The following is a 55,768-nucleotide window of genomic DNA, read 5'->3' on the forward strand; positions in this document are numbered from 1 at the left end:
GCCGCTTTCAGAGCCTCGCGCGCATGCTGCTCGTCGAGATCCTTGGTCTCTCCCTCGGATCGCAGCGGCAACCTCGTTCCGTCCGGCAGCAGCACCAGGCAGTTCGCCGGAAGCATGATGGGCGCGTAATCGTCGCAGCCGAGCAGCATGCGCTCGATGACGGCGAAGTGCACCACCGGCAGCCCGCCATTCACGTCGCCGCCGAGGATCGGACGCGGCCCGTAGCGGTACAGCACTGCTGCGCCGCTGCGGGAATCATGCCGCGGTCCGAGCGCCGATTGATATTCCCTGAAATGCTCGATCTCGCCGTCCTGGAAGCGCAACCGGTCGCCGAGCTGCTCGACCATCCAGACCAGCGGCACGAAGGACAGCGTGGATTCCGGATAGCCGCCGCCGATATCGGAATGGACGCCCGTGAACCACACTTCCTTGACGATCTGCCCCTGCGCCAGATGGCTCTGGTCGATCCGCAGGGGATGGAAGGTGGTGCGTTCGTCGTCGAGCGCGAGCGCGTGACAGGCGTGCCTGACCTTGTGCGACAGCCGGTGATTGCGGAACGAGATCGGCCAGATCGCCCAGTCGACGGCGAGGCGGAGCTCCTCGACCGGAACGCCGAAGGCCTCGACGGTGTCGAACAGGCCGAGGAATGCGATCTCGACCTCGCTGCGCCCGTTCATCTTGCCCCGCACCTCGGCGTAGCTGCGGTGCCGGCAAAGCCAGTGATAGACGAACAGCAGGAAGTCGCGGATCCAGCGCGTGACCCAGATCGTCGGCAGGCTCTTGGTCCAGGGCACGGTCTCGCGCCGGTACTCGCGCCAGGCGGCTTTGACGTTGCGCCCCATCTCCGCATGCGACACCGGCGTGTCGTCGATCTCCGCCGGCACCAGGCCCTGGCTCGAGATCAGCGCCGCCAGCGTGCGCGCGGTGAAGGCGCCGCGGCTGAAGCCGAAGATGTAGATGTCGTCGCCGGGTCGCCAGTTCCAGCACAGGAAGCGATAGAGTTTGCGGACGTTGCCGGGGACGCCGATGCCGGTGGCGCCGTCGAGCGCGGCAAGCGGTGCCCAGCCGGCGGTGCCGACACCCTTGATGTAATGCGCGATCTGATCAGGCTGGGTATGGTCCAGGGCTTCATAGAGACGCCAGACGCTGGATTCCTGCGTGGTGAACGCATTGCCGGTGCCGTCGGCGAACAGCACCAGCTTGCGTCTTGGCAGGGCCGAGCTCGCGCTCACGCCGGCATTCCCATCCCTGTCGCTGGGCGCGCGTTCCGGCCTCGGAGAATCGGCGTTCCCCCCGACATCATGATGCGTCATGGGCCCCTCCGGCAATTCGACAAGGAAAGCGTCAGGCCAAACCGGGCATCATTCCCCGGAATCAATCAGTGGTTGAAATCTCTGACTCATGAAAATACAGGTGCATTCTGCGCACAGTCGCGCTGAGGTAGCAAGCGGGATCATGCGGCGTCGCCGTGCCGGGTCGTCGCTGGCTGGCAGCGGCGATCCGGCGGGGCTGTTTCCAGCGGTCGCTGTCTCCGTGGCGACAGACTTGTGCTGGATGGGCTGATGCCGTTACGAGAGATCCATCCGCGGCGGCGGGTAGCGCCGCGCCAACAGCGACAGCGACAGATCGCGCTCGTCCGCCGGCAGCTCCAGATAGGCCAGCACCAGCGGCCGCTTCCAGTCGCCGACGCCGAAATCCATCGCCATCCATTTCTGCGGCTCGGGGCCTTCGAGCCCCCGAACCCAGACGAAATAGCGGGGGAGATCGTCGGCGTCCGTCCTGCGTGTCCTGGCCATCAAACTGTCCGCTGCATCAGATCCGTTGCCACAGGATATAGGAACTGGCGCGGCGAAGTCGAACGCCTCCAGACGCGTAATCTCTCCTCCTCGTCATTGCGAGGAGCTCTTGCGACGAAGCAATCCAGACTGCTTCCGCGGATGCATTCCTGGATTGCTTCGCTTCCGCCTTCGCTCTTCGAGCTTCGGCGGACGAGGCGCTCGCAGTGACGGGAGAGAGCGTGCCTCTCTCTCTCTCTCTCTCTCTCTCGTGCCCCGGACGCAGCGCAGCGCTACTTCAGCGGTGCGCTGCAGAGCCGGGGCCCATGTCGCGGCGTTGGAATGTGTCACCTCTGGGTCCCGGGCCGCGATCCAAAAATTCTGCTTGACCGAAATTCGGAAATATCGTATGTGTTCCTCATCCTGGCCCAAGGATAAGGGGCGTTTCGCGATCGTCACGATGCGCGGGCCGGGTGGCGGTGGACGGGGAGCGCATCGGCGCGCCAGCAATCGCAGGGCGGGTTTGGCCCGTGAGCGGTTGAGCAGCGCGCACACGACCGGTGCGGTCCGCGTACGGCAAAAGCGTGTCGTCCTGACGCCCGGGGTCTGTGCGTCAAGGCTTGCGGTGATGTGAGCTGCCCGACCGGGCGTGCGCATCAGCCATCCGCAAGGCGACGGGGGCAATAGTGCATCGCTCCCCGGGGAGAGCGCGCCATAAGCCGTCAACCACTGCGCAGGGAAAGGCCGGGATGTCCTGGGCTGCCCTGTATGCCGCTGTGCATTTGTCTTCGCAATTTGCGCGCAGCGGACCGCGGGTGCCAGCCGGCGCTCGGCCTTCCCTGCGCCCTTTCTTCAGGAAGGGGCGTCGAGAGAAGCACAGGACTCGGGCGTCATGCGTCGCGAGGGCGAAGAGGCGTGTCCTGCTATTTGAAAATTGAGGTGGGTCCGCTCGTCCTGCCGATCACCGCCACAACTCGCAGGTCGCCACGCGGTTGATGTCGGCGAGCCGGCGGGCGGCATTTCCGTGCAGATCGAGGCTTTCGACCAGCGTCAGCAGGCGCCGATAGGCGATTTCGGCAGTGTCGACCGGCAGCGGGGCCTCGTCAAAGGCCTCGACATAGCTGCCGACGACACCGCTGAGCAGGCGGCACAGGCCGCGCTGGGCGGGATCGTGCTGGCCGAGCGTTTCGAGCTTCTGCTGAAAGGTCTGGAAGGTCCGCAAACCGTGGTGTTGCTGCGAAAGCCACGCGTGCAGGTCGTTCATATGAGCTCCTTCGAGTGACGGAAGAAGCTACCGGTTTATACAGTGGAGATGCGGGGATGGCTAGGGTGGGGGGAGCGGAGCTTGGACTCGTTGACCCAGTCCGCCTTCGCCAAGGCTTCGGCGGGACAGCCTTCACTGCTTCGCTTCGATGGTTCGGAGGTCGGCTCGCCCAGCCGTAGCTGCGAAGCAGCGAAGGCTGGTGCCCCTGGCCGGAATCGAACCAGCACTCCTTGCGGAACTCGATTTTGAGTCGAGCGCGTCTACCAGTTCCGCCACAGGGGCCCTCGGTCGGCCCTTGAAGGGAGCGTCGCGAAGCCGGCGGACTATAGCCATGGACAAAGCGGGGTCAACCCGCGCCAAAGTGATGTCAGCCGTTCTCGACAGCCGCATGGACCGGGGCTAGAGGCTTAAGGGCGCGACCTATCGGAAAGAGGCTGCCGTGACGACCCAGAGTGCCGCCATACCTGCGTTCAAGCCGGCTGCCAGCGGCTCTGCGCTGACGGCTTCGCTGCTCATCACGCTGATTGCCGCGGCGACCATCGCGGGTGCCTGGTTCTTCCAGCTCGTGCTGGAGATCCTGCCCTGTCCGCTCTGCCTGGAGCAGCGCTACGCCTATTACCTCGCGATTCCGCTCGGTGCGCTCACGGCGCTGGCGGCGCGGAGTGGAGCGTCGCGGCCGCTGCTGCTGGCGGGGCTCGCGATCCTCGCGCTGGCGACGCTCGCCAATGCCGGCCTCGGCACCTACCATTCCGGCGTCGAATGGGGTTTTTGGAAAGGGCCGACCGATTGCTCCGGTCCCGTCGTCAATCTCGGCAATGCCGGCGATCTCTTTTCAAAGCTCGACACCGTGAAGGTGGTGCGCTGCGACGAGGTGCAGTGGCGCTTCCTCGGCCTCTCGCTCGCCGGCTACAACGTGCTGATCTCGCTCGTGATGGCCGCGATTGCCGCGTGGGGATTTGCGAAGACGGCGAGAGGCTAGGCAAGCTGCCGTAGGGTGGGCAAAGGCGCGCACTTCGCGCGCCGTGCCCACGCCTTTCAATAACGGGCAAATGGTGGGCACGGCGCTCACGCGCCTTTGCCCACCCTACGAGAGCGGAGCCCGTTACGCGCACCGCGCTCCGTCAATCGTCCACATCGTCCTGCGTGCGTCCGAACAGATGCACGATGCCCGGCGTTGCGATCGTCACGAACACGAAACGCGACAGGTGGTGGGCCCCGACGAAGATCGGGTCGATGTGCAAGGTCAGCGCCAGCGCCAGCATGGCGTCCATCGCGCCCGGCGCGAAGGCGACCACGACATCGGAGAACTTGACCTGCGTGGTCAGCGCGACGATGCCGACGAAAACGGCGGAGACAGCGATCGCGACCGTGAACGAGCCCAGTGCCGCGTTGATGTGACCGGCGAGCGTCTTGATGCGCATCCGCGCGAAACGGCTGCCGATCAGCGCGCCGATGCCAACCAGCGCCACACCGCGCACCCAGTCCGGCAGGCCGCCCTCGACCCAGCCGGCGCCATGCAGCACGCTGGAGGCGATCATGGCGCCGAACATCCAGCTCGCCGGAAACCTGATCAGGCGCAGGACCAGCGCCATGGCCAGCGAGGCCGCGACCAGCTCCACGAGATCGAGCGGCGAGGCGATCGTCGTCGCCAGCGACGGCGCGGCGGAGGGGGCGACGCCCGCAAATGCAAGCACCATCGGCAAGGCCGCGGTGAGGATGATGACGCGCATGGTCTGCACCACCGCGATGCCCGGCAGGTCGGCGCCGCGCTCGACCGCCAGGATCGTGATCTGCGACAGCGCGCCGGGGCTGCCGGCCAGGAAGGCCGAGGTGCGGTCCCAGCCATGGATGCGCTGGAGGTAATAGCTCGAGCCGAAGGTCGAGCAGAACGTCGCCAGTGCAAGCAGCCCGATGGTGAGGGGGTATGTGCCGACCTGCTGAAGCAGATGGCGCGAGACCACCGAGCCCAGCGAAATCCCGAGCAGCACCAGCACGGTCTGGGTCAGGAGCGGCGGCAGCGCGAGCTGGCGCCCGGCGATCGCGGCAATCCCGACCGCGATCATCGAGCCGGAGATCAGCCCGCCGGGAAGGCCGGCGAGGAGAAACACAAGGCCGCCGGCGGTGCCGATGACGAGCGTCTCCGCCGTGCTCAAGATCTTGGCACGGCTCGGCCATTCAAACGACAGGGAGGCGGCGATTTGCTTCACGCCACCTTATCGCAAATCAGCGAGAGGCGCACAATTGCAGGCTCGTCATGCCGCAATGCGCGCGCCTCTCGCGAGAAGCTCGCGGAAGATCGTGTCGGAGGCCTACTTCTTGTCGGCAGCCGGCGCGGCGGTGCCCGCCTTGGCGGTCTTGATGCATTCGGAGCGGAATTTCTTGCGCTCCTTGCCGTGCAGGCCCTTGGCGTCGGCCTGCTTGGAGCATTCGAGCGACTCGGCCGAACGCTCCTTCGGGGCTTTCTTGTCGGCCGTGGCGGCGGCGTCGATCTTGGTATCGGTCTTGGCCGCCGGCGCGGCGGTCTGCGCGAAGGCGGTGCCGCCGGCGAGCAGGGAGGCGAGGGCGACGGCGGCGAGGCGAGAGGCGAGGGTCATGGTGTTGCACTCTTCTGGCGAGAATTGCGAAGGGTTGCGAACGTCGGCTCGCATTGCTGAACGCGACATGAATAATCTGAACGGCGCCGCTACTATATTTTGGCGGCCGGGAGCCATCGCTTCCTTGTCGCAAATGGCCGGCACGCTAGGATAGCAAGTCTTGTTTCACTTCCCCTCGGGGGAAGACCAAGGAGGAGACCTGAGGATGACCATTCAATCAAAAATGCTGTGCGCGATTGCGTTGTCGGGATTTGCTGCGTTGGCGGTATCGGCGCCAGCGCAGGCGCTGACGTCGCAGGAGTGCAGCGCCAAATACCAGGCGGCCAAGAAGGACGGCTCGCTCGGCACCATGAAGTGGAATGACTTCCGCAAGGCCCAGTGCGGCGCGGATGCAACGCCGGCTGCTGCAGCACCGGCTGCTCCCGCACCGACCGCGGCTGCGCCCGCCGCTCCCGCCGAGCCGAAGCAGGCCAAGAAGGAGGCGGCCCCGGCCGCCGCGCCGACCCTGCCGGCGGGACCCGCGATCTATCCGAACGCGATCGATCCGAAATATGCCAAGGAGACCCCGGGCAAGGGGCGCCTGCACACCTGCGTCGACCAGTACAACGCCAACAAGACCACCAACGGCAACGGCGGCATGAAGTGGATCCAGAAGGGCGGCGGCTACTACAGCGAATGCAACAAGAAGCTGAAGGGCGCCGCCTGAGCTTCGAGCTGATGCGAAGGCCGGAGCAACGCTCCGGCCTTTCTGCTTAAATTTTAGTTTGAGCATGAACTTTCGGAAAACCGCTGCACACTTTTCCGGATCATGCTCTAGTTGAGCAGCTTCTCGGCCGATTTCGCCACCAGTTGGGACCGCTTGCGCGGCCCGCGCTCGACGAACAACAGGCTCTGGCCGAAGATGAAGCAGTAGAACAGGAAGGCCTGCGCCTCGGCCTCCTCGGGCGCAAGCCCGGTCGCGCGATAAAGCTCGGCCACGTGCTTGAGCCGCGCTGCGTCCACGCTCGCCACGGCGGCCGCGGCGTTCTCGTCGGAGCGGGCCCATTGCCGGATCGCGAGCTCGATCGCCATGGCTTCCGGATTAAGCCGCTCGGAGTAGAGCTGGATCACCGCCTTCAGCCGTTCGCGGGGTTGTTGGCCATCGAGGCGCGTCTGCTGCGCGATCGACGCGGCCCGCCCCTCGCGCCAGCGCTGCAGCATGGCTTCGAGCAGCGCGGCGCGGTCGGCGAAGCGGCGGTAGAAGCCGCCCTTGGTGACGCCAAGATTCTTGGCGAGCACCTCGACCCTGACACCCTCGACCCCCGAGCGGGCGAGCTCGGCAAACCCCGCCTCGACCCAGACATCGCCCTTGCCGTCGCTCATGAAAGAAGCCTCTCGAACTCTTGATACGGTGCCGTATTGCTAACGCGTCTCGTGCCTGATACGCTACCGTATCAAGATCAATAAACAACGAGGGCGGAATGGCGATGGAGCAGGAGGCGACCTATCGCGGCACGGTCTATCCGTGGCAATGCGACCATGTCGGCCACATGAACATCATGTGGTATGTCGGCAAATTCGACGAAGCCAACTGGAATCTGTTCGCCCGCCTCGGCCTGACGCCGAGCTATTTGCGCTCCTCCGGCCGCGGCATGGCCGCCGTGCAGCAGAACATCGCCTATAGGCGCGAGCTGCTCGCCGGCGACATCGTCGAGGTCCGCAGCCATCTGCTCGAGGTCCGCGACAAGTCGATCCGCTTCCGGCACGACATGACGAATGCCGAGACCGGCGAGATCGCCGCAACTTGCGAGATCACCGGCGTGCACATGGATCGGAGCCAGCGCAAATCGGCGCCGTTCGCCGATGCCATCCGGGAGATCGCTCTGCGCCATCTCGCCGATCCGGCCGAGGCCTGAACCATGGCCGCGTTCGAGCCGAAGAACCCGGGCTATCGCGCGGCGGCGATCGCAATGTTCGACGGTCAGCCGGCGATGCACACGCTCGGCATCGTGATCGTCCGCCTTGCACCGGGCGAGGCCGAGCTGGCGATGCTGCATTCGCCTGATCTCACGCAGCAGAACGGTTTTGTCCATGCCGGCATCATCACGGCAGGGCTCGACAACGCCTGCGGCGTTGCCGCCTTTACCCTGATGCCAAGGGAGGCTGACATCCTCACCGTCGAGTTCAAGACGACCCTGCTGGCACCCGCTCGCGGCGAACGGTTCGTGTTCAGGGCGGAGGTGGTCAAGCCCGGCCGCACGCTCACGTTCTGCGAGGCCAGGGCGTTTGCCGAGCACGAGGGCAACACCACGCTGATCGCCACGATGACCGGGACGTTGATGGCGATGCTGCCGCGCATTGCTGCTTCGCACGAGCCGCGCACGTCTCATGCATAGCTGCGATTGACAAGCCTGTCGGCGCATCTCTTGATGCGACGGTCATGCTTGCGAGTCTCGGCCTCATCCTGCTGTGCCAATTGATCGGCGAAGCCGTCGTACGCGGCCTCGGGCTACCCTTGCCGGGACCTGTGCTCGGCCTGTTGCTGCTCCTGATCCTGCTGCTCGCCCGCGATCGCTTCGCAGCGCTTGCATACGGGCCGCTGCGCAACGACGGCGTGGAAACGGCAAGCAAGGGCCTGCTGGCACATCTGTCGCTGTTGTTCGTGCCGGCCGGCGTCGGCGTGGTGCAGAAGCTCGACCTGCTCGCCTCCCATGGCATCGCCATCGTCCTCGTGCTTGCGCTCTCCGTGGTCGTCACGCTGCTCGCGACGGTGCTGACCTTCCGCCTCGTCAGCCGCCTGTTGAAGCAGCAGGACGCGCGATGAGCGACAATCCGTTCTCGCTCTGGGTCTATCTCTCGCAGTCGCCGCTGCTGTGGCTGACCGTGACGCTGCTGGTCTATGCCGCGACGGATGCGGTGTCGCTGGCGACGCGGCGCCATCCGCTCGCCAATCCCGTGCTGCACGCGATGTGGATCATCGGCGCGTTCCTGCTCGCAACCGGCACGTCCTATACGAGCTATTTCGCCGGCGCGCAGTTCGTGCACTTCCTGCTGGGGCCCGCCACCGTCGCGCTCGCGGTGCCGCTCTATGAGAACCGCAGGCGCGTCGTGTCATCCATCGTGCCGATGCTGGTGGCGCTGCTCGCGGGATCGGTCACGGCGGTGGTGTCGGTGGTGCTGCTGGCCGAGCTTGCCGGCCTGCCGCGCGACGTGGTGCTGTCGCTGGCGCCGAAATCGGTCACCGCCGGGGTCGCCATGGGCATCGCCGAATCCCTGCACGCAGATCCCTCGCTGGCCGCGGTGGCGGTGATCCTCACCGGCATCATGGGCGCGATCATCGTGACGCCGCTGATGAACCGCACCGGCGTCACCGATTACCGGGCGCGCGGCTTCGCCGCCGGCCTTGCCGCGCATGGCATCGGCACCGCGCGTGCGTTCCAGGTCGACGAGCTTGCCGGCGTCTTCTCCGGCATCGCCATGAGTCTCAACGCCTTGGTGACCTCGTTCCTGGTCCCCCTGGCGGTCACGCTGCTGGTGCGATGACATCGCCGCCGCGACACTCTATATGACGAGTAACAATTCCCGGTCCCGAACCGTATTCAGGGAGATGGGACCGAAACGGGACGAGATATGGCTGGATTTGGGACTAAGGGCCTCGCGCCGACGCGACGCGCGGCGCTGACGCTGATCGGGGCGGGAGCCCTTGCAATGAGCAGGATCGCCTCGGCGCGTGCGGCGACCGACGACAACGAGGTGCTGACCGAAGCCAAGGTGCTGCGCGATCCCGACACGCCCGTCGCCGGCAATCCCAACGGCAACGTCACCATCGTCGAATGGTCCGACTACAATTGCCCCTATTGCCGCAAGCTCGAGCCTGAGCTGCGCCAGGTCGTCCAGGACGACGGCAAGGTGCGGCTGGTGATGAAGGATTGGCCGATCCTCGGGCCGGTCTCGGTGACGGCGGCGCGGACCGCTCTCGCGGCAAAATTCCAGGACAAATACCATCAGGCCCATGACGCCTTGATGGGCGTCTCTTCGCGCCTGACCGAGCCGCGCATCAACGAGCTGCTGGCGGCCGCCGGCGTCGACATGGACCGCCTGAAGCGCGATCTCGCCGGCCATGGCAGCGACATCGACGCGCTGCTCAAGCGCAACAACGAGCAGGCCGAAGCCTTCGGTTTCAGCGGCACCCCGTCCTTCATCGTCGGCAAGTATCGCGTCCCCGGCGTGCTCAGCATGACCGAGTTCGAGCAGGTCATCGCCGATGCGCGCAAGGCCAAGATGAACTGAGGCGCGCAGCGTCGGTCGCAGCCAAAGCAAAGGCGCCGCCGCGGAGCTCGCGACGGCGCCTTGTTCATGTTTAGGCGTCGTTACTTCGACGAGATCCGGACCCAGTCCTTGTGCGCGCGGTCGCGCAGCGCGTCCCAATCGGCCTTCGCGACATCCCAGTTCACGATGGTGCGATTGCTCGTCGCGACCTCGCCATTGGCGACGGATGAGGTCTGCATGGAGTCGTAGACGTAGACGCCGCCGGCAAGCAGCAGGGCGCCCAAAATCATTCCAAAAAACGTCCTCATAGCGAACCTCCGGTGACGCGCCGATAACGTCGGCACGGCGCGATGGTTCCGCGGCCATGCGGCGCATCTAAGGACAGGTTGTTCATTTTCCATTCAGCCACTGCACCAGCTCCGCGTTGATCTCGCGCGGATAGGTGTGGCTGAGGTCGTCGATCTCGCGATAGGTGACATCAGCGCCAGCCGCTGCGAGCGCTGCCTGGGTCTGGCGCGCGGTCTGCACCGGAAACATCCAGTCGAGCTTGCCGTGGGTGATGAAGATGGGCAGACCTTGCAAGCGCGCGGCGTCCGCCATCTCCGCCATCAGCGGATGGAAGGTTGCGGAGACCGGCGCCAGATGGGTGAAGGGCGAGGCGCCCTCGAGGCCGCTGACGTAGCTGAAGGTGCCGCCGTCGCTCATGCCGGTCAGCAGCATGCGCGAGGTGTCGATGCTCCAGCGGCTGCGCACGGTTTCGAGGATACGCATGAGATTGGGCGTATCGGCATCGTCGCCCATCAGCGCCCAGGTCGGACCGGTCGCGGTGGGCGCCACCAGGATCGCGCCAAGGCTGCGGGCGTCGCGCAGCCAGCTCCACAGGAAACCGCGTCCGTTGCCGCTGCCGCCATGCAGCGCCATCACCAGCGGCATGGCGCGTTCGGGCGTATAGTACTCAGGCACATAGACCGAGAAGCCGCCGCGACTGCCGGGTTCGTTGTGATCGTGGAAGATGCCAGTATTTTCGTTCGAGCCGACTTCGAGCCGCGACAACAGATCCGCATTTTCGCGATTGGCGGTGTTGAGGAAGAAGCTGCTTACGGGAGGAAACTGCATCGCCAGGGGATAAAGCGCCTCCTGCGCGCGCGGCACGTGGCGCAGCGCGCGGAAGACAGCGACGAGATCGCCATTGCCGCGCTCCACCTCGCGGATCCCGGCAAAGGCGGCGAGCGTCTCGCCGCAGGCGCGATCGAGCCGCTCGCGGAGGCCCGCGAACTGCTCTGGCCACTCTCCATTAGCCGCGTGTGCCGCTTGCAGCGCCTCATCCGGTGCGCCGATCGCGTTCATCACGGTAGCGAACGCCGGCGGATGCAGATGGCGTTGGAAGAAGCCGAGCGCTTCCAGCGCATTGAGCAGCGGCGGCAGCACGGCCACGATGTCGTCGATCACGGCCTCGCTCATCGCGGCTTCCTTCAGCGTGGGATCAATGCAGCTTCGGCGCCTTCAAGAGCTTGAAGCGATCGGTGGAGGTCACCGTGACGTCGAAGGTGACGCCTTGGTGGTGCACGGTCAGCGGCACGTCGACGCCGGCGGCGCCGAGTGCCCACATCTTCTTGTAGAAGGCGGTCTGGCTCGTGACCTTGTCCCCGTTCACGGCGAGGATGATATCGTCGGTCTTGAGCTCGGCGCGCGCGGCAGGACCGTTGGGGGAGATCCCGATCACGACCACGCGGTTGTCGATCTCGGTCGAGTAGAGCCCGAGCCAGGGCCGCGCCGGCTTGTTGACCCGACCGAACTTGCGCAGATCGTCCAGGATCGGCTTCAAGAGGTCGATCGGCACGACCATGTTGACGTGCTCGGCCTTGCCGTCGCGCTCGCGTTCCAGCTGAAGCGAACCGATGCCGATCAGCTCGCCGCGCTCGTTGAGCAGCGCCGTGCCGCCCCAGTTCGGATGCGCAGGATAGGTGAAGACGGCTTCGTCCAGCAGATATTCCCAATAGCCGGCGAATTCCTGCTTGGCCACGATCTGGCTCGCGACCGAGCGCGTGCGACCGCCGGCGCCCCCGACCACGACGCGGTCGCCGATCCGGGTGTCCGCCGAGCTGCCGAGCGGCAACGGTTCGACGTCGAGCTCACCGAGGGCTTGCACCAGGCCGAAGCCGGTTTCGGAATCGAAACCGAGCGCGTGGCCTTCGACCACCCGCCCATCGCTGAGGTGCAGCCACACCGATTCCGCTTCGGTGATGAGATAGCCGATGGTGAGCACCAGTCCGTGATCGATCACGACGCCGTTGCCGGCGCGTTCGGTGCCCAGCGTCTCGGCGCTGAAGGCGTCCGGCGGGACGATAGCGTGCAGGCCGACGACGGACGCGAGCGCGCGGTCGAGATCGAAACCGTAGTCGCTCGCACGCGGCTGATTGGCCGGCGGCACTCTCCATTCGGTCAAAGCGGGCATGGAGTTCTCCTGGTCTTTCCTTGGCGCTTTGACACACCTCTCGCGCACGAGAAGCGCCGCGCTAAATCAAAGACAATCTATGCCGCAAACGCCCGCCTTTAAAGACCGCCATGCCTCAGTCGGTCGGGAAATGCAGAAATTCTGGACCGATCGTGCCCTGTAGGTCCTGGTGTCCGTGCGAAAAGACGTTGTCGACCCAGAGTGGCAAGCGTATCGTTCGCCGTCTGTGGAACAAGCCATGAGCGATGACAAGAATTTCGATCGGCTAACTTTGGAAAATGCACTGGCCGAGCTGGGCCGCAGGGCCTTCGCCGCAGGCCGCACCGTCGAAATCGTCGTCTACGGCGGATCGGCCCTCCTGCTGACCTTGAATCGTCAGATCAACACCGGAGACGTCGATGCGGTGTTTGAAGGAAACAAGGATTTCATCAAGCGACTTGCGACCGAGATGGCGGAGGAGTTCGGCTGGGACGAAAACTGGTTGAACGACGGTGTGAAGGGGTGGTTGAGCAAGAGAGACGCGGATCCTGACGTGAAGGCTCTATTCAAGACCTACCCCACCGAGGATCAGCCGGGCCTGCGCGTCTATACCGCCAGACCGGAATACTTGTTTGCCATGAAGTGCCGCGCGATGCGTGTCGGCGGTGTCGAAACGAACTCGGACATTGACGACATTAAGCTCCTCGCCCACGCGATAGGTATCAAGACTAGCCAGGATGCACTCACGTTGGTCGAAAAATTCTATCCGCAGAATGCGCTTCAGCCCAAGACCCGATTGGGTCTCGAGGAGATTTTCTCAAATCTCGAGACTGGGCCCGAAGGTGATCGCATGCCTCCGTCGAGCCAACCATGAACCTGTTCGGCAAGAAGCCCGCAACGCTGAGTGACGTCGTTCGCCGCGTACAGGCTGGCGAGCAGAAGTTCGATCCGTCGCTCCGCGAATTTCTCGATTGGTTCTACATGAACCCGAACGCACGACAGCAGGCGATCGAAGAACGACCCGCTTCCATCGACGCTGTGCACGACGCCTATACGGCGGCCGTGGCGGAGCACCTTGCGCGCGTTTACGGATTACAGATACCGGAATGGACCGAGGTTCACGGTAATGGGCTTCGCGAGCCCTTCTTCGCGGGCGGTCTACAATCTCTGAAGGGGGTGCTGGTTGCCGAGAGTCCGACGGCCTTCCGGCGACGCCTCCTGTTCGTAAGCAAAGACGCGCTCTCGAGGCCGAGAATGTAGCGCCGTAGGGGCGGCCGCCTTGGGCCGCACTGTCTTGGGCCCCACTGTGAGACCCTGCCGGGCCGCATGGCTGGTGTCCCTACCGCTGCTAGGCGGCCCCTGCCTAAGCTGCTAACCATTGCCGCTTCGTTTGACCAAGGGATCACGGACCGAAGCAATGGACAACCGCAGCGACATCTGGCGTGGCGTCGACACAATCAAGGGGCGTTTCATCGACCTCAGCGACAAGGTGTGGGGCATGCCCGAGGTGTGCTACACCGAGGCGCGGTCCGCCGCCGAGCATCTCCTCGAGCTGCGTCATCAGGGCTTCCGCATCACCGAGAACGTCGCCGGCATTCCGACCGCGGTGATGGGCGAGTGGGGCGAGGGCGGTCCGATGATCGCCTTCATGGGCGAATATGACGCGCTGCCCGGTCTCAGCCAGGAAGCGGGTGTCGCCGAGCATCGTCCGATCGAAGCCGGCGGGCACGGCCATGGCTGTGGTCACAATCTGCTCGGTTCCGCCGCGCTGCTCGCCGCGACCGCGGTGAAGGACTGGCTTGCCGAAAACAAGATGCCCGGCCGCGTGCGTTATTATGGCTGCCCGGCCGAAGAAGGCGGCGCGGCAAAGGCCTTCATGGTGCGCTCCGGCGCGTTCGAGGACGCCGACATCGCCATCACCTGGCATCCGCACAGCTTCTGGGAGGTCGCGGTAACGCCGTCGCTCGCCAACACCCGCGCGGACTTCATCTTCACCGGCCGCACCTCGCATGCCGCGGCCTCGCCGCATCTCGGCCGCTCCGCGCTCGATGCGGTGGAGTTGATGAATGTCGGCGTGAACTACATGCGCGAGCACATGCCGAGCGATGCGCGGGTGCACTACGCGCTGCTCGACACCGGCGGCATCGCGCCCAACGTGGTCCAGGCCCATGCGCGGGTGCGCTATTCGATCCGCGCCCGTGACCTTCCCGGCATGAACGAACTGGTCGGACGCGTGAGCAAGATCGCCGAGGGCGCGGCGCTGATGACCGAGACCAAGGTCGAGATGAAGATCATCTCCGCGGTCTCCAACATCCTGCCGAACACCCCGCTGGAGCAGGCGCTGCACCGGGTCATGGAAGAGCTCGGACCGCCGCATTTCGACGATGCGGACAAGGGTTTTGCCAGCCAGATCCGCGCGACGTTGAGCGACAAGGATATCGCGTCGGTCTATTACGCGATCGGCATGGAGCAGACCGATCGGCCGCTGGCCGACTTCCTGGTGCCGCTCGATGCCAAGCGCAATCCGCTGGTCGGCTCGACCGACGTCGGCGACGTCAGCTGGGTGGTGCCGACCGTGCAGGTTCACGCCCCCACGGTTGCAATCGGCACGCCGTTCCACACCTGGCAGGTGGTGGCGCAAGGCAAGAGCCCGCATGCCCACAAGGCCATGGTGCAAGCCGCCAAGGCGATGGCCGGTCTCGGCATCAAGGCGCTGACAGATCCGGAACTGATCAAGGCGGCCAAGGCCGACCTGAAGAAGCGGACGGCCAAGACGCCGTATGTCTGCCCGCTGCCGGATCACGTCGAGCCACCGCTCGACATGTCCGTCGCATAGAATTTCGCCTCCACACTTCGTCTGATGCTGCGAACAAATTTTCCGCAGTGCAGCGTGCAATCCAGCATGTTTTGATGCTGGATTGCCGAACGGATGGGCTGCAGAACGCAGTTTTGCCCAACAGACAGCCAGAAGACCGTTTGCATACACACGGTCCCAGTTGACGCGCCCCCCATTCGGTGTGCCATCTACTGCCAGCCAATTGGGCGGCCAGCTTTCACGGCCGTCCTCATCACTATGGGAACCAGACGGGGGACAACCATGCTGGATAAAGAACTGCGTTCGATGATCGGCGAGGTGAAGGATGGGCGGATGGATCGCCGCGCTTTCATCACGCGCATGGCCGCGGTCGGTCTCACCGCCCCGCTGGCCAATCAGATCCTCGCGCTCGGCGGCGTCGCCATGGCCGAGGGTGCCTCGACCTACAAGCCGACCAAGCGTGGCGGCGGTGGTGCGCTGAAGCTGCTGTGGTGGCAGGGCCCGACCTTGCTCAATCCGCATTTCGCCACCGGCACCAAGGATCAGGACGGCTCGCGCCTGTTCTACGAACCGCTCGCCTGCTGGGATCCGGACGGCAACATGAAGCTGGTGCTGGCGACCGAAATTCCCTCGATCCAGAACGGCCTGCTCGCCGCCGACGGCAAGTCGGTGACGTGGAAGCTGAAGCCCGGCGTGAAGTGGCATGACGGCAAGCCGTTCACGGCCGACGACATTGTCTTCACTTGGCAGTATATCAAGGATCCCGCGACGGCGGCCGTGACCATCGCAAGCTATCGCGACATCACTGTCGAGAAGATCGACGATCTCACGGTCAAGATCACTTTCCCGAAGCCGACCCCGTTCTGGGCGGACGCCTTTGTCGGAGCCCCGAACACCATTCTCCCCAAGCACCTGTTTGCCGACTACACGGGCAGCAAGTCACGGGAAGCGCCGACCAACCTCTCTCCAGTCGGGACCGGTCCCTACAAATTCGTCGAGTTCAAGCCGGGCGATCTCATCCGCGGCGTGATCAATCCCGACTATCACATGGCCAACCGGCCCTACTTCGATACGATCGAGATGAAGGGCGGCGGTGACGCCGTCTCGGCCGCGCGTGCGGTGATCCAGACCGGCGAATATGATTTCGGCTGGAACATCCAGGTCGAGGATGACGTGCTGCTGCGTCTGGAGAAAGGCGGCAAGGGCAAGACAGTGTATGCCGTGGGCGGCGACACCGAATTCATCGCGCTCAATTTCACCGACCCGAACGTCGAGGTCGACGGCGAGCGTTCGTCGATGAAGACCAAGCATCCGCTGTTCTCGGACCCTGTCGTGCGCAAGGCGCTGTCCCTGCTGGTCGACCGCGAGTCCGTCAAGAAGGCGATCTACGGCCGCGCCGGCCGCACCACCTCCAACTTCCTCAACGGCCCGGAGAAGTTTGTTTCCAAGAACACATCCTGGGAATTCAACATCGAGAAGGCCGCCAAGATGCTCGACGACGCCGGCTGGAAGCCCGGTGCCGACGGCATCCGCGAGAAGGACGGCAAGAAGCTGAAGATCCTGTACCAGACCTCGATCAATGGTCCGCGCCAGAAGACCCAGGCCATCGTCAAGCAGGCCTGTCAGAAGGCCGGCATCGAGGTCGAGCTGAAGTCGGTGGTGGCATCGGTGTTCTTCTCCTCCGACGTCGCCAACCCCGACACCTATCCGAAGTTCTACGCCGACATCGAGATGTTCCAGATCCCGCTCAGCCAGCCGGATCCGTCGCAGCACATGCGCCGCTACCTCTCCACCAGCGCCGCGACCAAGGAGAACAAGTGGCAGGGCACGAACTTCCCGCGCTGGGTCAACAAGGACTATGACGCCGCGATCAACGCGGCCGACATGGAAATGGACCCGGTCAAGCGCGCGGCGCTCTACATCAAGGCCAACGATCTGATGTGGGAAGACACGGTGTTCATTCCGGTGCAGCATCGTCTCAAGGTCGAGGCGGCGGCCAACAATCTGCGCCCGGTCGTGTCCGGCTGGGCCAACGAAACCGACAATCTGTTCGACTGGTACCGCGAGGAATGATCCCCCAACTCTAGACGGGGCCTTCCCTCATGAGCCAATACGTCCTGCGTCGCCTGATGATCGCGATTCCGAGCCTGCTCGGAATCTCGGTCGTGCTGTTCGTCGTGCTCGCGCTCGCGCCCGGCGATCCGTTCTCCGAGTTGGCGACCAACCCGAACGTGCCGCCCGAGGTGCAGGCGGCGCTCCGGGCCAAGTTCGGCCTCGACGACCCGATCCACCTTCGCTACCTGCACTGGCTCAACGCCATGCTGCACGGCGACTGGGGCTTCTCCTTCGTCAGCCGGATGAACGTCGACACGCTCATCCTGCAGCGCCTGCCGGCCACGCTCTACGTGATCGGCTCGGCGCAGATCCTCGCGCTGCTGATCGCGATTCCCGTCGGCGTCTATGCGGCGACGAAGCCCTATTCGCTGTTCGACCAGATCGCCAACACGCTCGCCTTCGTCGGCTTCTCGCTGCCGACGTTCTTCACAGGCATCCTGTTCATCCTGATCTTCTCGGTCACGCTGGACTGGCTGCCGTTCGTCTACACCACCGACATCAAGGGCACCGGCATCCACTGGGTGCTGGAGATGATCCGTCAGGCGATCATGCCGGTGGCGGTGCTCGGCCTGTTCCAGGCGGCGTCGATGACGCGTTTCGTGCGCTCGGCGATGCTCGATGTGATCCGGCTCGACTATGTCACCACCGCCCGCGCCAAGGGGCTCGGGCAGGCCAAGGTCATCGTCAAGCATGTCATGCGCAACGCCATGATTCCGGTCGTGACGTTGATCGCGCTGCAGATGCCCGCGGTGTTCGGCGGAGCCATCGTCACCGAGCAGATCTTCCGCATTCCCGGCATCGGCTCGCTGCTGATCTCCTCCATCCTTTCCAACGACACGCCGGTGGTGATGGCCGTCACCTTCGTCTTTGCGTGTCTCGTCGTGCTGTTCAATCTCATCGCGGACGTGCTTTATGGCTGGCTTGACCCTCGCATCTCCCTCCGCTGAGCGGCGCGTCTACTCGCCCTGGCGCGAGACGTGGCGGCGCTACAGCCGCCACAAGCTTGCCGTGGTCAGCGCGTTCCTGCTGCTCGTTCTGATCCTGGCAGTGGTGCTCGGCCCCTTCGTCTGGCGCGTCAAGATCGACGACATCGACATCGTCGCAGGCATGCAGGGGCCCTCGCCGGCCCATCCCTTCGGTACCGACGATCTCGGGCAGGACATCCTCGCCCGCATGATCTATGGCGGGCGCATCTCGCTCGCGGTCGGCCTCGCCGCGATGCTGGTCTCGGTCTTCGTCGGTGTGCTGATCGGCGCGCTCGCCGGCATGTCGCGCGGTGCGCTCGGTCACGGGCTGATGTGGCTTACCGATCTGTTCCTGTCGCTGCCGCAATTGCCGCTGCTGCTGCTGCTGATCTATCTCTTCCGCGACGGCCTGAAGGCCGCGTTCGGTCCGGAGGGCGGCATCTTCATCCTGATCGTGCTCGTGATCGGGGGGCTGCGCTGGATGCCGGTGGCGCGGCTCGTGCGCGCCCAGTTCCTGTCGATCCGCGAGAAGGAGTTCGTCGAGGCCGCGCGGGCGCTCGGGGCCAGCCCGGTGCGGCAGGTGGTGAAGCACATCCTGCCCAATGCGCTCGGTCCGGTGATCATCGCCGGCACCATCGACGTCGCCGCCGCCATCATCGCGGAATCGACGCTGTCCTTCCTCGGCCTCGGCTTCCCACCCGACACGCCGACCTGGGGCCGGCTGCTGTATGACGCCAAGGACTTTCTCGACATCGGCCCGCACTGGGCGCTGTTTCCGGGCGGCGCGATCTTCATCGCGGTGGTCGCCATCAACTTCATCGGCGACGGTCTGCGCGACGCGCTCGATGCGCGACGGGTGATCTGATGGCGCCGCTGCTCGAAATCAAAGGGCTGAAAACCCACTTCTCCACGGACGACGGCATCCTCCAGGCTGTCGACGGCGTCGACATCTCCATCAACCGGGGCGAGACGCTCTGCGTCGTCGGCGAATCCGGCTGTGGCAAGACCGTCACCGCGATGTCGATCCTGAAGCTGATCGCGATGCCGCCGGGCCGCATCGCGGCGGGTCAGATCATCTTCGAGGGTCGCGACCTCGTGCCGCTGACCAGCAACGAACTCGACGAGATCAGGGCCAAGGAGATCGGCTTCATCTTCCAGGAGCCCATGACCTCGCTCAACCCGGTGCTCACCGTCGGCGAGCAGATCGCCGAAAGCCTGCGCCGCCACGAGGCCGTGACCAGGAAGCAGGCGCTCGATCGCACCATCGAGATGCTGAAGCTGGTGCAGATCCCCAACGCCGAAGGTCGCGTGCACAACTACCCGCACCAGTTCTCCGGCGGCATGCGCCAGCGCGTGATGATCGCGATGGCACTCGCCTGCAAGCCGAAGCTGATCATAGCCGACGAGCCGACTACCGCGCTCGACGTCACCATCCAGGCCCAGATCCTGGATCTGCTCCAGGACATGAAGGAGCGCTTCGGCATGGCGGTGATGCTGATCACCCATGCCATGGGCGTCGTCGCCGAAACCGCGCAGCGCGTCGTCGTGATGTATGCCGGCAAGGTGGTCGAGGAAGCGCTCGTCGACGATCTGTTCGGCAATCCCGGTCACCCCTATACGCAAGGGCTGATCCGCTCGATCCCGCGCATCGATCTCGACAGCGAGCACAAGACGCGGCTCGAGGCGATCGGCGGTTCGGTGCCGATCCTGATCAATCCGCCGGTCGGCTGCCGCTTTGCGCCGCGCTGCAAGTTCGCCATGAACGTCTGCACCGAGAAGGAGCCGTTGCTGCGCGAGATCGCACCCGGCCATCGCATGGCCTGTCATCTCGGCGATACAAATCTGGGAGGCGCGGCATGAGCGAACCCTTGCTGCAAGTCTCCAACCTGAAGAAGCACTTCCCCGTGCTCGGCGGCCTGCTGTCGCGCCAGGTCGGCACCGTCTATGCGGTCGATGGCGTGTCGTTCTCGGTCAATCGCGGCGAGACGCTTGGTCTCGTCGGCGAATCCGGCTGCGGCAAGTCGACGACGGGGCGCTGCGTGCTGCGCCTGATCGAGCCGACCGACGGCGAGGTCACTTTCGACGGCCAGGACGTGCGCAGCCTCGGCGGCAACGATCTGCGCGCGATGCGGCGCAACATGCAGCTGGTGTTCCAGGATCCGTTCGCCTCGCTCAATCCGCGCATGACGGTCGGCGCGATCCTCGGCGAAGCCTTCACCATCCATAATCTGGCGACCTCCGCCAAGGAGCGAGAGGAGCGCGTGGCGGGCCTGCTGGTCAAGGTCGGGCTCAAGGCCGAGCATATGCGGCGCTATCCGCACGAGTTCTCCGGCGGCCAGCGCCAGCGCATCGTGATCGCGCGCGCGCTGGCGGTCGAGCCAAAGCTGATCGTCTGCGACGAGCCGGTCTCGGCACTCGACGTGTCGATCCAGGCCCAGGTCATCAATCTGCTGGAAGACCTCCAGGCCGAGCTGAACCTCACTTATCTCTTCGTCGCGCACGACCTCTCGGTGGTCGAGCACATTTCCGACCGCGTCGCGGTGATGTATCTCGGCCGCATCGTCGAGCTGGCGAAAGCGAGCGATCTCTACCGCAACCCGCAGCATCCCTACACCAGGGCGCTGCTGTCGGCGGTGCCGGTGCCCGATCCGAAGCTCAAGCGTGAGCGCATCCGGCTCAAGGGCGACGTGCCGAGCCCGATGAAGCCGCCGTCGGGTTGCCACTTCCACACCCGCTGTCCGATCGCCCAGCCGCGCTGCGCGGAAAGCGCGCCCGTGCTGAAGGAAGGGGCGGGCGGGCATTTCGTGGCGTGTCATCTGGCCTGAGGCTCCGAAAGCGAAGGCGGAAGCGTGCCCACGATTCTGAAGACGTGGGCACGGCGCTGTCGCGCCTTTGCCCACCCTACGCACTTCCATCTTAGTCGAGAGGCACGCCATATTCCGACAGGGCCTGCCTGAACGTCGCCACGGACGTGTGCCGATGCGCGAACAGGCCCGCGTCTCGCGCGCCGGCGACGTTGGCTGCGAGATCGTCGACGAACAGGACGGACTGCGGCCTCACGCCGAGCTCGGAGAGGCAGAGGCGATAGCAGTGCGGGTCCGGCTTGGCCGTCTTGAATTGCGCCGAGGTGTAGATCCGGGAGCCGAACAGCGGGCGCAACTCCGGCAGCAGCGTGTCGATGTGGTCGGCGACCAGCGTGGTATTGTTGGTCAGGACGGCGATATCGACGGTTCTTCGCAAGCTGCCGGCGATGTCCAGCATCGCGCGATTCGCCTGCATTGAACGGCGCCGGGCCTCCACCCACTCGTCGAGCGAGAGCGGATAGCCGATGCGTTCGCCAAAACCTCGCAGATAGTCGGCAGCCTCGAGCGCGCCGGAATCGCCGAGCAGCTCGAATCCGCTGTCCCAGATCGCGTTGTGGACGGCTTCGCTGCTGGTCCCCGCAAGCTGCGCCAGATAGGCGACGCGGGTCGCCCTGTCGTAGTCGCAGAGGACATTGTCCATGTCGAAGAGGACGAGCTTGATGGCATCAGTCACGGCGACGCTCGCGCATTGGCCGAACATCCGGCGTCATCGAAGTCATATCCCGCCCGAATGCGGGCGACAAATCCGCTCGTTGGCCTCCCTCACGGCTGTGAGGTACGACGCCGGGCCAGTTGATGCAGCACGGTGTCGATCGCCGGGACCGATCCGGTTTCGCGCAGCCAATTGTCGGCCAGCTCCCTCAACTCGCCCGGTGTCAGCCCGAATTTGCGGCGGAAGGCGCGGATGAAGGTCGAGTCGCTGCTGAAGCGCATGCCGACGGCGAGGTCGATCAGCCGCTTGTCCTGTGCGGACGGGGAGATCAGTTGCCGAAAGGCGAGATTGAGCCGCTGCTCCCGGACGTAATGCGCAAGCCCGCCCTCGGCCTCGAACAGCCGGTAGAGCGTCGCGCGCGAGATCTGGAAGTGGCGGCAGAGCTCTTCGCTGGTGAGCGCATCGGTTTCGAGATTGTTCGCGATGCGACGCTTGATCATCGTGAGATAAAGATGTCGCTCGGCGCGCTCGAGGCCCGCGACGATCTCGGCCGTCCCGCCCGCGGCGGCGGCCACGAGATCGGCGATCGCCTCGACCGTGGCTTCGGCATGGCCGGTGCCGGTATCCGTCCCGGGCTCGGACGACAGGGCAAGCGCGCCATAATGGCTGGCGAGCAGGCGTGCATGGGGGTGGTCCGACGGCAGCAGGGTTGCCGTCGCCGCATCCGGATGGGCGAGCCGCGGCGCCAGCATCGCGCGTTGCAGCACGATCGTCATCAGATGGGTGCGGCCGCCCGCGGCGCGCAACGCGGTCCGGTTCGGTTGCGCCATGTCGATGAGAACGATGTCGCCGGGCCGCAGCGTAACCTCGCGGCGGCCTGAGCTGAACTGCATCTCGCCCTCGACGCAGAGGGTGATCTGAAAATGATCCATGATGCCACGGGCGACGTGCGCGGGCGTGCGGTCATAGTCCTGGTCGGTGGCACGCGTGTCGATCAGCAAAGCGTTGCGGGTCATCCTCGTCACCGTGGTGACATGGAAATCGTCCTCCGCGGTGCGCGGAATGACCTCACAAATGTCGACCGTCATGGCCCGCAAGTGCGCGAGCGCCTCCGGACCGCGCCCGGGATTGTCCGCCGCCGTGCTTTCGTTCAAGGCAGTCCCGTCCACGTCCCCTCGCGATGCGGAAAGACCGCATGCAACTAAGCAAGCCAATGTCGGGTCTGGATGTAGCCATTCGGAAATCGGGGCGCAAGCGAGGCCGAGGTAGAATGTGCGTTCGTGTATTTGCAACCATCGAGAGATTCAGTTGGATTTTGTCCCGCTGAGACGCCGGGCACATCGTCCGTCCTGCCGTCCTGTTAGAGATTCTCCAGTCTCTGGAATGCGAGCGCGCCAAGCGGGGCCGCGCCGTCGGAATGGGGTTGCCGCGTGGGGTCAATGGGAATTTTGGGTGCTGGCCGTCGGCAACGACGTCCGCGCAGCTGCCGTCGTCGCCGGACAATGAGAAGCTGCGGGATGCTTGTCATCCTGGTCCTGCCGTATCTCGCCTCGACCTCCGCCAGCAGGGCGCAGATCGACAATTACGGCATCTGGACCGCACTCAACAGCACGCCGGGGCAGGTGATCGAGTTCGGCACGCTGAGCAACGCTCCGATCGGCTCCCCGATCGGAACGAGCACATATCAGCGCGGTGTTTTCGGCCGATGGCCGCTTCGCCTATGTCGTTGCCATGTCCGGCGCGGTGGAGGTCATCGACGTCGTCGGCCGGACGGTCGTCGCGACCATACCCGTCGCCGGACAGACGGCGGGATTGGCGCTCAGCCCGGATGGCTCGAGCCTCTACGTGACCTCCTCCTCGGCCCATTCGGTCACGGTGATTTCCACCGCGACCAATGTCGTGGTCGGCTCCCCCATCGCGGTGGGGGCAGCCCCTTACGGCGTCGTCGTTTCGCCGGACGGGACCCGGGCCTATGTCGCCAACCAGGGCTCCGCGAACATTTCGATCATCGACGCCGCGTCGAAAACCGTCATCGGCACGGTCGCGGCGGGAAGCTCCCCCTCCGGCATCACAACGTCTCCGGACGGAAGCCGGATCTACGTGACCAATCAAAGCGATGGCAGCGTCACGGTGATCGATGCAGCGTCGCAATCGGTGGTGACGACGGTTTCGGTCTCCGGACTGCCCCTGAGCGTCGCGGCCAGCCCGGACGGGTCGCGGATCTATGTGACGACGCAGTCCAACCAACTCGTGGTGATCAATGCCCTGACGAACACCATCACGGCAAGCGTGACCCTGTCCGGCGGCCCGTCCAGCAACGGCATCGGAGTGACCGTGACGCCCGACGGCAGCCGGGCCTACATCACGACTGGCTTCGGGTTTTACGTGATGGATACGGCCACCAACACGATCCTGTCCTTCGTCACCATGCCGATCGTTGACAACGGCAATGCCGGGACCGCCTTCATCGGGCCGAACGTCATCGTTGCGGCGGGCGGGGCCGTCGCGGCGGGCAGCGATGCCGCGCTCACGGCGCTGGCCTTCGGGCAATATGTCAATTTCAACGGCGGCGCGCTGCGATTTACCAGTGCTTTCAGCACCGCGCGGACGATCTCGCTGCTGGCCGGCGGCGGCACGATCGACACCAACGGCGTCAATGCGACGTTGTCAGGGCAGATCATCAACACGGGATCCCTGACCAAGACGGGGCTGGGCACGCTGACGCTGACCGGCGCCAACACCTACAGCGGCGGGACCTTCGTCAATGGCGGCACGCTGGCCTTGAGCGGCGCCGGCACGCTGGGCGACGTCGGCGGGACGACCGCGGTCAACAGCGGTGCCACGCTCGATCTGGGCGGCACGACGCAGACCCAGGGCGCGGTCGGCCTTAACGGCGGCACGATCCGCAACGGCAATCTGAACGCGCCCATTACCTCCATCGGAGGTGTCCTCAACGGCATCGGCGGGACCGCGAGCCTGACGACGACGGCCGGCTTCACCATGTTGCTCGGCAACAACGGCTACACCGGAGCCACGGCCGTGAATGGCGGTGTGCTCGACGTCGAAGGAACGATCACCGGCACCTCTTCGGTCACCGTGAATGCCGGTGGCGTGCTGATGGGATCGGGCACGATCGATCCGCTGTTGGTAGCGATTGCCGGCGGCGGCACGTTCGCGCCCGGCAACGGCACGCCCGGCAGCGTCACGAGCATCGTCGGCGATCTCGCCCTGCAATCGGGCGCGATCTATCAGGTCCAGGTCAATCCGTCGACGGCGTCCCATGCGAACGTCACGGGCAGCGCGACGCTGGGCGGCGCTAGTGTGAGCGCGGTGTTTGCGGCCGGCAGCTATATCGAGAAGAAATACACCATCCTCAGCGCGGGCGGCGGCCTCTCCGGCAGCTTTGCCTCGACCGTTGCCAGCAGCAATCTCCCGGCGAACTTCAAGACCGATCTCAGCTACGACGCAAACAATGCCTATCTCAACCTGTCGCTCGCCTTCGTGCCGCCGCCGAATTCCGGCCTGAACGGCAATCAGCAGGCGGTAGCGAACGCATTGGTCAATTCCTTCGATGTCAACGGCGGTATTCCGCTGATCTATGGCCGCATGACGGCGGCCGGCTTGACGCAAGCCTCGGGCGAACAAGGCACGGCAGCGCAGCAGACCACGTTCAACGCCATGAGCCAGTTCATGGGCCTGCTCACCGATCCCTTCGCGCAGCGCGAGGGTGGGCCGGATCCCGCGAACGGTGCGGCTGGACTTGCCGAAGACGTTCAGGCCAGCGCCTATGCCGCACGCAAGCGCGCCGACGCGTTCGCCATGTTCGCCAAGGCGCCGGCGCAGGGATTTGCGCAGCGCTGGAGCGTGTGGGTCGCCGGCTTCGGCGGATCGCAATCGACCGACGGCAATGCTGCGGACGGCTCGAATGACACCACGAGCCGCATCGCCGGCACGGCGGTCGGCGCGGACTATTGGCTCGCGCCGAACACGAAGCTCGGCTTCGCGCTTGCCGGCGGTGGCACCAGCTTCGGCGTGAACGGTCTCGGCTCCGATCGCTCCGACCTGTTCCAGGCCGGCGCCTATCTTTACCACGCCAACGGCGCGGCCTACGTCTCCGCCGCGCCGGCCTATGGCTGGCAGAACATCACCACCGATCGCACCGTGACGGTCGCCGGCGCAGACCGCCTGCGCGCCGCATTCGACGCCAATGCGTATTCCGGTCGTGTCGAAGGCGGCTACCGCCTGGTCGGGTCATGGATCGGCGGGATCGGCCTCACGCCTTATGGGGCGATGCAGTTCACGACGCTCGACCTGCCAGCCTATGCCGAACACGTCGTCTCCGGCTCATCGGCATTCGCCTTGAACTACGCCGCGAAGAGCGTGACCGACAGCCGCAGCGAGCTCGGCCTGCGTACCGACAAGTCGTTCGCCACGCCGGCCGGCGTGTTGGCGCTGCGCGGCCCTGTCGCCTGGGCGCATGATTTCAATCCCGATCGTGCGGCCGCCGCAACCTTTCAGGCCTTGCCGGTCGCAAGCTTCGTCGTCAACGGCGCAGCGCAGGCCCGCGACGCCGTGCTCACGACGGCTTCGGTCGAGATGAAATGGCTGAACGGCTGGTCGGCGGCGGCCACGTTCGAAGGCGAGTTCTCCAGCGTCACCCGCAGCTACGCCGGCAAGGGCAGCGTTCGCTACGGCTGGTGAGCGTTGGATCCCGTCACGCGGTCTTCGCGGGCCAGGGCACGACCTGTCCGGACATCACCAGCCGATCGCGGCCGCTGTCCTTCGCGGCATAGAGCGCGCGGTCGGCCGCAGCGACCAGCGTGCTGAAGTCCGTGGAGGTCAGGGACGGAAGTCCGGTTGCCGCGCCGACGCTCACCGTGACCAACCGGGAGGGCGGATTCTGCGCATGCAGCATGGCAAGATCGTGCAGCGCCTGGCGAACCGCTTCCGCGACCTCCACGCAGCCATCCGGACCTGTGTTCGGCAACAACACGGCGAATTCCTCGCCGCCGTAGCGCGCCGCGAGGTCGGCGGGACGCCTGGCCTGGGTGGACAGGATCCGGCCCAGCGCGCGCAGGCACCCGTCGCCCGCCAGATGTCCGTAATGGTCGTTGAACTTCTTGAAATGATCGACGTCGATCAGCAGGAGCGAAAGCTGCGTGCCGTCGCGCCGGGCGCGCGCCCATTCGTCGGCAAGGCGTTCGTCGAATGCGCGCCGGTTGGCAAGGCCGGTGAGGCCGTCGGTCCTCGCAAGCGAAGCGAGCTTGTCCTGGAGATCCTTCTGCTCGGTCATGTCGCGCACGACCGCGACGACGCCGTCGATCGCGCCGCTGTCCGATGCCACCGTCACGTGCAGCGCCGCCTCCGCCCAGATCTCCCCTTTTTCGCGATGACGCTGGCGATAGACGAACCGCGCTTCCTCGGCCTCGCCGTTCTTCAGTGCCGTGATGGCCTGAGCGACCCGTTCCATGTCGTCGGCGTGAATGCCGGCCAGGGCCGACGTGTTCAGCAGTTCCTCGGCGGTCCAGCCGGTGATGCGCACGCATGACGGAGAGACATAGAGCAGCCGGTTATCCAGCCCGATCCGGGTTACCATGTCGCTGGATTGCTCGGCCAGCAGGCGGAAATTTGCCTCCTTGGCGACCAGGGCCTGCGCCATGCGCTGTCGCTGCCAGAGCTGACGGACCAGGTAGGAGCCGATCACCGCGATCAGCAGGACGAGGCCGACGACGAAAGTTATGCGTGTGGCGGCGGCGCGTCGCCAGGGAGCCAGCACGTCATCTTGGGACTTACTCGCCAGCACCATCAGGGGATAGCGGCTGCTGCGCTGGTAGTAGCTCAGGCGCTGCACGCCATCGAGCGGCGACTTGAAATAATAGACCGCTTCGGCGGGGCGGCTTTTCCAGCCTTTGAACAAGGGCGCATTGGACAGGTCGCGTCCGATGAAGGCGTCGCTCTCATCTCGGCTGCGTGCCAGCATGATGCCGCCATTGTTGAGCAGCGATGCCGAGCCGTTCGGCCCTAGGTCGAACCGCTCGTAGAATTTGACGAAATAGCTGACGTCGATCGTGAGCAGGGCAACGCCGGCGAAGCCGCCGTCGGGATCATTGATCCGCCGGGACGCCGTGATGATCCACTGGCCCCCGGAGCGGCTCTTGATGGGCGGTCCGATCAGCGTGCCCGTCTCCGTGGAGTCGCGGTGGCGCTGGAAATATTCCCGGTCGCTGTTGTTGAGCTTGGAAAAGTCGAGGCGCTCGGTCGTGGCAAGCCACCGGCCCGTCGCGTCATAGACGAAGATGCCGCGGATGCGGTCCGATGATTTGCGCGTCGGCAGATAGGCCTGGAGCTTCGTGATCGTGTCGGGGCCAGTCCCGTCGAGTTCGAGCCGGTGGACCAGTCCTACCAGGAGCGTATCGACCAGCTCGAACGTATCATCCGCGTGCTGGATCAGTGAATGTGCGAGGTTGGTGACGTCGATCTCGGCGTTCCTGAGGTCGACATTGCGAGCTTCCCATTCGCGCCAGGCGCTGAGGCCCAGGATCGTCACGCAGATCAGCCCAACGAAGCCCGCCGCCCAGAGCGGAAGGCGCGTCTTGCCGAATTCGCGGCTCGTGACCATCAGGCTTGCTCCAAATCGGGGCAAACCTCTCACTTTCGTCTTAACGGCCTCTTGCAAAATCTGCAATGATTGTGCGGGGTCCGTAATCAACCGGAAGGATTGCCGACATCGTTGGGGCAGATCGGCGGAGCCACGCTACCGCAGTGCGACAATTCCGCCTGCCGCCTCATCCCTCCAGGGTGAAGCCGACGCGCAGCGTCACCTGATAGTGCCGCACGGCGCCGTTCTCGATGTGGCCGCGCGTCTGCACCACCTCGAACCATTTCATCTCGCGGATGGTCTTGGACGCGCGGCTGATCGCGTTCTTGATCGCGTCCTCGATCGAGGTTTCGGACGATCCGACGAGGTCCAGGATCTTGTAGACATGATCACTCTCGGTTGCGGCCATGGGTCTTCCCTTGTTTCATCTTGCAGCGGACAAACGCGCTCGATGGAACGTGCATGCGAGCGCATGGCGTTGACTCTGAACGGGCGTGGGCGCCTCGGGTTCCCAGTGCCCGCTGGCCCCGGAGCGGAGGCGAGAGGAATGGTTTTCAAATCGCCCGCCGGCGTCGGATGCCGCGGTTGCCCGCGCGAAGACGGATGAGCTAACCTCCGCGCATGTCGTGGCATCTTCGAGTGCGGTGATGATCGGCCGTTGGACGAGGGGCACTCTGGTTGCGATCGGCCTCGGCGTGCTGCCTGCGCCTTGTATCGCGCAGGATGAGCTCGATCGCGCGCCGGCGAGCATGGCTCTGCAGGTGACGACCGATCCCTCCACCATCGTGTGTCGCCGGCTGGACACGGTCAGTTTAGCCTCGCTGGTGTTCCTGCCGCTGCGCCGGACCTTCAGCGAGGATTTTGACGAGCATCCGCTGTCGAACGGACGCTGGATCCCGCATTATGCCGGCGGCGCGGCCTGGCCGGAGGCACGCTATTGGGGCGGCGACGGCTCCGACTTCAAGCGCAAGACCAGCGCCAATGGCGAGCAGCAGATCTACGTCGATCCGCGCTATGCCGGCCGCGCGGCCGCGCCGCTCGGGCTCGATCCGTTCAGGGTGAAGGACGGCGTGCTGTCGATCATCGCCAGCCGAACGCCGCCGGAATTGAAACAGCTGCTGTTCAACAACGAGTACATCTCGGGCATCCTGACGACCCAGGGCACGTTCGCCCAGAAGCACGGCTATTTCGAAATTCGCGCCAAGGTGCCGGTCGGCCACGCAGTGTGGCCGGCGTTCTGGATGCTGGCGGACGACGGCGGCTGGCCGCCGGAGGTCGATGTGCTGGAAGGCCGCGGCGAACGGCCGGGAGATCTGGTGATGACGACCCATTGGCGGATCCCTTCGACCCAGAAGATCCAGTCCTGCGGCTTCGATTTCGCGGTCGGCGACGCCTCGAGCGTATTCCACAATTACGGTGTGTTGTGGCAGGAGGATCGACTGGTCTATTTCATCGACCGCAGGCCGGTCTCCGACATCAAGGTGCCGATCGGCTTCGACGATCCCATGTACATGATCGTCAATCTCGCGATCGGGTCGAAGTTTTTTCCGGGCGTCAGTCAGGTCGATGCCGAATCGCCAGCGAGCGTCGCATTCGAGATCGACCGGATTTCCGTCTATCAGATCGATCTGGAGCTGGCACGGAGATAACGATGTCAGCCGATGTCTCGCGGCGCCGTTTTGCCAAGCTCACGGGCCTCGCCGCGCTGGGCGTAGCAGCAGGTGCCGGGGCCGCGGAGAATGAAAAGTCCGCTTCGACCGACCGCCACCTGCCGGCGCCGCTCCCGAAGGATTTTCTGTGGGGCACGGCGACCTCGTCCTACCAGATCGAAGGCGCGGTCGATGAGGACGGTCGCGGCAAGTCGATCTGGGATATTTTCAGCCACACGCCCGGCAAGATCGAGGACGGCTCGACCGGCGACCGCGCCAACGAGCACTATCACCGCTACAAGGAGGACGTCGCGCTGATCAAGGCGCTCGGCGTCAAGGCCTACCGTTTCTCGATCGCATGGCCGCGCGTGTTTCCGGAAGGTTTTGGCCAGCCCAATCCTGAGGGCCTCGACTTCTACGACCGCCTCGTCGACGAACTGCTCGCGAACGGCATCGAGCCTTACGCGACGCTCTACCATTGGGACTTGCCGCAGGCACTCCAGGACCGCGTCGGGGGCTGGTCGTCGAGCGACACGTCGAAGGCTTTTGCTGACTACGCTGCGCATGTCGCCGCTCGCCTGACCGATCGCGTGAAGAACGTCTTCACCGTGAACGAGGTCGGGCGTTTCGTGAATTTCGGCTATGGCTGGGGCATCGATGCGCCCGGTCTCAAGCTGCCGACCGCGCAGCTCAACCAGGCGCGCCATCACGTCGCCTTGGCGCACGGGCTTGCCGTGCAGGCGATCCGCGCCGCGGGCCGCGTCGGCACCCGCGTCGGCCCGGCCGAGAACATCGCCGCCTGTGTGCCGGCGATTCCGACGCCGGAAAACATCCGCGCCGCCGAGATCGCGACGCGCGAGCTCAACGCCGGCTTCCTCGGCGTGGTGCTGGAGGGCAAATACACCGAGGGCTTTTTGGCCTATGCCGGCGCGGACGCGCCGAAATTCACCGCCGAGGAATTGAAGATCATCGGCGCGCCGAACGATTTCGTCGGCCTCAACATCTACGCGCCGCAATATTACGTCACGGCTTCCGACCGCGCGCCCGGCTTCCACGTGCTGCCGTTCCCCACCTCGTTCCCGCACATGAATTCGGATTGGCTGCGGGTCGGCCCGGAAGTGATCTACTGGGCGCCGCGCCTTGCGGCAAAGATCTGGAACATCGAGAATATCTACATCAGCGAGAACGGCACCTCGTCCGAGGACAAGATCTCTGCCGACGGCCAGGTCTACGACCTCGACCGCATCATGTTCCTGCGCAATTACCTGTCCCAGATGCAGCGCGCGACCGCCGAGGGCGTGCCGATCCGCGGCTACTTCCTCTGGAGCCTGATGGACAATTTCGAATGGATCTTCGGCTACGGCAAGCGCTTCGGCCTGTACCGGGTCGATTTCGAGACCCAGGCAAGGGTGCCGAAGCTGAGCGCGGCGTTCTATCGCGACGTGGTGGCACGGAACGCGATCGGGGGGTGAGACCACACCCTACGGATCCAGCTCCGTATCCCAGTACAGATAGTCCAGCCAACTATCATGCAGATAGTTCGGCGGGAACAGGCGGCCGTTGCGGTGGAGCTGGTGCACGGTCGGGGCGAAGGCATGCTGGCGCGGAAACATTTTTGCCTGCACCGGCGTGAGATTGCCCTTGCGCAGGTTACACGGCGAGCATGCCGCGACCACGTTCTCCCAGGTGGTCTGGCCGCCCTTGCTGCGCGGGATGATGTGATCGAAGGTCAGGTCTTCGGGCGAGCCGCAATATTGGCAGGCGAAACGGTCGCGCAGGAAGACGTTGAACCGGGTGAAGGCCGGATGGGTGGTCGGCTTGACGAAGGATTTGAGCGAGACGACGCTCGGCAGCTGCATTTGCAGCGTGGGGCTATGAACCGCCTGATCGTAATGTGCGACGATGTTGACGCGATCGAGGAACACTGCCTTGATCGCGTCCTGCCACGACCAAAGAGACAGCGGGTAGTAACTCAGCGGCCGGAAGTCCGCATTCAGCACCAACACCGGCCAACTGCCTTGCGAGACATGTGCGTTCAAGTAACGCTCCCGGCCTCCAATATACGCTGCGAAGCAGCATGTACTGACATACTACATGCAGCGTGACGGGATTGTGAAGCCCGCTGAGCGACTTATTCAAGTGCAAGCAATGCGGCGCCGGGGTGGCGAAGGTGCTCAAAAAGCCGCGATTTGGGGAGGTACGCGGCTGGTGCGGAACTGCCGTGACCAGCGCGTCGTGGTCTGCCGCGGCAGCTACTCCCGTACCCGCTCCAGCTTCTGCAAGCACCGGGTCGCGCGCACTGCGGCCGGCATCTCCTCATCGGGAAAGCTGGTGTCCCAGTTGGTGACGCCGACCTCGCCGACATAGATGTCGCCCCTGGAATCCAGCGCGATGCCGTGGGGCGCCAGGAACTTTCCGCTCGCAGCACCCGGCCCTTCCTCGCCGCCGAGGCGCGCGATGCGCTTGCCCTTGGCGTCCACGATCGACAGCCGCGGCCCGAGCTTGGGCACCTTGCGGTTGATGGCAAGGCCCGGGCCGAGCTCGCCGATCACGAAGGTCGGGCTCCTGGCCCCGCCGCAACGGCACAGCGCGCAGGGCCGATGCAAATTGTTCCACTGCGTCTCGTATTTGCCCTCGCCATTGAACACCTGGACGCGGTGGTTCTCGCGGTCGGCGACATAGACCCAGCCATCTGCATCGGTGGCAATATTGTGCACGATGTTGAACTGGCCGGGATCGGTGCCGGGCTCGCCCCAGCTCTTGAGCAGCTTGCCGTCCGGCGTGAATTTGTGCACGCGCGCATTGCCATAGCCGTCGGAGACGTAGATCTCGCCCTTCGGCGACAGCGCGGTGTGGGTGCAGCGGTGGAAGGGCTCGCCGCTCATGAACGGCGCCGGCTTCTCGGGGATGCCGATCGTCAGCAGCACCTTGCCGTCCGTGGTGCATTTGCGCACGGTGTGGTCGCCGTCATCGGTGCAGTAGAGATTGTCGTCGGCGTCGATGTGAAGGCCGTGCGCGCGCGAGAACAGCCCTTCGCCCCAGCTGCGCAGGAAATTGCCCTCGCGGTCGAGCACCACCATCGGGTGGGCACCGCGGTTGAAGACGTAGACACGATCCTTGCTGTCGACCGCGACCGCGGCGACGTCGGTGAGCTGCCAGCCTTCGGGCAGTTTCGCGAAATTGTCGACGACGCGGTAGCGGTGCTCGCCGCTGCCGAGAATGGCTGGCATGAATCTGTCCTCCTGTCATTCCGGGGCACGCGAAGCGTGAGCCCCGGACTCCATTGTGCTGCATATTCCGCGGATAGATGGATTCTCAGATGCTCAATTGCGCATCATAGTTCGCGTTGACGCGCGCCCCGGAATGACGATTGTCGTTATGCCCGTCCCAAAATCCCTTCCTCGATCGCTTTGATCTGGAGCGCGAGGTATTTCGAGTTGATCCGGCACTGCGCGAGGCTGCCGGCGATGAACCAGAGCCCCGGCTGCCTGGTGCGCGCATACATGTTGCGCAGCTCAAGACCGTCGCCAAAGCCCCAGATCGGGCCGACGCGGTCGGCGATGGCCTCGCCAAACAGCTTTCGCACCAGATATTCCTGCGGCTTGTAGCCGGTGGAGAGCACGATGAGATCGGCGGGAAGCAGCGTGCCGTCCTTCATCCGCGCCCCCTCGGGTACAAAGCCCTCGATGTCGGCAAACTGCCTGAGCTTGATCGCGCCCTCGACGATCAGGTTGGAGCAGCCGACGTTGAAATAATAGCCGCCGCCGCGGGTGAGGTATTTGAACTGCCAGCCGGTGCCGGCCTCGCCGAAGTCGAGCTTGAAGCCAACGCGCGAGAGGCCGTCGAGCAGCTCCTTGTCGAGCTGCTTCGACTGCTCCGTCAGCATCACATGCGTCTTCTTCGCCAGCGGCGTCGGCATCGAGGCCGCGATCAGGTCGTTGTCCTCGAGCGTGCCTTCGTTGTAGGTGGCATAAGCGAGCTGCGCCGACGGTTCGATATTGGTGACCAGCGTGGCTGCGCGCTGCACCAGCGTCACCTCGGCGCCGCTGGAATACAGATCCTGCGCGATGTCGTGGCCGCTGTTGCCGGTGCCGATGACGATCGCGCGCTTGCCTGTCCAGGTCTCGCCGTCCTCATAGCGGCTGGAATGCAGCAGCGTTCCCTTGAAATTGTCGAGGGTCGGAATGTCTGGAATATTGGCGATGCCGCTGACGCCGGTCGCCATGATCACGTGGCGCGGATGCATGGTGCGCCTGCTGCCGTCGGCACGGCGCAGCGTGACGGTCCAGTGGCCCTCGACCTCATCATAGGCGCCGCTTTCGAACTCGGTGCCGGCCCAGAAGTTCAGCTCCATCGCATCGACGTAAGCCTCGAACCAGTTGGCGAGCTTGTCCTTGGGGATATAGACCGGCCAGTTCGGCGGAAACGGCATGTAGGGGAGGTGATTGACCTGCACCTGGTTGTGCAGGGTGAGCGCATGATAGCGCTTGCGCCAATTGTCGCCGATCCGCATCTCGCGATCGACGATCAGCGCGTCGACCTTCAACTGCTTCAGCCGGGCTGCTATCGCGAGCCCGGCTTGGCCGCCGCCGACCACCAGCACGGCCGGATCGCGATCGGCATAGTCGCGCGAGGCGCTGCGCAAATCCAGCCAGTTCGGCCTGCGGAAATCGCGGGAATAGGCCTGGCCGCGCGGTCGCGACGTGCCGAGCTGCTCCTCGAATCCCTTGAGCTCGTCGAGCGCGGTGAGCAGCGTCCAGGCCTTCAGGCGGTCGCCGTCGGTCTTGTCGGGAATGAGCCGCAGGATGCCGCTGCCACGGCCGGTCGCGGTTTCGAACGTGAAGATCGCTTCGATGGTGTTGGTGCCGGCACGCGTCACCCAGCGCGGCGGCGCGCGGTTCGGCGCGATTCTGAAGCTGGTCGGTGCCGCCTCGGGCGCGAGCGCGGCCAGCGCTTGCGCAATCATCTCGCGGCCGGCGATCGTTTGCAGGTTCCAGCTCAGCGCCAGCACGTCGCGCCAGAAGCTGTCGGCGAGGAGGAGGCGGTCCAGCGTGGCGGGATCGGGCCTGCCCAGCGCGCGCTCGAATTCATCGAGCCAGGCCTGGGCGCAGGCGGATAGATCCTTGGTCTTGTCGAGCATGCGCGACCTCTTGGCCGTCTTTCGCGGCGTTTCCTCTGAGATCGGACGCTATACGGTTTCCTTGCCCGCCAAAAGCTGCGGACCCGAGCGAGGCAGACATGCAGCCCTGCTCGGGTGGAATATGGCCTGGTATTCCGCTCGCACGGACGCCGGCCGGAGAAGGTTTAAGCGCCGCCCGGACCCCGGCCGGTCCAATAGGGATCGCGCAGCTTGCGTTTGAAGATCTTTCCGGTCGCCTCCCGGGGCAGCGCATCCAGGAACCGGATCTCCTTCGGCACCTTGAAGTTCGCCAGCCGCTCGCGCAGAAAAGCCTGCACTGCGGCGGCGGAGAGCTGGTCGCCGGTGTCGGGCTCGATGCAGGCACATAGCCGCTCGCCATATTCCGGGTCGGGAATGCCGAACACGGCGCAATCGCGCACTCCGGGCATGCCGATCAGCGCGTTCTCGATCTCGGCGGGATAGATGTTGACGCCGCCTGATATCACCATGTCGCGCTTGCGGTCGCACAGAAACAGATAGCCGTCCTCGTCGAGATAGCCGACGTCGCCGACGCTGACGAGGCCGTCGCGCCCCGCCTCGGCGCGCGCCTGCGCCTTGCCGTGATAATCGAAATCGGGCACCGCCGTCTGGCGCATGTAGATTTCGCCGACCTCGTTGGCGTTGCACGCGCTGCCGTCGTCGCGGAAGATACTGACGATGCCGCCTTCGATGGCGCGGCCGACGGTGCCGGGCTTCTTCAGCGCCTCCTCGGCAGAGTGCCACACCGGGATCCCGGTCTCGGTCGAGCCGAAATACTCGTTGATGACCGGCCCCCACCAATCGATCATCGCCTTCTTCACCTCGGGCGGGCAGGGCGCAGCCCCGTGCACGACGAAGCGCAGCGACGACAGGTCGTAGCGCCGCCTGACCGTCTCGGGGAGCCGCAGCAGCCGCACGAACATCGTCGGAACCATGTGGATGTGCGTCACGCGGTGACGCTCGATCAGTGCCAGCAGCTCCTCCGCATCGAACCGCGGCTGGAGGACGATGGTGCAGCCGTTGCGGAACGCCATCATGCCGTAGGAATGCGGCGCCGAGTGATACATCGGCCCGTTGATCAGCACGATTTGGTTGTCCCGCGGCTTGATGCCATAGGCGATCGCGCCGACACGTTCGGAAGCGGCCGCCTGCTCGGGCTGCATCGGCATGCGCCGCACGCCCTTCGGCATCCCGGTCGTGCCCGAGGTGTAGATCATTGCCGCGGCCCGGCGCGGCGGTTCCTGGGTTTCGGTATGGCCCTCGCGCCAGCGCTCCCAATCGGTCAGTTCGGCCGGGACCGCGGTCAGCTCCGGGGCAATGGCGAAGGTCGCCGCCAGCTCGGGTGGCGTCGCGACGACGAGAAGGCGGACATCCGGCGCCACGCCGTCACGAATCTGCGGCAGCAGGTCGGCGTGGCAGACCAGGATCTTCGCGCCGCTGTCGGTCAGGATGTAGCGGACCTCCTCGGCCTTGAGATGCCAGTTGATCGGCACCACCGGGCTGCCGAGGGCGGCGGAGGCCGCAACCACCTCGAACAGGGCGAAGTCGTTGCGCAGCATCATCGCAACCGGCGCGGCCTCGGCAAGGCCCAGGGCGCGAAACCCGCTTGCCGCCCGCCTGATGCGTGACTGGATCTCGTCATAGCTGATCCGGCGCTCGCCGCTGATGATCATGGCGTGTCCTTGTCCCGCACGAGCCTAGCGATCGTCCAGCACGTCGCCGAAGCCGACCCAGCTCTTGCCGTTGAAGCGGCGGAGCTGAAGCTGCTGGAACGGCAGATAATCGTCGGCACCGGTCGTAACCGAGATTCCCGGCAGCAGCAGCGGCAGCTTCACCTCCTTCAGCGAGGCCGCCTGGCGCATGATGTTGTCGCGGCTGACGTCTTCCTTGCACGCCCTCAGCACCGTCATCAGCAGCGTCGCATAGTGGTAGCCGGCCGCGTAGTTGGAGTTGGAAAGGTCGGCGTTTGGCAGGTATTGCTTCATGAAGGCAAAATACTCCTTCACGCCGGGATCGTCGGCCCATTGCGGGTCCATCGTGTCCTTCTGGTTGCTCGACGAGATCAGGCCGACCGCGTTGTCGAGCCCGGCCGGCTCCAGGAACGAAATCGACGAAGCCGAGGTCGGCACGAAGAACAGTTCGGGCTTCCAGCCGATCTCGGCCACGCCCTTGACCATCTGCGAGGTGAATTTTCCGAGTACGACGCCGAACAGCACGTTGGCGCCCGAGGCCTTCAGGGTCGAGAGCTGCGAGCTGATCGTCGGCGCGCTGGTCTCGTAGGTCTGTTCGGCGATGATCATGCCGGCCGCCTTGGCCCCGAGGGCGCGCTTGAAGCCTGCGACATAGTCGCGACCGAAATCGTCGTTCTGTGCCAGGATCGCGATCCTGGCGTCGGGCTTGGTCTGCAAGATGTATTTGGCATAGACCACGCCCTCGGATTCGTAGGCCGCCATCCCCGGCATCGTCCACGGATTCTTCTGCGGCTCGGCCCATTTGGTGGCGCCCGAGAGCACGAACAGCTGCGGCACCTTCTTGGCGTTGAGATAACGCTGCACCGCGCTGTTGGTAGCGGTGCCGAGCGAGCCGAACATCATCAGCACCTCGTCCTGCTCGACCAGCTTGCGGGTCTGCTCGACCGTCTTCGGCGGCGAATAGGCGTCGTCCAGCGTGATGAACTTGACCTTGCGGCCGTTGATGCCGCCATCGGCATTGATCTTGTCGAAGAACGCTTCCTGCGTCCGCCCGATCGCGCCGAAGCCGGAGGCCGGGCCGCTATAGGGCAGGGTCTGCCCGATGCGGATCTCGGCGCTGCCTTCGGCGCGGGCGCTGCCGGCGCCGAGCGTCAGCAACGACATGCCGATCAATGCGGCTGCGAGCTTCATGGTGTCCTCCCGTTTTTTTCTTGTAGTCCGAGACGTCAGGCGCTGGCGCGGAGCAGGAAATCCTGCCGGGCCTGATCGAACTCCGCCTTCATCCGGTCGACCAGGTCGGCGACGGCAGGCGCATCGGTGATCTGGCCGATGCCCTGGCCCGAACCCCAGATGTCGCGCCACGCCTTTGATTTCGTGTTGCCGCCTGAGCCGAAATTCATCTTCGTCTTGTCGGCCATCGGCAGATTGTCCGGATCTAACCCCGCGGCGGCGATGGAGGGGCCGAGATAGTTGCCGTGCACGCCGGTAAAGAGGTTGGTGTAGACGATGTCGTGCGCGGCATGCTGCGTCAGCGCGGACTTGTAGGCTTCGTCGGCGTTGGCTTCCCTGGTCGCGATGAAACGCGTGCCCATATAAGCGAGGTCGGCGCCAAGCGTCAGCGCGGAGGCGATGCCGAAGCCGTCGCTGATCGCGCCCGACAGCAGGATCGTGCCCTTGAACCATTGCTTGACCTCGCGCACCAGCGCGAAGGGCGAGAGCGTTCCGGCATGCCCGCCGGCGCCCGCGCAGACCAGGATCAGGCCGTCGACGCCGTGCTCGGCCGCTTTCCGCGCATGCTTGACGTTGATGACGTCGTGGAACACCAGCCCGCCATAGGAATGCGCGGCCTCGACGATCTCCGCCGGCGGCCGCAGCGAGGTGATGATGATGGGGACGCGATGTTTCACGCAGGTCTCCATGTCCTTCATCAGGCGGTCGTTGGAGGCGTGGCAGATCTGGTTGACCGCGTAGGGCGCGACCTTTTTGCCCGGATTGAGCGATTTGTATTGCCCGAGCTCGTCCTCGATGCGGCTCAACCACGCGTCCAGCTTCTCGACCGGACGGGCGTTGAGCGCCGGAAACGAGCCGACGACGCCCGCCTTGCACTGGGCGATCACCAGCTCCGGTCCGGAGACGATGAAGAGCGGCGAGCCCACCACCGGCAGCGCGAGCGAATCCTTCAAGAGAGCGGGCAGCGCCATCATGTCCTCCCTGAAAACGCGGCCCCGCCGGCGGGCGGATGACGAGGCGTTTCCGTGTTGATTGTCGCGCGGGCGATTGCCGCCCGTGTCGCGGATTTGAACCCACTATAAGGTTGGACGGCGCCCTCCGGTCGTTCAATAATGAACGGATAGCCTTTCAGATATGAACGGGGGGAGCCGATTGGACTGGGATCTCTGCAAGACCTTCGTCGCGGTCGCCGATACCGGAAGCTTCACCGCGGCCGCCCGCCGGCTGCACACCAGCCATCCGACCGTCAGTCGCAAGATCGCGGCGCTGGAAGCCCAGCTCGGCACCAGGTTGCTGGCGCGCGCCGCCGACGGCCTGGCACTGACCGCGGATGGACGGACATTGCGCGAGCACGCCGAGGCCATGGCGGCGGCGGCGCTGCGGGCCGAGACCGCGGTCGCGGCCGGGGGACATAAGGCGCGCGGCATCGTCAAGCTTTCGATCGGCGCGACGCTGGCCTCGCATTGGCTGATGCCGCGCCTGCCCGCCTTCCTGCGTGCGCATGACCATGTCCAGCTCGAGATCATCACCCACCCGTTTCCGGCGAGCGTGCGCCGGCGTGAGGCGGACGTGGTGCTGCGGCCTTTCGACAGCGGCGAGGAAAACCTGGTCGGCCGCAAGATCGGCCGCCTTGGCACCGGGTTCTATGCCTCGCGCGATTATGCCGCGGGGCGGTCCTTGCCTGAACGGCGCGGCGAGTGGAAGGAGCATAGCGTCGTCGGCTTCGCCGACCAGGCGTCGAATGCACAGCTTGCGCGCTGGAGCGACGTCGTCACCCGGCAGGCCAGGGTGGTGATGCGCTGCTCTTCGCAGGGGGACATGCTGGCCGCGGTCCGCGCCGGGATTGGCATCTCGGCGCTCTCCTGCTTCGTCGCAGAAAGCTATCCCGACCTCGTACGCGTCGCCCCGCAAAAGCTCGCCAGCGTGGCGGACCTGTGGCTGCTGGCCCATCCCGACCTCGTCGAGCTTCCGGCGGTGCGTGCTGTCGTGGATTTCGTCGCCGAATGCGCCCGGGCCGACCGCGCGAGGCTGCGGGGCTAAAGCATGATCCGGGAAAGTGCGCAGCGGTTTTCCGAAAAGCGCGATGACGTTTCATCCTAATCGCGTCGCGCTTTAGCCCGAGCCGGCGAGCACGCCCTCGCGCTTCTTCACCGCGCGATAATAGCTCCACCACAGATGCGCCGCCGCGCCGCGCAGCGGACGCCAGGGCTCGGCGAGCGGCGCCATCTGCTTCTCCGTCGGCCGCGCCTGAAGGCCGAGGCCGACCTTGATGGCCTCCTGCACGGCGAGATCGCCGGCGGGCCAGGCATCGCCATGGCCGAGGCAGAACAGGAGGTAGACGTCCGCGGTCCAGGGGCCGATGCCGGGCAGCGCGATCAGCGTGTGATGCGCGGCGTCGGCATCCTCCTCGGCGAGCACGTCGAGGTTCAGTCGCTGCGCGCCGATCTCGCGGGCGAGATGCTTCAGCGTCTTGATCTTGGCAGCCGACAGGCCGAGCCGCCCGAGCCGGTCAGTGCGGGCCCGGCGCACCGCGTCGTGGTCGAACGGATCGAAGGCGGCCGACAACCGTCCCCAGATTGCCGCCGCGCTCGCGGTCGAGAGTTGCTGGCCGCAGACGATGTGGGCAAGGCCCGCAAAACCCGGCTCGCGCCGCCGCAGCGCCGGCATGCCCGCGATCTCGAACACGGGTTTGAGGCGCGGGTCACGCTTGATCAGCGCGTGGACGGCCTCTTCGAGATCGGACTGGGATTCGAGATGGATGGTCATTGCAGTTTGGCAAACTCTTTCGGACGTCATGTGGCCGGGCTTGACCCGCTTATCTATTATCCTACTCCGTCATTCCGGGGCGATGCGAAGTCGAACCCGGAATCTCGAGATTCCGGGTTCGGTCCTGCGGACCGCCCCGGAATGACAGCCGAGGCGGTCAAGCCCGGCCATGACGAGTTCTTTCTCATGACACCACCCGTTTTCCGATTCGCTCCGAGCCCGAACGGCTACCTCCATCTTGGCCACGCCTATTCGGCGCTGCTGAATTTCGACCGCGCGCGCGAGTCGGGCGGCCGGCTGTTGCTGCGGATCGAGGACATCGACACGACGCGCTGCCGGCCGGAATTCGAGGCGGCGGTCTACGAGGATCTGGCCTGGCTCGGAATTGATTGGGAGACACCGGTGCGGCGACAGTCGGAGCATCTCGCCGATTATCGTGCCGCGCTGGACAAGCTGTCGGCGCTTGGGCTCGTCTATCCCGCCTTCGAAAGCCGCGCCGAGATCGCAAAGCTCGTTTCCGCGCGCGAGGCGGATGGCCCGTGGCCGCGTGATCCCGACGGCGCGCCGCTTTATCCCGGCGAGTCCAAATCGCTGCCTGCTGACGCGCGGGCGCGCCTGATCGACAGCGGCGCGCCCTACGCGCTGCGGCTCGACATGGCGGTCGCCTGTCGGCGCGTCGGCGGCCTGACCTGGAATGAGCTGGGCGAGGGGCCCGATGGCGAGCACGGCACCGTCCCGGCGCGGCCCGAGGCCTGGGGTGACGTTATCCTGGCGCGCAAGGAGACACCGACCAGCTACCACCTGTCCGTCGTCGTCGACGATGCGCTTCAGGGCGTCAGCGAGATCGTGCGCGGCCAGGACTTGTTTCACGCCACCGCCGTCCACCGCCTGCTCCAGGTCCTGCTCAGCCTGCCCGAACCCGCCTACCGTCATCACCGGCTGATTTGCGACAGCGAGGGGCAGAAGCTGTCGAAATCGAGCGGCTCGACCGGTCTTCACGCCTTGCGTGCGGCCGGCATCACGCCTGCCGGCATCCGTCGGCTGGTGGGATTAGGTTAAGTTTCTCTGGGGGTTAGCGAAACGCCGCCGTGACTCCGGGGGTTCCGCCGTGCCATGCTTGGCCGACAGCCCGGGGTTCGAAGGGGACACTTCGAAGGGGATTTATGGCGGCGAAAAAGCGCCCAGCGCGCACCACGCGGACGTCCAGGCGACCGCCTCGGAAGCGGTCCGGGACGACCGGCGGGTTGCGCAAGCGCAGCACCAAGACGGTCGCGCCGGATGTCGTCCAGGCGGCGCTCGCCGCCTTTGCCCATGAGGTCCGCACCCCCCTGACCGGCATCCTGGCGATCAGCGACCTGCTGGCGACCTCCGATCTCGGCGAGCGGGAACGGCGCTGGGCCGACACCATCAAGGCCGGTGCCGAGCATCTGGCGAGCCTTGCCACGCTGTTCGTGGATGCCGCCAGAACCGGCAAGGGCGCCAGCAAGGCCGGAAGTACGCTGCGGCAGGACCTGTTCGATCTCCGCACGCTCGCCCGCAGCGCCGGCGATTCACTGGCCGGGCGTGCCGCGGCCAAGGGTCTCCAGGCCCAGGTCGAGATCTCCGACAAGCTCCCCGGCCTCGTGGTCGGCGATCCCGTCCGCCTGCGCGCCGCGCTCGAGAACCTGATCGACAATGCCGTGAAGTTCACCGACCAGGGCGGCGTGGCGCTCGAGGTCGCGCCCTGGCGTCCTGCCAAAGGCAAGGCAAAGGGCAAGTCAAAAGAGAAGGGCAGGGTCGGCGTCGCCTTCGCGGTGTCCGACAGCGGCATCGGTCTGACCATGGCCGAGATCAAGCGGCTGTTCCGCCCGTTCACCCAGGCCAATGTCACCATTGCCTCGCGCTTCGGCGGCGCCGGCTTAGGGCTGTCCTCGGTCAAGCAATTGGCGCGCGCGATGGGCGGCGACATCACCGTCGCACCGCGCCGCGGCGGCGGCGCCACCTTTACGCTGACGGTGTCGCTCGATGCGGCGGGCCCCAGCAAATCCCGCAAGGCGAAGGGCGAGACCGAGGCGGATGCGGTCGCGGCGCTGCGCGTCCTCAGCGTCGAGGACAATCCGTTCGGCCGCGTCGTGCTCAACACGATTCTGACCGAGCTCGGCCATCATGCCGAGTTCATCGGGCGCGGCGAGGATGCAGTCGGCCGGCTGGCGCAAGGGGCGTTCGATGCGGTGCTGATGGATATGGTGCTGCCCGGCATCGACGGCGTCGAGGCCATCAGGCGGATCCGCACCATGCAGGCGCCGCTGGCTCGGATCCCGATCATCGGGGTGTCCGGTCGCGGCGAGGACGAGGCGGCCTCGCGCGAGGCCGGCGCCGACGCCTTCCTGGTCAAGCCTGTGTCTCCGCGGGCTTTAGCGACTGCGCTGCTTGAAGCGACACGCCGTGAGGAAGCCGTGACTTGATGATCGCGGCATTGAGCTCGCCGCCGTAAACGAAGATCGCCGCGATGAAATACAGGAACACCAGCGCGATGATCACCGAGGCGAGCCCCGCATACATCGTCACGTAATTGTTGGCGAAGCGCGCCAGATATTGTCCGAACACGATGCCGGAGATCAGCGACGCCACGATGGTGAAGACGATGCCGGGCAGGATCTGGAGGAAGCCGCGCCGTCCCGCCGGCAGCCAGACGTGCAGGATGATCAGCGCCACCACCAGTGCACCGATCGTGATGCCGTAGCGCAGCCAGGTGAGGATGCTTTCGTTGGACTCGACGAACAGCGGGATGTGGCGCCGCGCCGCCTCGATCAAGAGCGGTCCGAGCACGATCAGGAACGCCATGGCGAGCGCGGTGAAGGCCGCAATCAGCGTGTAGACAATCGATTCCAGACGCAGCCAGTACCAGCGCCGCATCTCCACCACCGCATAGGCGCGATTGAGTGCGACCCGGAGGGCCTCGACGCCGTTGGAGGCGAAATAGACCGACAGCGCCGCGCCAATCGTCAGAATGCCGGTGCGGGTCGTGGTCAGCACGTCATGCACCTCGCCCGAGATCGAATCGGCGACCTGCTTCGGCCAGATCTGCAGCATCAGGCTGGCGGCCTGGTCGGCGAGTTCCTTGGAGCCGAAGAAGCCCGCGAGTGAGGTCAGCACGATCAGGAACGGGAACAACGCCATCAGCGTCGACAGGGCGATGTGGCTCGCGATCGCCCAGCCGTCGTCGGCCAGGAACGTGTAGAACGCATCCTCCAAGACGCAGTAAATGTAGCGGATGGCTTTCACGTGGCACCTACACCGCTGCTCGCTCTCCCTGCACGTAGGGAGAGATCAGGAGAATAGGCAATGGGCGCAAATCGGAAATCATCGCGCTACCATCTGATATTCTTGCCCCAAAAGCCAGTTCGCGAAGCGCCTCGCTGTCATTCCGGGGCGCGCGCAGCGCGAGCTATGATGCGCAATTGCGCATCTGAGAATCCATTTCGCCGCAGTAGGGGTGGCCCGACGGATTCCTGGCTCGACGCTTCGCATCGCCCGGAAGGACGCCGGAGGCTGCCGCGGCACCATGGCGGACCGGCGCGCACGGTGTTATCACCCCCCAATGGCATCTCTCCTGACGACTTTCATCCTGCCGGCGGCAGCCGGCGCCGTGGCGTTGGTGCTGCTGCTCGGGCTCATCAACATGATGCGCGGCGGCTCGCCCAATACCTCGCAGAAGCTGATGCGCTGGCGCGTGCTGCTTCAGTTCGTGGCGATCGTCATCGCAATGCTCGCGGTCTGGGCGATGGGGCGGTAAGGCATGATCCGGACCCGAAGGGCCGCGTTAGCGCAAAGTGTGAAGCGGTTTTCCGACGAGATCATGCCCAAAATTAAGAGGCCTCTATGGTCGTACTGAATCGCATCTACACGAAGACCGGTGACGACGGCACGACGGCCCTCGGCTCGGGCGAGCGCCGCCCAAAATACGATCTGCGTATCGAGGCCTATGGCACGGTCGACGAAACCAATGCTGCGATCGGCGTGGTGCGGCTCCATACCCAGGATGCGCCCGAGCTCCACGCGATGCTGGGCCGCATCCAGAACGATCTGTTCGATCTCGGCGCCGACCTTGCGGTTCCGGAACGTGACGGCAAAGCCGAGCGCCTGCGGGTGGTGGCGAGCCAGGTCGAACGGCTCGAGCGCGACATCGATGCGCTCAACGACAAGCTCGCGCCGCTGACCTCCTTCGTGCTTCCCGGCGGCACTCCGGCTGCTGCTCATCTCCATGTGGCGCGCACGATATGCCGCAGGGCGGAACGGGTGATCGTGGAACTGGCGGCCCGACCCGGGGAGCAGGTCAGTGCAGCTGGCATCCAATATATGAACCGCCTGTCGGACTTCCTGTTCGTGGCCAGCCGAGCCGCCAACGGGAATGGCGCCGGCGACGTGCTCTGGGTTCCGGGCCAGAACCGCTGACCCATCGAGCTCTCGCATTTCAGAGGGCTAAAATTAGGCCCGTTCGCGCGTTGACCGGGGCAGATCGGGCCTTTAGGTTCCGCGCCAGTTGATAACCCCCCTCCTAAATTGAGTGAAAGAGGATCGATGAAGGTCTTAGTGCCGGTAAAGCGGGTGGTCGATTACAACGTCAAGGTCCGCGTCAAGGGCGATGGATCGGGCGTTGAACTCGCCAACGTCAAGATGTCGATGAACCCGTTCGACGAAATCGCGGTCGAAGAAGCGCTGCGCCTGAAGGAAGCCGGCAAGGCGACCGAAGTCGTGGTGGTTTCGATTGGACCTGCGCAGGCGTCGGAGACGATCCGCACGGGTCTTGCCATGGGCGCCGATCGCGGCATCCTGGTGAAGGCCGAGGGCACCGTCGAGCCGCTCGCGGTCGCCAAGATCCTGAAGAAGGTTGCCGAAGAAGAGCAGCCGGGCCTGATCATTCTCGGCAAGCAGGCGATCGACGACGACAGCAACCAGACCGGCCAGATGCTGGCTGCGCTGCTCGGCTGGTCGCAGGCGACCTTCGCCTCGAAGCTCGAGGTCGAAGGTTCTGACTTCAAGGTCACCCGCGAAGTCGACGGCGGTCTCCAGACCGTGAAGCTGAAGGGACCGACGATCGTCACCACCGATCTGCGTCTCAACGAGCCGCGCTATGCCTCGCTGCCGAACATCATGAAGGCCAAGAAGAAGCCGATCGCGGACAAGACCGTGGCCGATTACGGCGTCGACGTCGCTCCGCGTCTCGAGGTCGTCAAGACGACGGAGCCGGCCGGCCGCAAGGCGGGCGTCAAGGTCAAGGACGTCGCCGAGCTGGTGTCGAAACTCAAGAACGAAGCCGGGGTGCTCTGATGACGACGCTGCTGATTGCCGAACACGACAATGCGTCGCTCAAGGATGCGACCAACAAGGCCCTGACCGCGGCTGCCGCGCTCGGCGCGGACGTCGAGGTCCTCGTTGCCGGCCAGAACGCCAAGGCCGCGGCGGATGCCGCTGCCAAGCTTGCCGGCGTCAAGAAGGTGCTGCTCGCCGATGGCGAACTCTACGCGCACGATCTCGCCGAGCCGCTGGCCGCGCTGATCGTTTCGCTGGCCTCCGGCTATGATGCCATCGTCGCGCCCGCGACCTCGCGCTTCAAGAACGTGATGCCGCGCGTCGCCGCCCTGCTCGACGTCATGCAGGTCTCGGAAATCATCAAGGTGGTCGCCCCCGACACCTATGAGCGCCCGATCTATGCCGGCAACGCCATCCAGACCGTGAAGTCCAAGGACGCCAAGAAGGTCATCACGGTGCGGACCTCGACCTTCGCCGCAGCCGGCGAGGGTGGCAGCGCACCGGTCGAGACCGTCGCGGCGGCGGCCGATCCGGCCCTGTCGTCCTTCGTCGGCGAGGAGGTCGCCAAGAGCGATCGTCCCGAACTGACCTCGGCCAAGATCATCGTCTCCGGTGGCCGCGCCATGCAGAGCCGCGAGAATTTTGCCAAGTACATCGAGCCGCTCGCCGACAAGCTTGGGGCCGGTGTCGGTGCCTCGCGTGCGGCGGTGGACGCCGGCTATGCGCCGAACGACTGGCAGGTCGGCCAGACCGGCAAGGTCGTGGCGCCCGAGCTCTATGTCGCCGTCGGCATTTCCGGCGCGATCCAGCATCTGGCCGGCATGAAGGACTCCAAGGTGATCGTCGCGATCAACAAGGACGAGGACGCGCCGATCTTCCAGGTTGCCGATTACGGCCTGGTCGCCGATCTCTACCAGGCGGTTCCGGAATTGACGGCCGAACTTGGCAAGCTTGGCAAGTAAAAGACGCCAAAAACACCGGCCGGAGGCATAAACTCCGGCCGGTGTTTCATTTCTGAAGCGTTTTCTTTGGCGTGGGGCACGCCGGGGAAGCGATCCAATCTAGGTTTCGAGCCCGGGTTCTGATTAAATCAAGCTTCTGATCAAATCAGACCTCCCGGCTCGGGGGATAGCAGGCGCGCTCGTCGCGCGCCGTTCCGGTGGATGACATTATGGCGGCAGTGATCAAGAAGGTCGGCGTGATCGGCGCGGGTCAGATGGGCAACGGCATCGCGCATGTCGCGGCGCTGGCCGGCTTCGACGTGGTGCTCAACGACGTTTCGCCTGATCGCCTCAAGTCGGGCATGGCCACCATCAATGGCAATCTGGCGCGCCAGGTCTCCAAGAAGGCCGTCTCCGAGGACGACAAGGCCAAGGCGATGGCGCGCATCACGTCCGCCGAGAAGCTGGACGACCTCGCCGACTGCGACCTCGTGATCGAGACCGCGGTCGAGAAGGAAGAGGTCAAGCGCAAGATCTTCCACGAGCTCTGCGCGGTGCTGAAGCCCGAGGCAATCGTCGCCTCCGATACCTCCTCGATCTCGATCACCCGGCTTGCCGCCGCCACCGACCGGCCCGAGCGCTTCATCGGCATTCACTTCATGAATCCGGTGCCGCTGATGGAGCTGGTGGAGCTGATCCGCGGCATCGCCACCGACGACCAGACCTTCGAGGCGTCCAAGGAATTCGTTGCCAAGCTTGGCAAGCAGGTCGCGGTCTCCGAGGATTTCCCGGCCTTCATCGTCAACCGCATCCTGCTGCCGATGATCAACGAGGCGATCTACACGCTGTATGAAGGCGTCGGCAACGTGGAGGCGATCGACGCGGCCATGAAGCTCGGCGCCCACCATCCGATGGGCCCGCTGGAGCTGGCTGATTTCATCGGCCTCGATACCTGCCTCTCCATCATGCAGGTGCTGCATGAGGGGCTGGCCGATTCCAAGTACCGCCCGTGCCCGCTGCTGGTGAAATATGTCGAGGCCGGCTGGCTCGGCCGCAAGACCCAGCGCGGCTTCTACGATTACCGCGGCGCCAAGCCGGTTCCGACGCGCTAAGGCGGTTTCGTGCCCCGGACGCTGCGCAGCGCGTCAGCGATGCGCTGCAGAGCCGGGGCCCAGAAGCCTCGTGCACGCTGAAGCATGGGTCCCGGCTCTGCGGTGCGTCACTTCGTGCCGCGCCGCGTCCGGGACACAGACAAGAGGCCACACCACGGTCCTGTGACAATTCATGTCTCATTAACCCCTCGCGCCTAGGCTGCAGCCGGTAAGAGGGTTCGCGTAATGGACATGATGGCAATGGTCAGCACCATGCTGGCCGCTCAGCAAGGCGCGCTGCAGTCGAATATCTCGGCGACGCTGACCAAGCAGAACATGGACATGGAGAAATCCACCGTCCTGACGCTGATGGGTGCCGGGCAGCCTTCGCTGGCCAATGTCGGTGCCGGCGTCGGCGCCAATCTCAACGTCACCGCCTAAAAATCCCTAGAGCGCCGCGGCGGCCTTGCCCGTCGCCGCCCGGATCAGCTTGAGCGCGTCCTCGCTCGCCCATTCCGCCGGTCCCGCAATCGTCGCAATCTCGCAGCCTTGCGGATCGACCAGCACGGAGGTGGGCATGCCAAGCGCCCGGCCTATCGCCTTAAGATCTTGAAAAACCTTTGCTTTTTGGTCGCTGAAATAGCCGATCCTGGTCAGATTGGCCTCTTTCAGGAACGTCTTCGGCTTCTCGGGGTCGCGGGTGTCGATATTGATCGCCACCACCTCGAAATTCGGGCCCGACAGCTTGCTGTGGAGCTCGTCCAGCGCCGGCATTTCCTTCCGGCATGGCACGCACCAGGTGGCCCAGAGGTTCACCAGCAGCGTCTTGCCGCGGAAATCGGACAGCTTCTTCGGCTTGCCGTCGGCGTCCTCGAAGGCGAGGTCGGGCAGCTTCAGGGGGGCGCTCGCCATGGTCAGCGCCGCCAGCTCGCCGTGGGCGAGGGGGGCGATTTTCTGCGCCGTCGCAACCGCCGGCTTGCAGGCCGGATCGCCGCCAGGCGACCGGCCCAGGCCCAGTCCGTACAGCGCGGCGAAGCCGGCCAGCCCTCCGACCGCCACGGTGGCGATGACGAGGGGGACCCGGCGCGTGGCGGAGGGCGTCTTGTCGAGCATATCGTTTGTCATCCGGTCGCAGATATGGCTATCAGGGGCCTCTTAATACGGCTGGCGGCGGCCAGCAAACGTGCGGCAAATCAAGGCGTGAGCAGGGGATCATGAGCAACAAGATGTGGGGCGGCCGGTTCTCGGAACGTCCCGACGAGATCATGGAAGAGATCAACGTCTCCATCGACGTCGATCGTCACCTCTTCGCCCAGGACATTGCCGCGTCCAAGGCCCACGCTGCGATGCTTGCCAGCCAGGGCATCATCACGGGCTCTGATGCGAAAAATATCGGCAAGGGTCTAGACACGATTTTGTCAGAGATCGGCAAGGGCGGCTTCGAGTTCAAGCGCGCGCTTGAGGACATCCATATGAATGTCGAGAGCCGCTTGTCCGAGCTGATCGGCCCCGCCGCCGGCCGCCTGCACACCGCGCGCTCGCGCAACGACCAGGTCGCGACCGATTTCCGTCTCTATGTCCGCGATGTTCTCGACGAGACCGACGCGGCGCTCGCCGCGTTCCAGGCCGCGCTGGTCAATCGCGCGCTGGAGCATGCCGCCACCGTGATGCCCGGCTTCACCCATCTGCAGACCGCGCAGCCCGTGACCTTCGGCCATCATCTGCTCGCCTATGTCGAGATGGCCGCGCGCGATCGCGGCCGTTTCCAGGATGCGCGCAAGCGGCTCAATGAATCCCCGCTCGGCGCCGCCGCGCTGGCCGGCACCTCGTTCCCGATCGACCGCCACGCCACCGCGAAGGCGCTTGGCTTCGACCGTCCGATGGCGAACTCGCTCGATGCCGTCTCCGACCGCGACTTCGTGCTGGAGACATTGTCGGCCGCCTCGATCTGTGCCGTCCACATGTCGCGCTTTGCCGAGGAGATCGTGATCTGGACCTCGCCGCTGGTCGGCATGATCCGGCTCAGCGACAAGTTCACCACTGGGTCCTCGATCATGCCGCAGAAGCGCAATCCGGATGCCGCCGAGCTGGTGCGCGCCAAGACCGGCCGCGTCATCGGCGCGCTCAACGGTCTCCTGATCGTGATGAAGGGCCTGCCGCTCGCCTATCAAAAGGACATGCAGGAGGACAAGCAGGGCGCCATGGAGGGCTTTGCCGCGCTGTCGCTGGCGATCCGCGCCATGACCGGCATGGTCCGCGACCTCGTGCCTGACGAAGCCAAGATGAAGCTTGCTGCGGGCGAGGGCTATGCCACCGCGACCGACCTTGCCGACTGGCTGGTGCGGACGCTGAAAATGCCGTTCCGTGAAGCCCATCACGTCACCGGCCGCATCGTCGCCAAGGCCGCCGAGGGCGGCGTCGCGCTGCACGAGCTGCCGCTGAAGGAGATGCAGGCGATCGAGCCGAAAATCACCAAGGACGTGCTCGGCGTGCTCTCGGTCGAATCGTCGGTGAAGAGCCGCACCAGCTTCGGCGGCACCGCGCCGAAGAACGTGGCGTCGCAGGCCAAGGCCTGGGCGAAGCGGCTGGAAAAAGAGCGAAAATTGGGCTGAGGGGCAAAATTTCGCTTATGTTTCATGGTCATCCGGCTCTCGCCAGAGCGCGCCAATCTCTGTATGGTGCGCCCCGCGTAGTGGGGATTTCGTCGTGACGTCAAAGTTTCGCCCGGCCGGCTCGGGGTGGGCCATCATTGTCTTGAGCCTGACGGCGCTTGCGCTTGCCGGCTGCGGCCGCAAGGGCCCGCTGGATTTGCCGCCGACCGCCAACGCGCCCATGGCCAACGGTGCTGCGCCAACCGACACCGAGACCGAGGCCCAGAGGACGCCGAGCGTGTTCAATCCCACCTACGGTGCGGATGCCGCGCCCGCGGCGGCCAAGGGCAGGAAGAAACCGTTCATTCTCGATCCGCTCCTGGACGAACCTCCCGGCAAGAAATAAGCCGGGACAACCGAGCCTGCGTCATGAACCATTTCGACTATCGCAACGGCGTGCTGCACGCCGAGGCGGTGAACCTGTCCGAGCTGGCCGCAACCGTCGGCACGCCGTTCTATTGCTATTCGACCGCGACGCTGGAGCGGCACTATCGCGTCTTCACCGAGGCCTTCGCCGGCGAGAAGGTGCTGGTCTGCTACGCCATGAAGGCGAACTCGAACCAGTCGGTGCTGCGCACGCTGGCCAAGCTGGGCGCCGGCGCCGACGTTGTCTCCGGTGGTGAATTGAAGCGCGCGCTGGCCGCCGGCATTCCGCCGAATAAGATCCTGTTCTCCGGTGTCGGCAAGACCGAACAAGAGCTGCGCGCCGCGCTCGCCGCCGACATCCTCTGTCTCAACGTCGAATCCGAGCCCGAGCTCGAGCTGCTGTCGCGCCTGGCGACCGAGACGGGCAAGACCGCGCGCATCTCGCTCCGCGTCAATCCCGATGTCGACGCCGGCACCCACGCCAAGATTTCCACCGGCAAGTCCGAGAACAAGTTCGGCATCCCGATCGTGCATGCGCGAGAGGTCTATGCCCGCGCCGCCAAGCTCCCGGGCATCGAGGTAACAGGCACCGACGTGCACATCGGCAGCCAGATCACCGACCTCTCCGGCATGGAGACCGCCTTCCGCATCCTCTCCGAATTCGTGCAGACGCTGCGCGCCGACGGCCACAACATCTCCCATGTCGATTTCGGCGGCGGCCTCGGCATTCCCTATTACATGGACCGCGAGGCGCCGCCGGCGCCGGCGGCCTATGCCGCCATGGTCAAGCGCGTCAGCCACAATCTCGGCTGCACGCTGATGTTCGAGCCGGGCCGCATGATCGTCGGCAATGCCGGCATCCTGGTCGCCAAGGTGATCTATGTGAAGCATGGCGACGGCAAGAATTTCGTCATCATCGACGCCGCCATGAACGACCTCATTCGCCCGACGCTGTACGAGGCACATCACGACATCCTGCCGGTGAAGCAGCCCGCCAAGGGCGCGGCCACCATCATGGCCGATGTCGTCGGCCCGGTCTGCGAGACCGGCGACTATCTCGCACTCGACCGCACGCTGCCGACGCCCGCGCCCGGCGATCTCATCGCCATCATGACCGCGGGCGCCTATGGCGCGGTGCAGGCCGGCACCTACAACACGCGGCCGCTGGTGCCGGAGGTGCTGGTGAAGGACGATCAGTACGCCGTGGTCCGTCCGCGCATCGAGGTCGAGCAGCTGATCGCGATGGACACGCCGGCGCCGTGGCTGTGAGACGACGCCGGCTCAACAGCCGCGGTGTCGTCGCCGCGTAGGCGGGGAGTCATAACCACAGGAAGTGGTTATGACTCGAAGCTGGTGACTCCGAGCCTTCGCCAAACACCCTCCTGTGGCTATGGGTCCCGGATCTGCGCTTCGCTTGTCCGGGACGACGAGCGGAGATTGGGATCGCTACTTCCCCGTCACCCCACCCTTCGCTCCACCCACCACAACGCCCGCCTTCTTCTCGATCGGCTTGATCGCCGCGGTGAAATCGGACTCGGCGCCTTCCGCGCTGATCACGGTCTCCCACAACCGCCCGACCGCGTCGGCGACCTCCATCGACAGGCCGAGCTGCTTCATCTCCTCGAGCGCCAGCCGCACGTCCTTCACCATCAACCCCGTGGCGAAGCCGAAGTCGAAGCTGCGCGGCAGCACGGCGCGCGGAAACTTGTCTCGGCTCGCGGTGTTCATGCCGGAGCCGGCATTGATGACGTCGATCATGACGGCGGGATCAAGCCCGGCCTTCACGCCCATCACGACCGCTTCCGAGGTCGCCGCGATCGCGGTGGCCGACAGGAAATTGTTGGCGAGCTTCATGGTCTGCGCCGCGCCGGGCTTCTCGCCGATGAAGAACACTTTCCCGATCACGTCGAGGGCGGGCCTGAGCAGCTCGAACTCCGCCTTCGGCCCTGACACCATCACCGCCAGCGTGCCCTTCTCGGCACCGCCGACGCCGCCGGAGACGGGGCAGTCGATCTGCACGATGTTGCGCTTGGCGAGGAGGCCGTGAATTTTCACGGCCATCGCGGATCCGACGGTGGAGAGATCAATGAAGCGCTTTGCGCGGCTGCCCTCGATGACGCCGTTCGCTCCCGTTGCAACCTCGAGCGAAGCCTGCAGCGAGGGCAGGCTCGCCATCACGGTCTCGACCTGGTCGGCGACGTCCTTCGGCGATGTCGCTGGCTTAGCGCCGAGCGCTTCGAGCTTGCCCGTCACCTCCTTGCGCGTGTCGAACACGACGAGCCCGTGTCCCGCCTCGATCAGCCGCCGCGCCATCGGGAAACCCATGTTTCCGAGCCCGATGAATCCGATGTCCATAGTGTTTCCTTCTTTTTTCGTTGTCGTTTTGAAATACGCGCACTCCAGCCTCGATGTCGTCCCGGACAAGCGCGCCTTAGCGCGCGCAGATCCGGGATCCATAACCCCAGGGAGGAGTCGTGCTCAAAAGCGGTCACTCCGAGTCCCCGCAACCACATCTTCCTGTGGTTATGGGTCCCGGATCTGCGCTTCGCTTGTCCGGGACGACGGAGGTGAGGGCGTTGCGTCCCTGACCCCGCGTGCCCTCACGCCTTGCCGTCGATCTCCGCGAACACCTCGCGCGCGATGCGGAAGCTGTCGACGGCGGCGGGCATGCCGCCATAGATCGCGACCTGCATCAGGATCTCGCGGATCTCCTCGCGGCTGACGCCATTGGTCAGCGCGCCCTTCAGATGCGCGCGAAACTCGTGCTGGCGGTTGAGGATCGCGATCATGGCGATGTTGAGCATGCTGCGGGTCTTGCGCGGCAGCTCCTCGCGGCCCCACACCGTGCCCCAGCAATATTCGTTCAGCATCTCCTGGAACGGGCGGTTGAAATCGTCGACGTTCTTCAGTGCGTTGTTGACATAGGCCTCGCCCAGCACCGCTTTGCGGACTTCCAGGCCCTTGTCGTGCATCTTCTTGTCCATGGCGTTTCCTCTCTTGTCCCTCGGGGCGGCGCGGAAATTACGGGGTTGCCGCGGGCCAGTCACGTCCTCGTGTTATGCGGGAAAAGGGGTGTCTCCCGTGCCGGAACGGATGCCTCAGTGCTGCCGTTGTGATAGGCTTCTCTACCGGGCAACCTGGAGAGTTGATTGAACGGCGTCACCCCCGACCCGTCAGACCCGATCCGCAACAGCGATGCTCTGTCGCGGCTGAAGCTGGCGCAGGCCCTCGATCGGGCCATTTATGCCATCGCGTGGGAGCGTGCCTGGCCGAATTTGGCGCGGCTTCTGACCGTCGTCGGGCTGTTCCTGGTGGTGTCCTGGGCCGGCCTCTGGCTGGCGCTGCCGTTCATTGCCCGTGCCATCGGTCTCGTCGTTTTCGCCGGCATCGCCATTGCCGTCCTGTTTCCCTTGATTCGCTTCCGCTGGCCGAGCCGCGAGGAGGCACTCAGCCGGCTCGATCGTGGCTCCGGCATCCGTCATCGCCCGGCCACGACGCTGACGGACACGCTGTCCTCGCAGGACCCGGTCGCACAGGCGCTGTGGCAGGCGCAGCGCGAGCGTACGCTGGCCTCGCTCAAGCGCATCCGCGCCGGTCTGCCGCATCCGCGGCTCGCGCTGCATGATCCCTGGGCGCTGCGCGCGCTGGTCATGGTGATGCTGGTCGCGACCTTCTTCGCCGCCGGCGATGAGCGCGCGATGCGGCTCGGGGCCGCTTTCGACTGGAACGGCGTGCTGGCGCCGGCCAATGTTCGCGTCGATGCCTGGGTCACTCCGCCGCTTTACACCGGCAAGCCGCCGGTCATCCTGTCGGCCGCCAACAAGGAGGCCGCGGCGGTGCCCGCCGCCGGCCCGCTTGCCGTTCCCGCCGGCTCAACCCTGATCGTACGCTCCTCCGGCGGCAGCCTGGATGTCGTCGTCTCCGGCGGCCTCAAGGAGGCCGCTCCCGCGGAAGCCGCGCCCAAGGGCACCAACGAGAAGCATTTCACCATCACCGCAGACGGCACCGCGCATGTCCGCGCGCCCTCCGGCCAGCCGCAATGGGCGTTTGCGGCAACGCCGGACCGTGCACCGACGATCGCGCTCGCCAAGGATCCCGAGCGCCAGGCGCGCGGCGGGCTCCAGCTCTCCTACAAGATCGAGGACGATTACGGCGTCACCGGCGCGGATGCGCAGATTGCCTTGCGCCCCGCCGACGCCAAAGATGCCGTCAAGGATGGCAGCAAGGATTCCGACGGCAAGGCCGCGGCGCGTCCGCTGTTCCAGCCGCCGCAATTCCCGCTCGTGCTGCCGAACGCGCGCACCCGCAACGGCGTCGGCCAGACCGTGAAGGATCTCAGCGAGGACCCCTATGCCGGCGCCGACGTCACGCTGACGCTCACCGCCAAGGACGAGGCCGGCAACGAGGCCAGGAGCGAACCCTTCAACATGCGCCTGCCCGAGCGTCTGTTCACCAACTCGCTCGCGCGCGCGCTGATCGAGCAGCGCCGCATCCTCGCGCTCGACGCCAACAGGAATTCCGACGTCTACACCGCGCTCGACGCGCTCATGATCGCACCCGAATTGTTCACGCCGGATGCCGGCTGCTATCTCGGCCTCCGGAGTCTGGC

General features: G+C 65.2%; 55 protein-coding genes and 1 tRNA gene (2 of these 56 running past the window's edge). 31 read left to right on the top strand and 25 right to left on the bottom strand.

The window, feature by feature from the left end; genetic code table 11:
- The 4 genes from XH81_RS22415 to XH81_RS22430 all read right to left on the bottom strand — a co-directional run.
- On the bottom strand, positions 1–1,232 hold the start of the coding sequence (locus tag XH81_RS22415; protein ID WP_333909146.1) for a DUF2235 domain-containing protein. 1,450 nt of this gene lie to the left of the window's left edge; 1,232 of the gene's 2,682 nt are visible here — the first part of the coding sequence; it begins with the start codon at positions 1,230–1,232; its stop codon lies off the left edge, out of view.
- Positions 1,233–1,568: 336 nt separating this feature from the next.
- Entirely contained in the window at positions 1,569–1,796 is a 228-nt protein-coding gene (locus XH81_RS22420) for a hypothetical protein (protein WP_028139887.1), read from the bottom strand.
- Positions 1,797–2,736: 940 nt separating this feature from the next.
- Complete coding sequence (locus XH81_RS22425) at positions 2,737–3,039, bottom strand: hypothetical protein (RefSeq protein WP_028139888.1); 303 nt, start codon at positions 3,037–3,039, stop codon at positions 2,737–2,739.
- A gap of 197 nt (positions 3,040–3,236) precedes the next feature.
- Positions 3,237–3,321, bottom strand: a tRNA-Leu gene (locus tag XH81_RS22430).
- Between the two features lie 157 nt (positions 3,322–3,478).
- On the opposite strand from XH81_RS22430, the gene XH81_RS22435 reads away from it, so the two are divergent.
- Positions 3,479–4,018 carry a disulfide bond formation protein B gene (locus tag XH81_RS22435; protein WP_028139889.1) on the top strand — a complete coding sequence of 180 codons (540 nt, stop codon included), beginning with the start codon at positions 3,479–3,481 and terminating at the stop codon, positions 4,016–4,018.
- Between the two features lie 142 nt (positions 4,019–4,160).
- Here XH81_RS22435 and XH81_RS22440 read toward each other — a convergent pair whose 3' ends face one another.
- Both XH81_RS22440 and XH81_RS22445 read right to left on the bottom strand, forming a co-directional pair.
- Positions 4,161–5,246 carry an AbrB family transcriptional regulator gene (locus tag XH81_RS22440; RefSeq protein WP_028139890.1) on the bottom strand — a complete coding sequence of 362 codons (1,086 nt, stop codon included), beginning with the start codon at positions 5,244–5,246 and terminating at the stop codon, positions 4,161–4,163.
- 102 nt (positions 5,247–5,348) lie between these two features.
- Entirely contained in the window at positions 5,349–5,633 is a 285-nt protein-coding gene (locus tag XH81_RS22445) for a PsiF family protein (RefSeq protein ID WP_028139891.1), read from the bottom strand.
- Between the two features lie 205 nt (positions 5,634–5,838).
- Between XH81_RS22445 and XH81_RS22450 the strand changes: the two genes are divergently transcribed.
- A complete protein-coding gene (locus XH81_RS22450) occupies positions 5,839–6,339 on the top strand; it encodes a hypothetical protein (RefSeq protein WP_028139892.1) in 501 nt (166 codons plus the stop codon).
- A gap of 107 nt (positions 6,340–6,446) precedes the next feature.
- On the opposite strand, the gene XH81_RS22455 is transcribed toward XH81_RS22450, so the two are convergent.
- Entirely contained in the window at positions 6,447–6,995 is a 549-nt protein-coding gene (locus XH81_RS22455) for a TetR/AcrR family transcriptional regulator (protein ID WP_028139893.1), read from the bottom strand.
- A gap of 104 nt (positions 6,996–7,099) precedes the next feature.
- On the opposite strand from XH81_RS22455, the gene XH81_RS22460 reads away from it, so the two are divergent.
- The 5 genes from XH81_RS22460 (at position 7,100) to XH81_RS22480 (ending at position 9,902) form a co-directional block, all read left to right on the top strand.
- Entirely contained in the window at positions 7,100–7,528 is a 429-nt protein-coding gene (locus tag XH81_RS22460; protein ID WP_028139894.1) for an acyl-CoA thioesterase, read from the top strand.
- Positions 7,529–7,531: 3 nt separating this feature from the next.
- Positions 7,532–8,008, top strand: coding sequence for a PaaI family thioesterase (locus XH81_RS22465; protein ID WP_028139895.1), 477 nt, complete (start codon positions 7,532–7,534; stop codon positions 8,006–8,008).
- Positions 8,009–8,052: 44 nt separating this feature from the next.
- On the top strand, positions 8,053–8,436 hold the full coding sequence (locus XH81_RS22470) for a CidA/LrgA family protein (protein WP_028139896.1): 384 nt from the start codon (positions 8,053–8,055) through the stop codon (positions 8,434–8,436).
- A complete protein-coding gene (locus XH81_RS22475; RefSeq protein ID WP_028139897.1) occupies positions 8,433–9,155 on the top strand; it encodes an LrgB family protein in 723 nt (240 codons plus the stop codon). The genes XH81_RS22470 and XH81_RS22475 overlap by 4 nt, the downstream gene beginning before the upstream one ends.
- 87 nt (positions 9,156–9,242) lie before the next feature.
- Positions 9,243–9,902 carry a DsbA family protein gene (locus XH81_RS22480; protein ID WP_028139898.1) on the top strand — a complete coding sequence of 220 codons (660 nt, stop codon included), beginning with the start codon at positions 9,243–9,245 and terminating at the stop codon, positions 9,900–9,902.
- Between the two features lie 80 nt (positions 9,903–9,982).
- On the opposite strand, the gene XH81_RS22485 is transcribed toward XH81_RS22480, so the two are convergent.
- The 3 genes from XH81_RS22485 to XH81_RS22495 all read right to left on the bottom strand — a co-directional run bounded on the left by XH81_RS22485 (position 9,983) and on the right by XH81_RS22495 (position 12,336).
- Positions 9,983–10,189, bottom strand: a complete 207-nt coding sequence (locus XH81_RS22485) for a hypothetical protein (protein WP_008142940.1) — start codon at positions 10,187–10,189, stop codon at positions 9,983–9,985.
- 82 nt (positions 10,190–10,271) lie between these two features.
- Complete coding sequence (locus XH81_RS22490; protein ID WP_028139899.1) at positions 10,272–11,342, bottom strand: dienelactone hydrolase family protein; 1,071 nt, start codon at positions 11,340–11,342, stop codon at positions 10,272–10,274.
- 22 nt (positions 11,343–11,364) lie between these two features.
- The gene (locus XH81_RS22495; RefSeq protein ID WP_028139900.1) at positions 11,365–12,336 is read right to left on the bottom strand and encodes a S1C family serine protease; all 972 of its coding nucleotides are present in this window, start codon (positions 12,334–12,336) and stop codon (positions 11,365–11,367) included.
- A gap of 238 nt (positions 12,337–12,574) precedes the next feature.
- Here XH81_RS22495 and XH81_RS22500 point away from each other — a divergent pair, with 238 nt between their 5' ends.
- From XH81_RS22500 to XH81_RS22535, 8 genes are all read left to right on the top strand, one after another.
- On the top strand, positions 12,575–13,189 hold the full coding sequence (locus tag XH81_RS22500; RefSeq protein ID WP_095425137.1) for a hypothetical protein: 615 nt from the start codon (positions 12,575–12,577) through the stop codon (positions 13,187–13,189).
- On the top strand, positions 13,186–13,575 hold the full coding sequence (locus XH81_RS22505; RefSeq protein WP_049801875.1) for a hypothetical protein: 390 nt from the start codon (positions 13,186–13,188) through the stop codon (positions 13,573–13,575). The genes XH81_RS22500 and XH81_RS22505 overlap by 4 nt, the downstream gene beginning before the upstream one ends.
- Before the next feature lie 157 nt (positions 13,576–13,732).
- Positions 13,733–15,151, top strand: a complete 1,419-nt coding sequence (locus tag XH81_RS22510; protein WP_028139902.1) for a M20 family metallopeptidase — start codon at positions 13,733–13,735, stop codon at positions 15,149–15,151.
- A gap of 261 nt (positions 15,152–15,412) precedes the next feature.
- Positions 15,413–17,203, top strand: a complete 1,791-nt coding sequence (locus XH81_RS22515) for a peptide ABC transporter substrate-binding protein (protein ID WP_028139903.1) — start codon at positions 15,413–15,415, stop codon at positions 17,201–17,203.
- A gap of 29 nt (positions 17,204–17,232) precedes the next feature.
- Entirely contained in the window at positions 17,233–18,192 is a 960-nt protein-coding gene (locus XH81_RS22520) for an ABC transporter permease (RefSeq protein WP_018316290.1), read from the top strand.
- Complete coding sequence (locus XH81_RS22525; protein ID WP_028139904.1) at positions 18,158–19,075, top strand: ABC transporter permease; 918 nt, start codon at positions 18,158–18,160, stop codon at positions 19,073–19,075. The genes XH81_RS22520 and XH81_RS22525 overlap by 35 nt, the downstream gene beginning before the upstream one ends.
- On the top strand, positions 19,075–20,070 hold the full coding sequence (locus XH81_RS22530) for an ABC transporter ATP-binding protein (protein ID WP_028139905.1): 996 nt from the start codon (positions 19,075–19,077) through the stop codon (positions 20,068–20,070). The genes XH81_RS22525 and XH81_RS22530 overlap by 1 nt, the downstream gene beginning before the upstream one ends.
- Positions 20,067–21,035 (top strand): ABC transporter ATP-binding protein, encoded by a 969-nt coding sequence (locus tag XH81_RS22535; protein WP_018316287.1) that lies wholly within the window; start codon positions 20,067–20,069, stop codon positions 21,033–21,035. Before XH81_RS22530 ends, XH81_RS22535 begins: the two co-directional genes overlap by 4 nt.
- A gap of 91 nt (positions 21,036–21,126) precedes the next feature.
- Here XH81_RS22535 and XH81_RS22540 read toward each other — a convergent pair whose 3' ends face one another.
- Positions 21,127–21,774, bottom strand: a complete 648-nt coding sequence (locus XH81_RS22540; RefSeq protein ID WP_028139906.1) for an HAD family hydrolase — start codon at positions 21,772–21,774, stop codon at positions 21,127–21,129.
- A gap of 62 nt (positions 21,775–21,836) precedes the next feature.
- On the bottom strand, positions 21,837–22,880 hold the full coding sequence (locus XH81_RS22545) for a helix-turn-helix domain-containing protein (protein ID WP_028139907.1): 1,044 nt from the start codon (positions 22,878–22,880) through the stop codon (positions 21,837–21,839).
- Between the two features lie 538 nt (positions 22,881–23,418).
- Here XH81_RS22545 and XH81_RS22550 point away from each other — a divergent pair.
- Positions 23,419–26,427 (top strand): autotransporter domain-containing protein, encoded by a 3,009-nt coding sequence (locus XH81_RS22550; RefSeq protein ID WP_179879977.1) that lies wholly within the window; start codon positions 23,419–23,421, stop codon positions 26,425–26,427.
- 13 nt (positions 26,428–26,440) lie between these two features.
- On the opposite strand, the gene XH81_RS22555 is transcribed toward XH81_RS22550, so the two are convergent.
- Positions 26,441–28,345, bottom strand: a complete 1,905-nt coding sequence (locus XH81_RS22555) for a sensor domain-containing diguanylate cyclase (protein ID WP_028139908.1) — start codon at positions 28,343–28,345, stop codon at positions 26,441–26,443.
- Between the two features lie 166 nt (positions 28,346–28,511).
- Entirely contained in the window at positions 28,512–28,733 is a 222-nt protein-coding gene (locus tag XH81_RS22560) for a dodecin (RefSeq protein WP_018316283.1), read from the bottom strand.
- A gap of 238 nt (positions 28,734–28,971) precedes the next feature.
- On the opposite strand from XH81_RS22560, the gene XH81_RS22565 reads away from it, so the two are divergent.
- Complete coding sequence (locus XH81_RS22565) at positions 28,972–29,973, top strand: glycoside hydrolase family 16 protein (RefSeq protein ID WP_028139909.1); 1,002 nt, start codon at positions 28,972–28,974, stop codon at positions 29,971–29,973.
- A 2-nt stretch (positions 29,974–29,975) separates the two neighbouring features.
- Positions 29,976–31,445 (top strand): GH1 family beta-glucosidase, encoded by a 1,470-nt coding sequence (locus tag XH81_RS22570; protein WP_028139910.1) that lies wholly within the window; start codon positions 29,976–29,978, stop codon positions 31,443–31,445.
- 9 nt (positions 31,446–31,454) lie between these two features.
- Here XH81_RS22570 and XH81_RS22575 read toward each other — a convergent pair whose 3' ends face one another.
- From XH81_RS22575 to XH81_RS22600, 6 genes are all read right to left on the bottom strand, one after another.
- Complete coding sequence (locus XH81_RS22575) at positions 31,455–32,012, bottom strand: HNH endonuclease (RefSeq protein WP_018316280.1); 558 nt, start codon at positions 32,010–32,012, stop codon at positions 31,455–31,457.
- A gap of 213 nt (positions 32,013–32,225) precedes the next feature.
- Complete coding sequence (locus XH81_RS22580; RefSeq protein WP_028139911.1) at positions 32,226–33,203, bottom strand: peptidyl-alpha-hydroxyglycine alpha-amidating lyase family protein; 978 nt, start codon at positions 33,201–33,203, stop codon at positions 32,226–32,228.
- A 146-nt stretch (positions 33,204–33,349) separates the two neighbouring features.
- Positions 33,350–35,113, bottom strand: a complete 1,764-nt coding sequence (locus XH81_RS22585; RefSeq protein ID WP_271596363.1) for a flavin-containing monooxygenase — start codon at positions 35,111–35,113, stop codon at positions 33,350–33,352.
- 164 nt (positions 35,114–35,277) lie between these two features.
- A complete protein-coding gene (locus XH81_RS22590; protein WP_028139913.1) occupies positions 35,278–36,804 on the bottom strand; it encodes an acyl-CoA synthetase in 1,527 nt (508 codons plus the stop codon).
- Between the two features lie 24 nt (positions 36,805–36,828).
- Positions 36,829–38,013: an ABC transporter substrate-binding protein gene (locus tag XH81_RS22595; protein ID WP_028139914.1), complete on the bottom strand. Its 1,185-nt coding sequence runs from the start codon at positions 38,011–38,013 to the stop codon at positions 36,829–36,831.
- A gap of 35 nt (positions 38,014–38,048) precedes the next feature.
- Positions 38,049–39,023 carry an NAD(P)H-dependent flavin oxidoreductase gene (locus tag XH81_RS22600; protein WP_028139915.1) on the bottom strand — a complete coding sequence of 325 codons (975 nt, stop codon included), beginning with the start codon at positions 39,021–39,023 and terminating at the stop codon, positions 38,049–38,051.
- A 181-nt stretch (positions 39,024–39,204) separates the two neighbouring features.
- Between XH81_RS22600 and XH81_RS22605 the strand changes: the two genes are divergently transcribed.
- A complete protein-coding gene (locus XH81_RS22605) occupies positions 39,205–40,092 on the top strand; it encodes a LysR family transcriptional regulator (protein ID WP_028139916.1) in 888 nt (295 codons plus the stop codon).
- Between the two features lie 72 nt (positions 40,093–40,164).
- Here XH81_RS22605 and XH81_RS22610 read toward each other — a convergent pair whose 3' ends face one another.
- Complete coding sequence (locus XH81_RS22610) at positions 40,165–40,818, bottom strand: DNA-3-methyladenine glycosylase family protein (protein WP_028139917.1); 654 nt, start codon at positions 40,816–40,818, stop codon at positions 40,165–40,167.
- Between the two features lie 186 nt (positions 40,819–41,004).
- Here XH81_RS22610 and gluQRS point away from each other — a divergent pair, with 186 nt between their 5' ends.
- Positions 41,005–41,877 (top strand): tRNA glutamyl-Q(34) synthetase GluQRS, encoded by an 873-nt coding sequence (gene gluQRS / locus XH81_RS22615; protein ID WP_028139918.1) that lies wholly within the window; start codon positions 41,005–41,007, stop codon positions 41,875–41,877.
- A gap of 104 nt (positions 41,878–41,981) precedes the next feature.
- On the top strand, positions 41,982–43,262 hold the full coding sequence (locus XH81_RS22620) for an ATP-binding protein (RefSeq protein ID WP_028139919.1): 1,281 nt from the start codon (positions 41,982–41,984) through the stop codon (positions 43,260–43,262).
- Here XH81_RS22620 and XH81_RS22625 read toward each other — a convergent pair.
- The gene (locus tag XH81_RS22625) at positions 43,189–44,082 is read right to left on the bottom strand and encodes a YihY/virulence factor BrkB family protein (RefSeq protein ID WP_028139920.1); all 894 of its coding nucleotides are present in this window, start codon (positions 44,080–44,082) and stop codon (positions 43,189–43,191) included. The genes XH81_RS22620 and XH81_RS22625 overlap by 74 nt on opposite strands.
- 316 nt (positions 44,083–44,398) lie before the next feature.
- Between XH81_RS22625 and XH81_RS22630 the strand changes: the two genes are divergently transcribed.
- From XH81_RS22630 to XH81_RS22655, 6 genes are all read left to right on the top strand, one after another.
- Complete coding sequence (locus XH81_RS22630; RefSeq protein ID WP_028139921.1) at positions 44,399–44,593, top strand: twin transmembrane helix small protein; 195 nt, start codon at positions 44,399–44,401, stop codon at positions 44,591–44,593.
- A gap of 86 nt (positions 44,594–44,679) precedes the next feature.
- Positions 44,680–45,252: a cob(I)yrinic acid a,c-diamide adenosyltransferase gene (locus tag XH81_RS22635; protein ID WP_028139922.1), complete on the top strand. Its 573-nt coding sequence runs from the start codon at positions 44,680–44,682 to the stop codon at positions 45,250–45,252.
- Positions 45,253–45,378: 126 nt separating this feature from the next.
- Positions 45,379–46,128: an electron transfer flavoprotein subunit beta/FixA family protein gene (locus XH81_RS22640; RefSeq protein ID WP_018316267.1), complete on the top strand. Its 750-nt coding sequence runs from the start codon at positions 45,379–45,381 to the stop codon at positions 46,126–46,128.
- Complete coding sequence (locus tag XH81_RS22645; RefSeq protein ID WP_028139923.1) at positions 46,128–47,072, top strand: electron transfer flavoprotein subunit alpha/FixB family protein; 945 nt, start codon at positions 46,128–46,130, stop codon at positions 47,070–47,072. The genes XH81_RS22640 and XH81_RS22645 overlap by 1 nt, the downstream gene beginning before the upstream one ends.
- 209 nt (positions 47,073–47,281) lie before the next feature.
- Positions 47,282–48,163 (top strand): 3-hydroxybutyryl-CoA dehydrogenase, encoded by an 882-nt coding sequence (locus tag XH81_RS22650; protein WP_028139924.1) that lies wholly within the window; start codon positions 47,282–47,284, stop codon positions 48,161–48,163.
- A 225-nt stretch (positions 48,164–48,388) separates the two neighbouring features.
- Positions 48,389–48,583 (top strand): hypothetical protein, encoded by a 195-nt coding sequence (locus XH81_RS22655; RefSeq protein ID WP_028139925.1) that lies wholly within the window; start codon positions 48,389–48,391, stop codon positions 48,581–48,583.
- A 6-nt stretch (positions 48,584–48,589) separates the two neighbouring features.
- On the opposite strand, the gene tlpA is transcribed toward XH81_RS22655, so the two are convergent.
- Complete coding sequence (gene tlpA / locus XH81_RS22660) at positions 48,590–49,255, bottom strand: thiol:disulfide interchange protein TlpA (RefSeq protein ID WP_028139926.1); 666 nt, start codon at positions 49,253–49,255, stop codon at positions 48,590–48,592.
- 101 nt (positions 49,256–49,356) lie between these two features.
- On the opposite strand from tlpA, the gene argH reads away from it, so the two are divergent.
- The 3 genes from argH to lysA all read left to right on the top strand — a co-directional run bounded on the left by argH (position 49,357) and on the right by lysA (position 52,428).
- Positions 49,357–50,754, top strand: a complete 1,398-nt coding sequence (gene argH / locus XH81_RS22665; RefSeq protein ID WP_028139927.1) for an argininosuccinate lyase — start codon at positions 49,357–49,359, stop codon at positions 50,752–50,754.
- A gap of 94 nt (positions 50,755–50,848) precedes the next feature.
- Positions 50,849–51,139: an LPS translocon maturation chaperone LptM gene (gene lptM / locus XH81_RS22670; protein ID WP_028139928.1), complete on the top strand. Its 291-nt coding sequence runs from the start codon at positions 50,849–50,851 to the stop codon at positions 51,137–51,139.
- 23 nt (positions 51,140–51,162) lie between these two features.
- Positions 51,163–52,428: a diaminopimelate decarboxylase gene (lysA, locus tag XH81_RS22675; protein WP_028139929.1), complete on the top strand. Its 1,266-nt coding sequence runs from the start codon at positions 51,163–51,165 to the stop codon at positions 52,426–52,428.
- A 177-nt stretch (positions 52,429–52,605) separates the two neighbouring features.
- On the opposite strand, the gene XH81_RS22680 is transcribed toward lysA, so the two are convergent.
- Together XH81_RS22680 and XH81_RS22685 are read right to left on the bottom strand one after the other, a co-directional pair.
- Positions 52,606–53,514, bottom strand: a complete 909-nt coding sequence (locus XH81_RS22680; RefSeq protein WP_028139930.1) for an NAD(P)-dependent oxidoreductase — start codon at positions 53,512–53,514, stop codon at positions 52,606–52,608.
- Between the two features lie 245 nt (positions 53,515–53,759).
- Entirely contained in the window at positions 53,760–54,143 is a 384-nt protein-coding gene (locus tag XH81_RS22685; RefSeq protein ID WP_018316258.1) for a carboxymuconolactone decarboxylase family protein, read from the bottom strand.
- 165 nt (positions 54,144–54,308) lie between these two features.
- On the opposite strand from XH81_RS22685, the gene XH81_RS22690 reads away from it, so the two are divergent.
- Positions 54,309–55,768: the 5' portion of a TIGR02302 family protein gene (locus XH81_RS22690; protein WP_028139931.1), read on the top strand. The gene runs 490 nt beyond the window's last position; 1,460 of the gene's 1,950 nt are visible here — the first part of the coding sequence; its start codon is at positions 54,309–54,311; its stop codon lies off the right edge, out of view.

Origin of the sequence: Bradyrhizobium sp. CCBAU 25360, from assembly GCF_028128695.1 — a bacterium.
Classification (GTDB): domain Bacteria; phylum Pseudomonadota; class Alphaproteobacteria; order Rhizobiales; family Xanthobacteraceae; genus Bradyrhizobium; species Bradyrhizobium ottawaense.

What these genes read in the sequence shown, in the direction of transcription:
- XH81_RS22420 (WP_028139887.1), bottom strand. Translation starts at nt 1,796, where the DNA reads ATGGCCAGGACACGCAGGACGGACGCCGACGATCTCCCCCGCTATTTC.
- XH81_RS22425 (WP_028139888.1), bottom strand. Translation starts at nt 3,039, where the DNA reads ATGAACGACCTGCACGCGTGGCTTTCGCAGCAACACCACGGTTTGCGG.
- XH81_RS22445 (WP_028139891.1), bottom strand. Translation starts at nt 5,633, where the DNA reads ATGACCCTCGCCTCTCGCCTCGCCGCCGTCGCCCTCGCCTCCCTGCTC.
- XH81_RS22450 (WP_028139892.1), top strand. Translation starts at nt 5,839, where the DNA reads ATGACCATTCAATCAAAAATGCTGTGCGCGATTGCGTTGTCGGGATTT.
- XH81_RS22455 (WP_028139893.1), bottom strand. Translation starts at nt 6,995, where the DNA reads ATGAGCGACGGCAAGGGCGATGTCTGGGTCGAGGCGGGGTTTGCCGAG.
- XH81_RS22460 (WP_028139894.1), top strand. Translation starts at nt 7,100, where the DNA reads ATGGAGCAGGAGGCGACCTATCGCGGCACGGTCTATCCGTGGCAATGC.
- XH81_RS22465 (WP_028139895.1), top strand. Translation starts at nt 7,532, where the DNA reads ATGGCCGCGTTCGAGCCGAAGAACCCGGGCTATCGCGCGGCGGCGATC.
- XH81_RS22470 (WP_028139896.1), top strand. Translation starts at nt 8,053, where the DNA reads ATGCTTGCGAGTCTCGGCCTCATCCTGCTGTGCCAATTGATCGGCGAA.
- XH81_RS22475 (WP_028139897.1), top strand. Translation starts at nt 8,433, where the DNA reads ATGAGCGACAATCCGTTCTCGCTCTGGGTCTATCTCTCGCAGTCGCCG.
- XH81_RS22480 (WP_028139898.1), top strand. Translation starts at nt 9,243, where the DNA reads ATGGCTGGATTTGGGACTAAGGGCCTCGCGCCGACGCGACGCGCGGCG.
- XH81_RS22485 (WP_008142940.1), bottom strand. Translation starts at nt 10,189, where the DNA reads ATGAGGACGTTTTTTGGAATGATTTTGGGCGCCCTGCTGCTTGCCGGC.
- XH81_RS22490 (WP_028139899.1), bottom strand. Translation starts at nt 11,342, where the DNA reads ATGAGCGAGGCCGTGATCGACGACATCGTGGCCGTGCTGCCGCCGCTG.
- XH81_RS22495 (WP_028139900.1), bottom strand. Translation starts at nt 12,336, where the DNA reads ATGCCCGCTTTGACCGAATGGAGAGTGCCGCCGGCCAATCAGCCGCGT.
- XH81_RS22500 (WP_095425137.1), top strand. Translation starts at nt 12,575, where the DNA reads ATGAGCGATGACAAGAATTTCGATCGGCTAACTTTGGAAAATGCACTG.
- XH81_RS22505 (WP_049801875.1), top strand. Translation starts at nt 13,186, where the DNA reads ATGAACCTGTTCGGCAAGAAGCCCGCAACGCTGAGTGACGTCGTTCGC.
- XH81_RS22510 (WP_028139902.1), top strand. Translation starts at nt 13,733, where the DNA reads ATGGACAACCGCAGCGACATCTGGCGTGGCGTCGACACAATCAAGGGG.
- XH81_RS22515 (WP_028139903.1), top strand. Translation starts at nt 15,413, where the DNA reads ATGCTGGATAAAGAACTGCGTTCGATGATCGGCGAGGTGAAGGATGGG.
- XH81_RS22520 (WP_018316290.1), top strand. Translation starts at nt 17,233, where the DNA reads ATGAGCCAATACGTCCTGCGTCGCCTGATGATCGCGATTCCGAGCCTG.
- XH81_RS22525 (WP_028139904.1), top strand. Translation starts at nt 18,158, where the DNA reads ATGGCTGGCTTGACCCTCGCATCTCCCTCCGCTGAGCGGCGCGTCTAC.
- XH81_RS22530 (WP_028139905.1), top strand. Translation starts at nt 19,075, where the DNA reads ATGGCGCCGCTGCTCGAAATCAAAGGGCTGAAAACCCACTTCTCCACG.
- XH81_RS22535 (WP_018316287.1), top strand. Translation starts at nt 20,067, where the DNA reads ATGAGCGAACCCTTGCTGCAAGTCTCCAACCTGAAGAAGCACTTCCCC.
- XH81_RS22540 (WP_028139906.1), bottom strand. Translation starts at nt 21,774, where the DNA reads ATGTTCGGCCAATGCGCGAGCGTCGCCGTGACTGATGCCATCAAGCTC.
- XH81_RS22555 (WP_028139908.1), bottom strand. Translation starts at nt 28,345, where the DNA reads ATGGTCACGAGCCGCGAATTCGGCAAGACGCGCCTTCCGCTCTGGGCG.
- XH81_RS22560 (WP_018316283.1), bottom strand. Translation starts at nt 28,733, where the DNA reads ATGGCCGCAACCGAGAGTGATCATGTCTACAAGATCCTGGACCTCGTC.
- XH81_RS22565 (WP_028139909.1), top strand. Translation starts at nt 28,972, where the DNA reads ATGATCGGCCGTTGGACGAGGGGCACTCTGGTTGCGATCGGCCTCGGC.
- XH81_RS22570 (WP_028139910.1), top strand. Translation starts at nt 29,976, where the DNA reads ATGTCAGCCGATGTCTCGCGGCGCCGTTTTGCCAAGCTCACGGGCCTC.
- XH81_RS22580 (WP_028139911.1), bottom strand. Translation starts at nt 33,203, where the DNA reads ATGCCAGCCATTCTCGGCAGCGGCGAGCACCGCTACCGCGTCGTCGAC.
- XH81_RS22585 (WP_271596363.1), bottom strand. Translation starts at nt 35,113, where the DNA reads ATGCTCGACAAGACCAAGGATCTATCCGCCTGCGCCCAGGCCTGGCTC.
- XH81_RS22590 (WP_028139913.1), bottom strand. Translation starts at nt 36,804, where the DNA reads ATGATCATCAGCGGCGAGCGCCGGATCAGCTATGACGAGATCCAGTCA.
- XH81_RS22595 (WP_028139914.1), bottom strand. Translation starts at nt 38,013, where the DNA reads ATGAAGCTCGCAGCCGCATTGATCGGCATGTCGTTGCTGACGCTCGGC.
- XH81_RS22600 (WP_028139915.1), bottom strand. Translation starts at nt 39,023, where the DNA reads ATGGCGCTGCCCGCTCTCTTGAAGGATTCGCTCGCGCTGCCGGTGGTG.
- XH81_RS22610 (WP_028139917.1), bottom strand. Translation starts at nt 40,818, where the DNA reads ATGACCATCCATCTCGAATCCCAGTCCGATCTCGAAGAGGCCGTCCAC.
- gluQRS (WP_028139918.1), top strand. Translation starts at nt 41,005, where the DNA reads ATGACACCACCCGTTTTCCGATTCGCTCCGAGCCCGAACGGCTACCTC.
- XH81_RS22620 (WP_028139919.1), top strand. Translation starts at nt 41,982, where the DNA reads ATGGCGGCGAAAAAGCGCCCAGCGCGCACCACGCGGACGTCCAGGCGA.
- XH81_RS22630 (WP_028139921.1), top strand. Translation starts at nt 44,399, where the DNA reads ATGGCATCTCTCCTGACGACTTTCATCCTGCCGGCGGCAGCCGGCGCC.
- XH81_RS22635 (WP_028139922.1), top strand. Translation starts at nt 44,680, where the DNA reads ATGGTCGTACTGAATCGCATCTACACGAAGACCGGTGACGACGGCACG.
- XH81_RS22640 (WP_018316267.1), top strand. Translation starts at nt 45,379, where the DNA reads ATGAAGGTCTTAGTGCCGGTAAAGCGGGTGGTCGATTACAACGTCAAG.
- XH81_RS22645 (WP_028139923.1), top strand. Translation starts at nt 46,128, where the DNA reads ATGACGACGCTGCTGATTGCCGAACACGACAATGCGTCGCTCAAGGAT.
- XH81_RS22650 (WP_028139924.1), top strand. Translation starts at nt 47,282, where the DNA reads ATGGCGGCAGTGATCAAGAAGGTCGGCGTGATCGGCGCGGGTCAGATG.
- XH81_RS22655 (WP_028139925.1), top strand. Translation starts at nt 48,389, where the DNA reads ATGGACATGATGGCAATGGTCAGCACCATGCTGGCCGCTCAGCAAGGC.
- tlpA (WP_028139926.1), bottom strand. Translation starts at nt 49,255, where the DNA reads ATGCTCGACAAGACGCCCTCCGCCACGCGCCGGGTCCCCCTCGTCATC.
- argH (WP_028139927.1), top strand. Translation starts at nt 49,357, where the DNA reads ATGAGCAACAAGATGTGGGGCGGCCGGTTCTCGGAACGTCCCGACGAG.
- lysA (WP_028139929.1), top strand. Translation starts at nt 51,163, where the DNA reads ATGAACCATTTCGACTATCGCAACGGCGTGCTGCACGCCGAGGCGGTG.
- XH81_RS22680 (WP_028139930.1), bottom strand. Translation starts at nt 53,514, where the DNA reads ATGGACATCGGATTCATCGGGCTCGGAAACATGGGTTTCCCGATGGCG.
- XH81_RS22685 (WP_018316258.1), bottom strand. Translation starts at nt 54,143, where the DNA reads ATGGACAAGAAGATGCACGACAAGGGCCTGGAAGTCCGCAAAGCGGTG.